The sequence below is a fragment of the Halomonas sp. MMSF_3323 genome, assembly GCF_030733595.1.
Classification (GTDB): Bacteria; Pseudomonadota; Gammaproteobacteria; order Pseudomonadales; family Halomonadaceae; genus Halomonas; species Halomonas litopenaei.
This window is the reverse complement of record NZ_JASHIT010000036.1, coordinates 1-57190: the sequence shown is the minus strand read 5'-3', so window position 1 is coordinate 57190 and position 57190 is coordinate 1. Positions and strand designations below refer to the sequence as shown.

Below are 57190 nucleotides of genomic sequence, written 5' to 3'. Positions count from 1 at the left end.
CAACGCGCCTCAGCTGTTCGTGCGCGACAGCGACGGCAACTACCTGGCGGCCCCCGATGACCGCGTCATCGATGCGGCGCGACAGGTGGTTGAGCGTTCCGTCTCAAAAGGCATGAAGCTCAACACGCCCAACCGGGTGCGTGAGTTCCTGTGGCTCAAGCTGGCTGGCTACGACCATGAGGTGTTTGGTGCCATCTTCCTGGACACCCAGCACCGCGTGATCGAGTTCAGCGAGCTATTCCACGGCACCCTTGATTCCGCCTCGGTCTATCCGCGGGAGGTGGTGAAGGCGGCGCTGCACCACAACGCCGGTGCGGTGATCTTCACCCATAACCACCCCAGCGGGGAGCCCGATCCGAGCGATGCGGACCGACGCATCACCCAGCGCCTTAAAGAGGCACTGGGTCTGATCGAAGTTCGCGTGCTCGACCACATCGTGGTGGGCGGTTCGGACTCGGTCTCCTTCGCGGAGCGGGGTTATCTCTGACACCTCGGGCGCTTGCCCGTGACTTCTTGGACGGGTGCCGGAGCTGCCGGCCCCGTCCGCTCTTTTTGCATCCTGACAAACAGGAGTCTGGTGATGATCAAGATCCCCGGGCGGCTCACCGTCCGCACCATTCATGGGCGCAACGGCCCCTTCAACGTTGGCCGGCTGGCGGCCTCGATCGGCGAGTTCGTCATCAAGGACCCTCAGCTGGATCAGTTCAGCGAAGGGGTATTTGAGGGCGAGTTTCTGCTGCTCGAGATTCGCCCGGCGAGCTACTTCGCCAGTGGCCGGCTGGTGGTGGAGGTCCGCGCCAAGGTCGGCGAGATGCTGCTGACCGAGGACGGCATGCTGGTGAATCAGCACGGCCCGCGCTTCGACTCCGCGGAGATGGACCCGCTGGAGGAGGAGGCCGCTCCTGCGCCACCCGTGCCGCCAGCCACTCCTGCGCCTGGATCGGGTGAGCCGATGGCTCCGCCTGCGCTGCCGTCTCAGGTTGATGCTGGCGAGGGGCCAGGGCCGCAAGCCCCGGATACCCACGCCGCTGGCCAGGAGGCCAATCCCGACGCCGAGCTCTTCGGCCTGCTCTGGCCCCTGGGGCAGAGCGTCAAGCTCGATCCCACCGTGGACCGGGCTCTGTTCCGCCGTCAGGTGAGTCGACTGAAGGAGCTGGGCTACCGATTCCAGGCGCCGACCCAGACCTGGCAAGCCGCTGCCTGAGGCAGCCACTCCCCACCGGGGCATCTCGATGCCCTGGGCTCGGGATGTCCCCATCGCTCTTCGCTAACCGATGGAGACCCTCATGCCCGAGCTCTACACCCTCGACGAGTGCCTGGACCTGTACGCCGATGCGTTCTGCCTTGGCCGGCAGCGTGAGTGCCTGTTTCTCTCCCTGTGGGGGCGGGATACGGCGCTGCAGGAGCTGCTTGCCAGGCTGACGCTACCCGCGGCAGACAATGGCCTGGGTACCCTGCATCTCTGCCAGGGCGACACTCGCCACCCCATGGTCTTTGGCGACATGGACCGCTACTCCCGGCGCTCTGCCCGGTTGCGCCAGACGCGCTTCGGCACCCTGGTGCACGTGTGGCTCTTCGACCAGCGCTGCATCACGCCGGATCGCGCCAACCTTCACAGCATCGTCCTGCTCGACGGCGAGGAGGGCGCCTGCCCGGTGGATGACCAGCTGTGGCCCCGCGTGCGGGAGCTCTGCCCGCTGCCTCTGCTGGATCACTGGCAGGGGCCGGTGATGACGCTGCTGCATGCCCAGCAGGCGGTACTGCCGGCCTCGTTCTCACAGGGGCCGATCCAGGCCTGGGAGATCTCCCTCGATGAGAACGACCTGGCCCCACGCCTCAGCGGCATGATCCGCGCCGGCGTACTCACACCCGAGCCCTGAGCTCTCGCTCCACCCTGGTGCGGCCGTTCTGGCCGCGCCTACCACACCCAACCGACAGGAGGTGTCGCATGGCACTGATGTTTCAGCGCATCGCGCGCAACTTCGCCAGGAATGGCTACTTCCCCACGGATAAGGCGTCGCTTGAGCGGGTGCTTCAGGCGCTCCGCCCTGCCAGCACCGGCCGGATGCGGGTGCTCGACCCCTGTGCGGGGGAGGGCGCTGCCATCGCCGAGCTTGCCCACCACCTGGGGCGCGAACGCGTTCAGGCCTGCGCCGTGGAGTATCACGCCGAGCGGGCCGCCTCGATGCATGGCCTGGTGGATAGAGGCCTACAGGGCGACCTGATGGACACGGTGATCTCACCGCGCAGCGTGGGCTGCCTGTGGCTCAACCCGCCCTATGGCGACCTGCTGGCCGACCACGCCGGCTACGAGAGCTATCAGGGCAAGGGGCGCAGGCGCCTCGAGAAGCTGTTCTACCAGCGCACCGTTGGCACCCTGCAGTACGGGGGTGTGATGGTGCTTATCGTTCCCGACTACGCCCTGGACAAGGAGCTGACCGGCTGGCTGGTCAACCACTTCACCGAGCTGAGGGTCTTCCGCGCCGCCGTGGATGACTTCCAGCAGGTGGTGATCCTGGGCCGCCGGGTGCGACGCCGTGAGGCGCAGCGCAGCCAGGAGGCCAAGGCGATACGCGCCCAGCTGCTGCGCGTGGGAAGCAAGGAGGTCATACCCGAGGTGATCCCGGCGGTGTGGCCCTTCGAGCCCTACGTGATACCGGCGGCTCAGGGCGAGCTGCGCCACTTCTACCGCGTCTCGCTCGATGCCGAGCAGCTGGCCGATGAGGTCGGGAAGCTGCAGGGGCTCTGGCACGAGGTGGGCAGCGTGTTCGGGAAGACCGGCCTGTCGCCGCGTCCCCCAGTGCGCCGGCTCTCCTCTTGGCATCTGGCCCTGTCGCTGGCGGCCGGGGCCATCTCCGGCGTGGTGACCGCGCCCAGCGGCCGCTGCCTGGTGGTCAAGGGCAACACCCACAAGGATAAGGTCGCCAAGACCGAGTTCACCGAGCGGGAGGATGGCTCCATCACCGAGACCCGCGTGCTCACCGACCGCTTCGTGCCGGTGATCCGCGCCTGGGAGATGACGCCTGACTCGCCTCGCTGTGGGCAGCTGCTGACCATTACCTCGACGCCGGCGGCCAATGATGGCGAGCCGGAAGAGGGTGATCAGATGGCAGACGCCGAGGCAGGCGATGCCCCTGAGCCGCTCAACCGGGTCGCCGAACGTGCCGCGAGGCCGGATCCACGCCGCTTCGAGGTGGGGCGAGTGGTGATGACCCGGGCCGTCAACGAGTTGGTGGAGCAGGGCGAGGTCTCGCCCATGGCGCTGCTCCGACGACACGTCACCGGCGACTGGGGTGACGTGCCTGAGGAGGACCGCCAGAGCAACGAGCAGGCCCTGGTTCACGGTGACAGGCTGCTCTCGTCCTACCGGATCGGTGAGTCGCTCACGGTCTGGATCATCACCGAGGCGGACCGCAGCGCCACCACGCTGTTGCTGCCAGACGACTACTGACCGGCGCCCCGGGCGCCATTCCCCACGGCGGGCCTTTCCAACCCGCCAGGGGAGGGGAGTGTCCGCCGTTTTCTTGTGAACAAGGAGACGGACATGAACGACATCACTCAGCTGCCGGCGCCGGCCGGCATGGCGCAGTCTGGCGAGGTCTTCGGGCCTCAGGTGGACCTCAACGCCTTCGTGGAGGAATTTGGCGATGGCCTGCTGGCCTCGCTCAACCGCTCCCATCCCCCGGTCTATGACGGCGAGGCCAACCCTCGTCGTCAGGCCATCATGGATGCCCTCAAGCGGGCGCCTTTCCCCGAGCAGGCCGAGGTGGTCCAGGCCATCTCGGCGCTGCTGCTCGATCGGCACGAGCCGGCGGGCATCATCAACGCCGAGATGGGCACCGGCAAGACCATGATGGCCATCGCCACCGCGGCGGTCTGTCACGGCGAAGGCTATCGGCGTTTCTTGGTGATCGCACCGCCCCACCTGGTCTACAAGTGGCGGCGGGAGATCCTGGAGACAGTCAATCAGGCCAGGGTCTGGGTGCTGAACGGCCCGGATACCCTGGTCAAGCTGCTCAAGCTCCGTGAGGCCCTGGGCCAGCCGTCCGATGGGCGGCCGGAGTTCTTCATCCTGGGGCGTGTGCGCATGCGCATGGGCTTCCACTGGCGACCCGTTGCCGCTCGCAAGCGCGTGCCGGGCGGCGAGCTGGCGGCCTGTCCTCAGTGTGGCGACACGGTGGTCGACTGCGACAACGAAGCGGTATCGCTGTCGCAGTTTCTCCGTGAGGAGCGGCGCCACAAGTGCCGGCACTGTCACAGCCCTCTCTGGACGCTGATGCGGCCGCAGCGGGCGACGGGCAGCCTGCAGCGCGACCTGGTGCTCAAGGCGCTGCGCAAGCTGCCTACCATCGGCAAGGTCTCCTCGGAGCGCCTGGTGCAGCAGTTTGGCGAGGAATTCCTGGCCACGCAGCTGGGTGACAACATCCACGAGTTCATCAACCTCATGGATGAGAACGGGGAGCTGGTGTTCTCCGACCGACAGGCGGCCCGTATGGAGCGGGCCATGGCCGCTATGGAGTTCGGTTTCGGTGAAGGCGGCTATCAGCCGACCGAGTTCATCAAGCGGCAGCTGCCGGATCACACCTTCGATCTGCTGATCGTGGACGAGGGCCATGAATACAAGAACGCCGGGTCGGCCCAGGGCCAGGCCATGGGCGTGCTGGCAGCCAAGGCGCGCAAGTCGCTGCTGCTGACCGGCACCCTGATGGGCGGCTATGCCGACGACCTGTTCCACCTGCTGTTCCGCATCCTCACGCCGAAGATGCTCGAAGACGGCTATCGCCCCAACGGGCGCGGATCGATGGGGCCTGCGGCCATGTCGTTCCTGCGTGACCACGGGGTGTTGAAGGACATCTACACCGAGCGCGATGGCGAGTCGCACAAGACAGCGCGAGGCAAGAAGCTGTCGGTGCGCACCGTCAAGGCCCCGGGCTTCGGCCCCAAGGGGATCATGCGCTACGTGCTGCCCTTCACCGTCTTCCTCAAGCTCAAGGACATCGGTGGCAACGTGTTGCCGCCCTACGATGAAGAGTTCATCGAAGTGCCGATGGACGACGAGCAGGCCTTTGCCTACCGGCGGCTCGAGGGTCAACTGACCGCTGAGCTCAGACAGGCGTTGGCACGCAAGGACACCACCCTGCTGGGCGTGGTGCTCAATGCGCTGCTGGCCTGGCCGGACTGCTGCTTCCGACCGGAGACGGCCAAGCATCCGCGCTCGGGCAGCCTGCTGGCGTTCGTGAAGAGCCTCTACGGCGAGCAGCAGCCGATGCCCAAGGAGCGCGAGCTGGTGGAGATCTGCCGGCGAGAGAAGGCGGAGGGTCGCAAGGTGCTGGTCTACACGACCTACACCGGCAAGCGCGATACCAGCAGCCGACTCAAGGCGGTGCTCACCCAGGCCGGCTTCAAGGTCGCGGTGCTGCGCTCCAGCGTGGAGACCCAGAGACGCGAGGACTGGATTGCCGATCAGGTCGACCGCGGTGTCGACGTGCTGATCACCAATCCGGACCTGGTGAAGACCGGGCTCGACCTGCTGGACTTCCCCACCATCGTCTTCATGCAGACGGGCTGGAACGTCTACACCCTGCAGCAAGCCGCCCGCCGCTCCTGGCGGATCGGCCAGCGGCAGCCGGTGAAGGTGCTCTACCTCGGCTATGCCGGATCGTCGCAGATCGCCTGCCTGTCGCTGATGGCCAAGAAGATCGCCGTGGCCCAGAGCACGTCGGGAGACGTGCCCGAGTCGGGCCTGGATGCCCTCAATACGGACGGAGACTCCGTGGAGATGGCCCTGGCCAGACAGCTGGTCAGCTGATCGATACCCAACCTATGCCCCCTCTTCGGAGGGGGCTTTTTGTGGCTGCAGTAGGGAGTAACTCACTGATGCGACTTTGGTTGTAAGTTAGGTGATACAGATAAATTAAGAATCTTCTCAGAAAGTATATGCGGATGTTCTCAATGAAATAAATTTCCTGATCAATACAATCATCTGCGCTTGGTTTGCATCCCATAGCTATTGCACCAGGGCAAGGAGTGCCCCGGAGTAAACCTCTCTCATCGCATTTAACGTTTCTGCTGGTGCCCGTCAAGGCCCAGCGTTGTGATGCACGGACTGCATCCAGAGGAGCGAGCATTGCGGATTCTCAACATTCTACGCGGCCGCCGCAGCGCGACCGACAGCGACAGCGTCCAGGATGACGCCGGATGGGAAAGCCCGCGTACCGGCGCTGAGCTTCTAGCCACGCCCTATCGACAGCAGCTGATCAGAGCGATTCAGGAAAGCACATCGCTGACTGCACCGGTGTTTGAGGCCTACGTCAAAGAGCCTCTGCAACGATACGCAGAGCGTGTCCAGCTGCTGCCAGCCTCGGAATCACACCACCATAGCTACCCGGGTGGAATGCTGGATCACGGCCTCGAGACCTGTGTGTTTGGCCTCAGGATCCGACGACAGCACCTACTCCCTCCGAAAAAGTCGCCCGAAAAGCAGTCCTCTACCGGTGAGCTGTGGAGCGTGGCGGTCATCTATGCTTGCTTGCTACACGATATCGCCAAGGTCATCGTCGACGTCGATATACACCTGAAATCCGGCCGAAGGTGGTGCCTGTGGGAGGGCATCATTCCCGACCAGTATCGCGTTCGCTATATCAAGGGGCGAGACTACTTCCTTCACGCTGCGGCCAACCCCCTCTTGTGCAAGGAGGTGATGGGCAATGCCGGGCTTGAGTGGTTGAAAAGCCAGCCGGAGCTGTTTGGCCTGGTGATGTACGCGATCAGTGGCCACTCGGAGCGCTCCGGGGTTGTCGGTGAGATTGTCAGTCAGGCTGACAGGGCTAGCGTGGCCAAGTCGTTGGGTGGCAAGGTTTCCAATATCGACAAGGCACCCCGGGAATCCCTGCAGAGCAAGCTCAAAGGTGCTATTCGCCACATCGTGACAGAAAAGATCCGCCTGAATGAAAAAGGCGCTCAGGGGTTTGTCACTCCCGAGGCGCTGTGGCTAGTGACGCCGCTGGTGCCACGAGAAATCAAGAGCTACCTCCTTTCCCATGGCATCGATGGCGTGCCATCCAATGAGTCTCGCCTCTATGACGAAATGCAGTCCCATGGCCTGATTATAGAGAACCCGGAGGGGCGTTCGGTCTGGAAGTGCAGGGTCGAGGTGGGAGAGTGGCAGACCAATCTTTCCATGCTCAAGGTTCATAAATCGCTCGTTTGGAGCGGTGATGAGGAGCCTGAGATTTTCTCGGGGAGTGTCGAGATCATTGACGTCGGTGAGAGTGGTGAAGGTAGTCAGCCAGCTAGGCAACATCGTAAAGATCAGGAGCCAGGTGACAAGCCTGCAACTCCAGAAACTTCAAGTGAGATGGCTGAGTCGAGTCGCACTGAGGAAATCCAGGATGATCTGGAAGCCTCCATTCTTGATATTGCAACAGGCGGCGATGAGAAAGAAGCGCCAGATTTGGAGCCGCAGCCAAGTCGTAATCCTGATGAGGATGTCGAGAACCTTACGGGTCAGGCATCGCCTGGACAGTCGTCATCCGGGGAAGAGTTTCTCGCCTGGCTGCGAGGCGGGTTGAAAACCCACAAGATATTGATGAACGACTCCAAGGCTCTGGTGCATGCCGTGGATGGGATGTTGATGGTGGTCAGCCCCAAGGTGTTCAAGCGCTATTGTCAGGAGGTGAGCGGAGAAGAGAAAGGCTGGAAAGAAGTTCAGGATTCATTCCAGAAGCTGAAGCTGCACAAGAAAAACAAGGATGGCGGAAGTTTTCACAAGGTAAGGGTGGTCGGTCCAAACAAGAAGTCGAGCACGCTTTCTGGGTATCTTGTGGGTAAGGATGACCTGATGGAGGAGGGTAAGGAGGTTTTTGATAACCCCTTTATTGACCTGATTGATGGGAAGCCTGAAGAATGAAAACATTTACCTTTGATGACTTGCTGCAATCCTATTTTTCTGAGCGCTGGCTGACCGAAAGAAGTCGCATTTCCTATAGCGTTCCGGTGAAGCTATTCCGGAGGTTCGTGGGCCAGGATAAGCTGCCTGCGGAGGTGACCCGTGATGATGTCAGGGAGTGGAGGGAGTTCTGCTTCTCGGAGGAGGGTAGAAACCTCGCACACTCAAGTTGGAATAACTACTGCCGGCACAACCGAATCCTCTTCAAGCATGCGATCGATCACGCCTTGATCGACATCTCGTTCAATCCTTTTGCCAAGATGGAGGTCAGCTCTCCCAAAAAGAGAAAGAAGACCCTTAGCAAGAGGCAGGTCGAAATGGCACGTGAAGCTATTGGCCTGTATAAAAAGATGGAGTGGTACCGAAAAAAGCCCTCAGTACTTCACCCTGTCTGGTTTTGGGAGATCGTGTTCGAGACGTTCTACCATACGGGCATCCGTCTGACTCAGCTGTTGCTGATGAAGCCTGAGGATATCAACCTTAAAAGTCGCGTGCTCACCGCTACCTGGCAGGGGGCCAAGAACAACCGCGAACACTTTGTCCCTATCTCCAATGCTCTCTACCCGCACCTAGAGAACTTGATGAACTCGGCCAAGATGGTGGGTATCCAGCGTGGCGAGCAGCTCTTCAATGTGAACCGATTCAGCGTTCGGCACCGAATGGAGACGATGGACTCCTGGCAGGTGGAGAGCTTCTATCAGAAGCTCTCACAGATTTGCGGCTACCAGATGAGTCCACACCGATTCCGGCATACCCTGGGCACTGAGTTGATGAAGGAACCGGACCGCAACCTACACATCGTCAAGGCGCTGCTTGGCCACAGCAACATCAGCACGACGCTGGAGTATGTCGAGGTCGATATCGGCAGCCTGCGCAGCGCCATCGAGGGGCGTGTCTAGGGCACTTGATGTCAAGGCCTGCCTTGTACTTTAACCCAGCCCCTGGTGCTGCCAGGGGCTGGGTGGAAACCTACCGATATGTTGGACGAGAGCTTCTCTTGTTCCGATGGCTGGCTAGAACGACACAACTTCGCCGTCGGCAGGAATAAGCACGCGATCTGCAATGTCATTATCTTCCACGTACTCACCCAGTTCCTCACGGGTCAGGGTCATGTGATTCACCGCGTCCATATGCACCGCGATGATGGTGGCATTTGGAGCCGCTTGATAGGCGCGCAGAGTGTCTTCCTTGCCCATGATGATCGGGTCGTTCTCGAAGCCGGTGAATTCGGCTGCACCAGCATTCAGCACGATTACCTCGGGCAGGTAGCGCTCTAGCGCCTGGTCGACCTCGTCACGCCAGACCGTATCCCCGACCACATAGGTGGTCTGGCTGTCTGGTGCCTCGAAGACCACGCCCATTATTTCGCCGAGTGCCTCCGCAAGCTCGGGGACGGAATAGATGGCGTCGGAGCCGTGCTGGCCGCCAGTGCGGTGTAGATCGACCCCGCCGAACTCGGCAGTGCCATCCAGGACTCGCACGTCCTCGAAGCCTTGTGAGCGAATCAGTTCGGCATCGGACTGGTGTTGGGCGAACAGCGGGATATCCTTGGGCAGCAGGGCCTGGGCAGCATCATCCCAGTGATCCAGGTGGGTGTGAGTGACGATGACCGCGTCTACGCCATCGATCACCTCCTGCACTGACATCGGCAACTCCACCAGGGGGTTGCGTAGCTCACTGCGATAGGTGCCATCGAAGCCGGGATAGGCACCCTTTTCGGCCAGCATGGGATCGATCAGGAAGGTGGTCTCACCATAGGTGATCTTCACCGTGGCATTGCGGATATGTTGCACCTGCAGGGTTGTGTCCTCTGCTAGCGGTGCGGCGTAGGACGCGCCGCTGGCGAGGGCGGCGGCCAGAAGCAGGGGGCTGACAAGCGTCTTGAATGACATCGAGGTTCTCCGCGTATGGTGTTGGATGGAGCACACTGTAGGAGAATCTGCTTGGCCAGATAATCGGCCCAGGAGACAATAATCGAAAGAATTGGGCCAAGAGAGGCATTATGTCGCTTCCCCGCGTGGGGCTGATTCTCTATCCGCACTTCAGCCCCTTCCATTTCTCGGTACCCTATATGGTATTTGGCACGCCGTCCCCCGAGGGACCCCTGTTCGATCTGTGCATCGTGGCACCGACGGGACAACAGCTAGAAGCCGAGCGAGCCATGACGGTGCGTCCCGATGGTGGTCTTGAGCTGCTGGAGAAGGTGGATATCGCTGTGGTTCCCGGCTGGCACGACCTGGGTGAGCCACCGGCGCCGGAGTTGCTCGAGGCCCTGGTACGCTGCCATGAGAGGGGCGCCCATGTGGTAGGGCTCTGCTATGGGGCCTATGCCCTGGCCTATGCGGGGCTGCTGGATGGTCGGCGGGCCTCGACCCACTGGCTGGCCGAGGAAGATTTCAGCCACCGATTCCCCGCCATCGCGCTGGATACCAATGCCCTCTATGTGGAAGACGATCGCCTGGTGACCTCTGCTGGGACGGCCGCCGGGCTGGACTGCTGCCTGTTCCTGGTGCGCGAGTACCATGGGGCTCGGGTCGCTAACCAACTGGCCCGGCTGCTGGTGGTGCCGCCCCACCGGGAGGGAGGGCAGGCGCAGTTTATCGAGCAGCCGATGGCCGCCTCCACCCAAGACTCCCAGATCAACCTACTGCTCGACTACCTGCGCACACACTTGGCGGAATCGCACAGCATCGATGCACTGGCCGCTCGCACCAACATGAGTCGTCGCTCCTTCACCCGCCACTTTCACCGCGCCACTGGCATGACGGTGGGGGAGTGGTTGATCAACGAGCGCCTGAGGCGAAGCTGTGAGCTGCTGGAAACTACGACCTTGCCGATCGACCAGGTGGCAGAGTGCAGTGGCTTTAACACGGCGACCTCGCTCAGACAGCACTTCCAGCAACGTTTCCGCGTGAGTCCCAGGGAGTGGCGAAGGGCTTTTGGCATCAGGTAGAGACATCAGGGGTGGCCGCACAACCCGTCAACTCACCTGCATTATACGATCGTCTGAATTAGTCCGCCCTGATGCAGGTTGACAGCTGGGGCCTCGTCCTCTTCAATAGCTACTCGATGATGCCGTGTGATGCTGGTGATAACTCCTGATCTCCCAGGCTGTCCCTATACGCATTTCACGAAGCCTTACGCCAGGCGTAATGCACTGATTTTTAACGGTTTTTGGTGGTGTGACTTGTAATCAGTAGGTCCCGGGTTCGACTCCTGGTGCCGGCACCATCTAAAAGATGGTTATGGTTCAACGACTTGCTGCAACATCAAAACCGCCCATCGAGGCGGTTTTTTTGTGCGTGGGTGAATCATGGTGTCGTGCCCGGCAGCGCGGGTGTACTTCAGGCGTTCGGCACCTGCGCAGGCACTTTTCGTACAAGTCCTAGGCGCTGTCCGAAAAGTCGACGAGCGAAGGTTAGACAAGGCAAAAATCGGTGAGAAAGCGCAGTTTACGGGGTGTAAATGAGCATTTTGATCCGATTTTTAACGCCGTATTACCGAGCGCAGGCACTTTTCAGACAAGCCCTAGCGCTTGAGTTCGTCTCTCAGCGTCCTGACCTGCGCGATGTCCAGCCCCGACAGATCCGCCACCGTCTGGTCATCTAGCTGAGTCCGCTCGATCATGTTGCGGGCGACCTCCAGACGAGCCTTCTGTTCGCCCTTCTGTTCGCTTTCCAGCAGGCCTTCCTGACGTCCTTGCTTGCGGCCTTCCTCACGTCCTTCCTTGCGGCCTTCCTCACGTCCTTCCTTGCGGCCTTCCTCACGTCCTTGCTTGAGGCCTTCTTCAAGACCCTGTTGCTTCCACTGCTCGGACCATCGTTTTGCACGCTCGGCCAGCATGTTGTGTACCTCATTGAGTTCGTTAAGATTCTGCCACTCGGTTCCTTCGCTCTCGGGTATCCAATTGGGCAGCAGCACGCGCTTGATCCAGATGGCGAAGTGACGGCGCAGACGAGTCTGGTCCGGCGCTTCGAGCCGTCTTGCCAGTAGCCCGATCAGTTCGACCGCCTCCCTGGAGCCTCGGTGGTGTTCCAGACGAAATATGGCGGCCACCACGCTGCGGGCCTCTGGCGACCAGTGCTCTGAGTCCACGATGGCGCCTCCGTCCAGCAGAAGATAGGGCATTCGTGGGCGGTATCGCTCCAGCTCCCTGGGCACGCTTTGAACGAGGTCCGATACGTCGACGGCGGCGTTCCAACGTTTCTCTCCATTGTAGATGAAGCCTATCAGGAGGACTCGATATTGAGCATTGATTGCCCTGGTTAGGCTGTAGGAGATGGTTTTACTTCTTGATCCACATCATGAAGTTGTATGGCTTTCTCGATGGCGCATTGTTCTTGGTGGCGAGATTGACCTGATGTTTGTTTGTCTCTTCTGGTTCCCGCTCACCATTCACGAATCATTGTTGTTGTGTGTGGCAGTTGGCAATGGCCAGTCATGATGGTAAATCATGTGTTTTTTGTATGTTTATGGGTGAAATCTTACAGGTTTGCCACATCCGGGATTAGGCGATGCTTTGAAGAAGGTATCGCTGATATTGCAAAGTTTACGTGTACTTTTATTCAAGACGTGGGAATAGGATGGGAGAGAAAGTCGTCCTGACTGAAGGTGTGCAGGTATATCACAGGACACATGGTTTTCTCGAAAAAATGTGGCGTTTTGGTTGCTGTATAACTCAAAAGCGGTATAGGCGCAGTCAAGGTTAGGATTTGGGTCGCGCTAGATGCCTTTTATCCGGACAGATCACAGGGAAATATCGAAAAAATGAAGAAATCCCATTTCGATACCATGATTGAAGAATCGAGCAACAAGGTAAAAGAGTCGCAGCGAAAAATTGCCGAGGTCACTGCCAGTGTTGAAGCCGCTCGTGCCCGCGCAGATGCAGGAGACTCAGTAGGCTTCAACATCGAAGTTGCTACCTTGGATGACGTTCATGCCCACACCGAGACCATGAACGCCAATATCGCAGAGTTGATCATGGGGCTTGATGACACTACAGCCGGATTTTCCAAAGATTTTGACGAAATGCGCAACAAGTCCAGTATGGAGAAGTTCGTCGGAATCTTTAGTAAGGGAAAGGCTGAGTCCATGCGCCAGGAGCGAATGAAGAGCGCAAGCATAGACGAAAAGCTGCAGGACCTTATCGCCAAATCCGACATCATCGTAAAACTTCTGGATGGCCAATTACAGGAGCTCGAGAGCCAGCAGGAAAAGGTCCAGAAGAATCTGGAACGATCGCTGGGTGATAGAGAGGCAGCGGTAGCAGAGCTTGAGTCGCTGAGAGCCGAAATAGAGGCACTTGACCCACAGCTCATCGATCTGGAGAGCAAGATATCCGTGGAGCAGGATGCAGCACAGCGTACTCGCCTGGAAACCGAGCTTGCAGACACGAATACACGCTACAACGCGCTGGTCCAGGATGAGCAGGTCAGCATCTCCCGCTCGCAAACGCTCGAGCGCTACATCGAGAAGGGGAAAACCTGGTTGGACAGTCTTCAGAATCAGGCAGCGACTCAAAAGGTGCTGATCAACAAGCTCCAGACAGATACTCAGCAAAGAGTTGTGCTATATGACGCCCTGAGTAAGTCGTTGAAGACGGCTCAGCAGCAGGACGTAGCGCACAGGATCAACGAAATTGGCTCGCAGACAGACCAGGAAGCTCAGACTGCGATGGCGGGCATCGGCAGTGCAACCAACCAGCGCATGGCCGATATGCTCGAAGCACATGAAGGCCAGATGGTGTATGCAAGAGACGTCTTGGAGAAAAAGGCCCGCGCTGACGAGCGCTTTGCTCGAAGATTTTCAAAGATCGTCGAGAAACATGACAAGAATCTGTATGGGCGTTGAGGGGCAGGTTCCCCATCACTCGAGACGTGATAGGTAGAGGTTCTATACCAGCTTCCTTCTGGGGGCGATCATTCGGTGAATGATGTCATCGTTGAATGAAAATGATGTGCTAGCCGGTACTCGCCGAAAAGAGGGTGCGATGGATTCGTCAGATTGTGATCATCTTGAGTTAGCTGACGTGTATGCTTCGCGTCATTACTTTCGGAGATTCAGCGAGATCCTCCAGCGGCTCGAGAGAGTGGCGGCAGCCATGCATGCCAGCGATCAACTGAACCGCATAGATGCAAGAGCACTGACGGATTATCTGAAGCGCCTTGATTTTACCTTTGACGCGTTGAGCACCAAGTATTTGATGGTGGGGCAAACCCCCTCCCGTAGTCTCGGTAGCCTCACCGTGGACAGACGCGAGAGTGGCTTTCCGGTCGCCAGCGAGTTGATGCGTATGGCTAATGACGCTCAGCAAGCTTCACGCCATCTGACAAATATGCCAAGTACACGCGAACTCAAGGCTCAGATGATTCGCACCATCCTTGGTGAGTGCCGTTCGCCTACCCGACTTCAGTATGCCATGTCCCAGCGACTCTATTACGAGCAAATCTCTCGAGGCGTTCTTTTCTGGATTCAAAATGACCCTCAGTGCGAGATGCTGGACAGTGACGGTGGGCGAAGGCGTTTTTTCATCCATTGGGCTGTCTACGACAGCCAGGTCAATCTACCTGTCATCTACTTGATGGAGGTCGATGACAGTGGTTCTGCCCCTCTGCCAAAAGACGAATACCGTTGGCCAGCTGTCCAGGCTCACCTGATGGCCCAGTCCCTTGCTGGACTGACATTGCTGACCATTGCCCGTGGGTTGGATGCGGACTTCGATGACGTTCATCCAAAACGGCTCCACCGCTATCACATTGGGCCCATGTACTCGTCCTCCTATACCGAGCAGGCCGGACCGTTGCGGCAGATTCTCGAGCAGGCCTGTCCAGGGGGAGAGGACGATTGGGCCTTGGCCTGGACCCAGGAGGAGCTCGATAGTGATGGGACGCAAGAAGAACGTAGTGGATGGTTCAGTAAGGTCGAGCGCGAAATCTTTGCCCTGGACCCCTTCTCTGATGGTGCAGGTCATTCCGGAGCTACTCGTACGTTACGCTCCATCATTTTGCCTCAGCGTCCGTATCAGGTTCTGGCTGAGCTGGCCCCCTCCGGGTTTGCCGATGTGCAGAAGTTTGTGGTCAGCCCATCGGGACAGGTGCTGCACTTATAACACGATGATGGCGCCGTCCTGAGGTGCGAAGCAACAATAGATAACCGTGGCAGGAAGGCCCGGTAGCGAGGGATTCATGAGTCTTGACAGCGATCAGATGGAACTGCGCGAAGATGATATCCAGAGGCACTACGCTGCGGCTGAAAGGATGCTGGAGGGCTTTGATCACAGTCCCCGTATCGCCCGCCCACGGCAGCAGCTTACGCTTGACGAGAAAGAAATATCTCCAGGTATAGGTCGTACTCGCAGGCTTCGATCGACCACGCCGGGGCTCGCCACACGCTCCACGGGGCGCCCGGATGGAGTGCACTTGGGCGAACGGATAGCGACAAGCAAAGGAGGAGACCCATTGATGTCTCCGCTCCAGGCGACCGTCCAGCATGGCCTCCGGCGATCCATCGCGATTGCTCTGGCGATTGGCGAATGCTGGGCCAAGCGCAATGGGTTGCTGGAGCTTAAACAGGCCAATCTCTCTGGCTCACTGGCTTCATCGCGGCGTACCGAGTTCACGGAGCTGCTTGCCGCCGAGGCGCTGATCTCCACCCATGTTCTTGCCAACGCCTTGGCATGGCTATTGCTCGATCATGGCAGCGAGACACAGGTTGAGGTGGGCGAGTTACAAGAACTGGTTACTGACAACGCTCAACTGGCTCTTCATGGTGTCTTGTGGGAACTGGATCAGATTGTCGCTTTACATGCCAGCGATGACGTTCACCTTGTTGCCGCCCTGCTTGCCTGGACCGAACAGTTGTTGGAGAAGGTGGTTCTAAGAGCAGAGAACGCTCCGCGACTGGGATCCTTCACCGCCAGCGTATGGAGAGTAGAGGCAGATAGGCTCACATTGAGAGGTTTCGAGCCGGCGCGTCGAGGTGGATCCAGTAATTTGAACATGGTGTTCAAGCGACCTGAAGAGGTCATCGGAAATCATATCGCCAAGCACCAGGCGCAGAGGCTTGCCCGTATGGTGATGGCGTACGACTTTGAACGTCGCATGAACCCCTTCGCCGAGCTGGGAGGTTTTATCTTCACCTTCATGGGGGACGGTAAACCAGGCACCGGCAAGACCACTCTGATCCAGATGATGGCGGGATTGATTCATGACTACTGTCAAGTGGCGGGTTACCCCTTCCGCTACCAGAACTTCGGTGTTGACAATATTGACAGTTATCAAGGCAAGTCGGGACAGAACGCCAAGGCCTTCATTCATCATGTCATGGATCCTTCGGTGATAGGATTTGGAACTATTGATGATATCGACCAGATTGCTGGAAAACGCGGTGACCGTCAGTCCTCCGCCGGGCAGCAGGAGGTGACTGCCGTGTTGATGGAGGCATTTGCCGGCGCCAATACCGTGGTAAGAGGGAATTGTACTTTCGGAATGTTTTCGAACTATCCGGAAAATGTCGACGACGCTCTTCGCCAGCGGGCGGGTGCCAGATTTCTGGTTGATGGACCAAAAACCAGAGAGGACTATATCGATATTCTGCATCTTTTGCTGGGCAGTCACCATGGTATCCCACTCGGAAAGCACGAACTCTATTCTTCTCAGAGCATAAAGCAAGCAATCGCTCAATCCTTTTCTTCCTACAATAGGCCTGCTGAGCCACGCCTGAAAGAGGTTCTTGAACGAGTTTTCGAGAAATTCGGCGATATTGATTCAGTTGCTGCTTTGGGGACATATCTGAAGGAGATTCAACAGGTTGATGAGAGATTTACCGGCCGCGCAATAAAAAACATAAGCGACGCGGTTAAAGTTCGCTCGATGGATTTCGATATACCTGATGAGTGGATGGAGGTTCCGGATGTCTTTCTGGCCAAGGACTATGAAACGAAGAAGGCGATGATTTCAGAGCTTCGTGTCCCGATCACTTCAAACATGGTCCTTCAGGAAATCAATCGCTACGCCGACAGCGAGTTTCGCTATGCAGGAAGCTCCGATGAAGCAGCGATTGATGCGTTGGTACGTGATATGGAACGTCGTCACGAAGCTCAGCGTCGCTTCCAGGATGGCAGAGGGTGATCCTATGCAGCGGCTGATCGAAAGTGGTCTGATGTATTCCAATCTTTTCCACGTCGACTCGCCTGTGTTGGTGGATCGCTATAACAGAGCACTCGAGCACCTGACTGGTGCGACCACCCAGCTTTCCGAGTTTCATGTTGATGTTTCCGGGTATTCCCCGGAAGTTGGTTCAGAGTTGGGTGATCATCAGTACTTGAATCATGGCGGAGTCAATCGTCAATTCATTCTATTGAGTAACGAACAAGGCCGATGCCCCTTGCTCAACGCCCATTTTTCCACCAGTCGACAAATCTTGAACCGATTTATCAGAGAGAACGAACGACAACTATTTGCCTTGACAGCGACCGACGCCATAGCCGGTGAATTGGAGAATTCTGTTTTCAGTGTCGAGAGCCCCCGGGACCTTTTCGATATTCGTCAAATCAAGGTGGTTGCGGACACGACGAATGGCACCATTGCCAAGGCAGGCCACCTTGCCAGGCTGGTGGATCGTTTCCACGATGAGAAGGATGGCTGGTTCAATGAACAACTGATCAACGAAATGATCGATGTTGCTCGTTGTACTGGTGATGTCACGCGGAACCCGGTCCAGCTCCAGCATGCTGTCTTCGAGCAGAGGAATTTCTGGACGTCTTTGTTTGGCGGTCTGTATATCTTTCAAGATATGGAGAAGCCGAGTGTTGTCGTGCGCGAAGAGAAGTACCGGCGCCAGCTGCCGTCGGCGCTTGTAATGCTGCTCGATGATCGACGTGATGTGGCCCGTTTTTTGAGTGACAACGAGCTTGTCGAGACTGTCGTCAAGTTTCCAGGCGATGAGGGTGTTGCTGTCCTGCGCCGAAAGCTGGACCTTATGCTTGGTCTGGAGTTGGCGAAAAAGTCTGTTGATTCAACTGGACATGCCGGGTCTCGACTACGTCGTCTTGCGGCCCGCAGTGGTGTCTCACTACCCATGGAGTATGAAGGGCTGGCGTCCATTGTCCGGTGGGCAGAGGCCGGTGGAACAAGGCCAAAGGTCGGCATAAGTCATCCCGCCTACTTTGCCACCCTTCGTGCTGCTGACACGCCGGTGAAGGATCTGGTCAATATGCTGCTGGCGGAACTGGTTCCGAATGACGTTCTACAGCTCTACATCTGTCACAAGGATGAGTTCTATCGCCGCTACCGAAGCTGGCCGCGTGAGGTCAGAGATTTTTCCGTCGATGCTATCGTTCGTGAGTATATCTCCGATAAAGACTCCGCTCGCGCCATGCTATTTGGCAGTAACAAGGAATAATGCGTGATTGCTTTTGCTCGCCTGATCCTGGTCGTCATGGTTCTTATGACGATCTGTTATATCATTGTCAATATTTACCTTTTTTTTCGTTGGCGCAAGGGGCTTGAAGATGAATGGGAAAGGCGTTCTTCAGCGGGTGACGAGAGAGTCTTTGTGCGCAGATCGACGCGTCGGTATCGTCGCCGCTGGCGGCCTATATTGATATCCTTGATTTATATCTTTCCCGTCACGTTGATGACTGTTTTGGTGTTTGTTATCAATTTTTTCTAGGGGGCAGTCAATGGCAATCGTGAAGTGGAGTTTCTGGGGTGTTTTCTGGCTGATGGTCGGAGCGGTCATGCATTATAGCCTTCCCCAGTATGACGTCGTTCGTATCGTCGATACCTACGAGAAGCGACAGGATATCAACGATTGGACGCGCATCTTTTGGTCTGATCCGGATGATTTGACCAATACGCTGGAAAATCGTGATGTTCAGTTCATACAAGCAGTTTTCCCCAGTGGTAAAGCGATCGTCTATCGCAATGAGGATACCGGCTGGAGCTGGCCACCTTACTTCAAGTTCGATACCGCAAATCTTTATACGGAGGCCAGTGACCGGATTTCGACACGGGCGGATCCTCAATGGGTTTCCATCATGCATTACGGTTGGCGCAACCAATTCTTTTCCATCTTTCCTAATGCTGTCTCGATTGAGTCGGTCGAAGGCCCGAATGACAAGCCATTCAATTGGTTTACATACGGTTTTCTGGTGCTGATGGGAAGCGCTGTCGCTTTCTTATGGCGAGCCTGGGTGCGCTTCAGGCGGCGCCATCTCGACCCGGTGATGGAGGAAGTTGAAGGTGGCCTCGATAGTGCTGGTGAAGCTGTAAATTACCGTTGGCACCGTCTACGCCGATGGCTGGATACATGGAAGGGCCGCAACAGGCGCTAGGTGTCGGGTCGCGGATGAACCTCGGTTCTTGGAAAAACCGCATTGAAGGTGGTGTACTCGGAAACTGCGTCCGCGCACGCTCTGCTCGAAGTGCTTTGGCATCAGACGCAACGCCGGTGGAACAGATCGCCGAGCGCCGCCGGCAACGCTAGACCTATTGGCAGATTGCCCAGGCGCTGGGGATTGGCTAGGGCTTGTCTGAAAAGTGCCTGCGCTCGGTAATACGGCGTTAAAAATCGGCTGGTGCGCCAGCCCGGTCAAAATGCTCATTTACACCCCGTAAACTGCGCTTTCTCACCGATTTTTGCCTTGTCTAACCTTCGCTCGTCGACTTTTCGGACAGCGCCTAAAGCACGGTGGCACGTATTCTCAAGCGCGAGTGGGCCTATCCCTGGTTTTACGGAGCTCGGAGGAGTGAGGCCAGCAGCTGCGCGCCTGGCTTCATCAGGACAACTGGCACCGACCACATGCCTTCCTGAATGATCAGTCTCGCGTTGGCCGGCTGGCCCGTTCCGTGAACAACCTGGCGGGTTTTCACACCTAGCGTTTGAGTTCGTCTCTCAGCGTCCTCACCTGCGCGATGTCCAGCCCCGACAGATCCGCCACCGTCTGGTCGTCCAGCTGAGTCCGCTCGATCATGTTGCGGGCGACCTCCAGGCGAGCCTTCTGTTCACCTTTCTGTTCGCCCTTTTGTTCGCCCTCCTGCAGTCCTTCCTGACGTCCTTGCTTGCGGCCTTCCTGGCGGCCTTCTTCAAGACCCTGTTGCTTCCACTGCTCGGGCCATCGTTTTGCACGCTCGGCAAGCATGTTGTGTACCTCATTGAGTTCGTTGAGATTCTGCCACTCGGTTCCTTCGCTCTCGGGTATCCAGTTGGGCAGCAGCACGCGCTTGATCCAGATGGCGAAGTGACGGCGCAGACGAGTCTGGTCTGGCGCTTCGAGCCATCTTGCCAGCAACCCGATCAGTTCGACCGCCTCCCTGGTGCCACGGTGGTGTTCCAGTCGAAATATGGCGGCTACCACGTTGCGTGCCTCTGGCGACCAATGCTCCGAGTCCACGATGGCGCCTTCGTCCAGCAGAAGATAGGGCATTCGTGGGCGGTATCGCTCCAGCTCCCTGGGCACGCTCTGAACGAGGTCCGATACGTCGACGGCGGCGTTCCAACGCTTCTCTCCATTGTAGAGCACGACGGGCAGCACCGGGGGCAACCTGGCGTGGGGCGAGAGCTTCTGCTGCTTGATCAGGTCCTGATACAGGAGGCCCACGTAGGTCATGATGCGCAGCGCCATGAAGGGATCGATGGTGCTCTGGAATTCGATCAACAGATAGACGTAGATCCAGTCATCGCCGAAGCGTGCGCGCCAGATGACGTCGGACTCCCGATCGCGCAGGTCGTCGCTGACAAAGCTGCTGCTGACCTTCTCCAGTGAGTCGAGGTCGAGATGCGCTATCCATTCCTCCTTGATGAAGCCTGTCAGGAGGTCTCGAATGACTCTAGGTTCGCTGAACAGCAGTTTGTAGCTGAGGTCGTGCTGGTGGTTCATGGGATATCAGCCGCCGACTGGCGAGAGCCAGTAATGGAAGGAGATGGCAATCATCCTGGCGGCTAATGGCTGGCATGTACGGCTACGGAGTCGATTGGGTGGAAACCTGACCAAATGTCAGAAGTTTGAGCAAAGTCTTGTTCAGATCTTTTTCAGAGAGAGGCGTAGTGATAAGCCCTCAACCCCCCAGAATGGCCTTGGTTTCCAGATATTCCTCCAGGCCCTCTTCGCCCCATTCACGACCGTTGCCGGATTGGCCGTAGCCGCCGAAGGGGGCATCGAAGGAAAAGTCCGCCCCTTGCAGGTAGCACTGGCCGGCCTTGAGCCGGCGGGCGATGGGCAGGGCGGCTTCGGCGCTGGCGGCGTAGACGGCGGAAGACAGCCCATAGGGCGTGTCGTTGGCGATCTCGATGGCCTGTTCCAGGTCGTCGTAGGGAATCAGGCACAGCACCGGGCCGAAGATTTCTGAGCGTGCGATCGCCATGTGGTTGCTGACGTCGCTGAAGAGGGTGGGGCGAACATAGTAGCCCTGCTCCAGCCCCTCAGGGGCCTCGGTACCACCCAGCATCAAGCGCGCTCCCTCGGCGATACCCTGCTGAATGTGCTGGCGTACGCTGTCGCGCTGGCGTCGGGACACCAACGGCCCCATGGTGGTGGCGGAGTCCGTCGGGTCACCTGCCACCTGCTCCCGGGCGACCGTCAGGGCGATGCGTTCGGCGTCGGCCAGACGTGAACGTGGTATCAGCATGCGGGTGAAGGCATCGCAGGTCTGACCACTGTTGGCCATCACGTTTTCCACCCCGAAGCGCACCGCCCGGGGCAGGTCCGCGTCCGCGGTGATGATCAGCGGCGACTTGCCCCCCAGCTCCTGACACACTCGCTTGACCCCGGCGGCGGCGTTGATGGCCACCTCGATACCGGCGCGGGTGGAGCCGGTGAAGGACACCATGTCGACCTCGGGATGGCTCGCCAGCAGAGGGCCGATCTCGCTGCCGGAGCCCGTCACCAGGTTGAAGACCCCGGCGGGGAGGCCGACGCTGTGAAAGATCTCGGCCATGATGAAGTCCTGCAGCGGTGTCTGTTCGGCCGGCTTGGTGACCACGGTACAGCCTGCCGCCAGGGCCGGGGCCAGCTTGCCGACCAGCTGATGCAGTGGGTAGTTCCAGGGGTTGATCAGCGCGCACACGCCGACCGGCTCGCGGACGATGGCGACGCCATTGCGGCGTTCGATCTCTTCGGAACGCAAGACCCGCTCGGCGTAGTAGCGCATGCCTTCGATGGGGCCATCCACGTGCATGGCGGGTGTGATCTGGACCGGGCAGCCCAGGGTGATGACGTGCGCCTCGACCAGGTCTGCGTGGCGCCTTTGCATCTCGTCGGCGACGGCGAGAAGTATCTCGCGCCGTTGCCCGGCGGGGGTCGCCGACCAGTCGGGCAGAGCGCGCCGCGCCGCCTCGACGGCGGCGTCGATATCCGCTCGGTGCGCTCTTGGCACCGAGGCGCACAGATTCTCGGTGGCAGGGTCGAGGATGCCAAAGCGCTCGCTGTCGCTGGGCGTGTGCCAGCGGCCATCGATAAAGAAGTGTTCTCTGTAGTGCATGGCGAGGTCCTCGTTGGCTCGGATGATGATCAAGACCGGCGTATACCGTCGCGGTCAGCCTGGCAGCCCTTTATCCGGACCTGCCGCGCACGACCACTTCATGGCCGACCTCTTCCGGCTCGGTGTCGGTCAGTTCGGCGGGGAAGCCGTCGCCGAGCACCTCGACGTCGCAGTCGTCCTCAAGGCGCCGGATGATGTTGGATGACCACTCACGGGGGCCGTAGCGCTCTTGGCCATCCTGAAAGATGTCGAGCAGCAGCGGCGATATCTCGAGGGGCACCTCGAGGCTTCTGGCCAGGGCATCGAACAGTCCCACGTCCTTGAGCACCAGATCCATGGTGAAGCTGATATCGCGGCTACCGTTGAGAATGACCTGGGATTCGGTCTCGTGGACAAAGGAATTGCCCGAGGAGATACGGATGGCCTCGAAGGTGGTGTTCATGTCCAGGCCGGCCTTGCGAGCCACGGTCAAGGCCTCGGCCACCGAACACAGGTTGGCGGTGGCGAGGTAGTTGGTCAGTACCTTGAGCACCGAGGCCGTGCCCAGAGGTCCGGTGTGCAGGACCCGACGCCCCAGGGTGGTCAGCACCGGCAACACCCGTTCAAAGGTGTCGCGATCACCGCCGGCGAAGATCGAAATGTTGCCGGTGGCGGCGCGGTGGCAGCCGCCGGAGACCGGTGTCTCCATGGCGAGGGCGCCGGTGGCGGTGACCCTGGCGGCGATGCGTACCAGTTCCTGGGCATCGGTGGTGCTCATCTCCAGCCACACCTTGTCGGCAGACAGCCCGGCGATGACCCCATCCTCGGCTTCCATTACCGCGCTGCAGGCGCGAGGAGATGGCAGGCAGGTGATGATCATGTCGCTGGCCTCGGCCACTGCTCTGGGGCTGCTGGCGGCGGCTGCGCCCTGGTCGATGAAGCGTCGGGTGACCTCGGGGTCGAGGTCGCGGATCGTGACGTGATAGCCGTTGCGCAGCAGGCTGCCGGCGAGCTTGCCGCCGACGTTGCCAAGTCCGATAAAGCCGATGTTCATGGGATGTCATCTCATGCCGGTGAGCCGATCACCTTGCAGTGACATCCTTGTGCGGGGGCGGATGAAATGCTGCAGGTAGGCTTCACGCTAGGCACGGCGGGGGCAGACGACAATTCATCTTTTCTTGGTGATTGGTCACTTTTGTTGAGTGAAGGCGACTCAGCCCCGCTGACTCAGCAGCCAGGTGCTGAAGGCCTCAACTCGCGGATCGTCGGCCAGATGGGAGGGGTAGGCGATGCCCCATTCGCCGCTGGCGGGCTGTACCTTGCCCGCCGGGTTGATCAGCCGGCCCGTGGCCAGGTCATCCTCGGCGAAGGGGCCATTGACCAGGGCGACGCCTTCACCTCGGGCGGCCATCTCGAGCGCCGCCGCCAGGGTGTCGACCTGAAGGGCGCGTGATGGCGCGGGCCGTGTGGCAGAAGGCGACTGGGTGTCGAACCAGCCCTGCCAGCTCCAGCTCTCGGTGTAGACGCTGATCAGCGGGAAGGCCTGCAGCGCCTCGGGGGATAGCGGCAACGAATGCCCCATCACCAGCGAGGGGCTGCACACAGGGGTCAGCGTCGAGGGAAACAGCGGTGTCCAGTCAAGTCGAGAGGGCAGAGGGCCATCACGGAAGAGGATGGCGATATCGGCGTGAGCGCTGTCGAAGGTCCAGTCCAGGCTGTAGGTCTTTATCCTCAGTTCGGTCTCGGGATAGCGCTGGTGAAATTGTGCCAGTCGTGGGGCCAGCCAGCGGATCGAGGTGGTTACGTAGACCTGCACGCGCAGGGGTTCAAGGCAGGGCTGGCGACGCAGTGTTTCGGCGCCCAGGATCAGCGCTTCCAGGGCGTCGCGCACGACAGGGTAGAAACGTCGCCCGGACTCGGTGAGCTCGATATGCCGACCCCGGCGGGCGAACAGTTTCGTCCCCAGGCTCTGCTCCAGACGCTGTATCTGGTTGGCGATGGCGGGGTGGGAGAGGTGCAGCTCCTCGGCTGCGGCGCGCAGGCTTGATAGTCGCGCCGCGGCCTCGAATCCCTTCAGCGCACTCAAGGGCGGCAGGCGATCCAGCGGCAGCGGTGCCGTGGATGCCCGATGACGCGGGACGTCAGACAACGCGGGACGACAGCTGGCGCGCGGCCTGCACCAGGTTCTTGGAGTAGCGGCGCGCCTCCTGGGGGCTCAGGGTGTCGCTGCTGATGGCGGCGCTGATCGCTGCGATGGGCTCGTTGCGCAGGTTGAGCACCGGTGCGGCGATGCAGCTGACGCCCTGCTCAGGCGCGCCGTTGGAGGTGGCGTAACCGAGCCGATGGGCCCGCCCCAGTTCCGCCATGACGCCTTTCACCCCCTTGTTCTCGGGAGCAAGACCAAGCTCGTCGGCGAGATAGCCCTGCCAGGAGTCCTCGTCGCGCATCGCCAGGATGATCTTGCCACTGGCGGCTTCGTGCAACGCCATGGTCTTGCCGACGTAAAGGTTGAAGCTTGCGCCACTGGCACCGTCGATCTTGGACACCACCACTACCTTGTTGCCGATGGGCACGCACAGAAAGATGGTCTTGTGGATTTCGTTTTTCAGGATTTCCGCGATCGGATAGAAGTAGGGTATCAGGCTCTGCTTGTTATAGATGGTGGAGGATATCTGGAAAATGCGTGAGCCGATGCAGTAGGACTTCTTGCGGCTTGGATCCTGGGCCACCAGCTGGTGGTGAAGCAGGGCGTTGATGACACGGTGACCGGTGGCCGGCGAGATACCGGTAGCGTCACAGATTTCCGAAAGCGTCATGGGATAGCTGGTGGCCGCCAGCAGGTCCAGGATCATGACGCTATGATCGACCGCCGGAGCCTTGGTCTTTTCCGAGGTCCTTTCCGAATTCATGATCAGCCGCGGTCTCCAAAACGCGAATGCGAGGACGAATGCAGATGACTCGTCCGGTCAGACTCAGGGGCGATGTGGCTCCTGGGCGTCGTTCAGATCGGGTGGTCCTGAAGGATCAGGTCGGCCCCCTTTTCCGCCACCATCATCACCGGTGCATTGAGGTTACCCGAGGTGATGTTGGGAAAGATCGAGGCGTCGATGACCCTGAGCCCGGACACGCCATGCACCCTGAGACTGCCATCGACCACCGCCTCGCGAGGGTCGGGCCCCATGGCGCAGGTACCGCACAGATGATAGATGGAGCCTGCGTTGGCGCGAAAGTACTCTAACATGCTTTGGTCATCGTGGACGGCATCCGCCGGGGTGACCTCGGCGTCGATGACGGCACCCAGGGCTGCCGTTTCGGCCAGCGCGCGAATGAGCCGGCTGCCCTGAATGGCCTCGTCCTGATCTCGTCGGGTTCCCAGATAGTTCGGCCGGATCACCGCCGGCTCATTGGCATCGGCACTGGCCAGCTCGATGGTGCCACGACTGTCGGGACGGCAGGAATTGAAGGCCAGCAGGAAGCCGGAGTAGGCATCCGCGGTCAGTGTCGTGTCCGGAAGCGCCGGGATGCGATAGGACAGCGGGTTGAAGTAGAGCTGGATATTGGGCACGGGTTCGTCGGCATGGCCGCGAAAGAAGCCGCCGGCCTGGTTGACGCTCATCGCCAGCGGGCCGCTGCGATTGATCAGGTACCTCATCGTTGCCCTGGTCAGGCCGGGCAGAGAGTTGAAGTCGTCGTTCAGGGTCCGGCAGTTGGCGCGATAGAAGTAGCTGACGGCCAGGTGATCCTGCAGGTTTCGGCCCACGCCGGGCAGCTGCTGGAGCGCTGCGATCCCGTGTTGTCGCAGCTTCTCGCTGTCCCCGAGCCCCGATAGCATCAGCAGCTTTGGCGAGTCCACCGCACCGGCGCAGACGATCACCTCGCGGCGTGCGCGCAGGGTCTTCAACTGGCCTTGCTCTCGGTATTCAATGCCGCTGGCGCGACGCTGATCGTCGAACAGCACCCGTTGAACCTGGCTGACGTGCTTGAGGGTGAGATTGGAGCGCTCGAGCGCCGGCTTCAGGTAGGCGGTGTTGCTGGAATCGCGACGGCCTCGGCGGATGTTCGTCTCATAGAGGCCGGCACCTTCGATGGAGGCGCCATTGAAGTCGTCATTGAGCGGGTAGCCGAGTTCATCGGCAGCCCTGAGGTAGGACTGGCAGATCGGATGGGCGATTTCCTTGAGCGGGGTGATGCCGATCAGTCCCTGGCTCGAGTGGAATTCGGTATCGCCCGCAGGGTGCTGCTCGAGTTTCCTGAAATAGGGCAACAGCGCCTGGTAGCCCCACCCCGGGTTACCTGCGCGCTCCCAGTCATCGAAGTCCGATGGCTGGCCTCGCACATAGATCATGGCGTTGATCGAGCCCGATCCTCTCTGGACCTTGCCCCGGGGTGTGTAGATCCGCCGGTTGGCCAACGCCGGCTCCTCGGCGCTGTAGTACATGTAGTTGTAGCCGGGGTGATAGTAGGTCTTGGCAAAGCCCACCGGCACCCGAAGCCAGGGGGAGCTGTCACGGCCGCCGGCCTCGACGATCAGTACCTTGTGGCGTCCGCTGGCACTCAGCCGGTGGGCCAGCACGCAGCCTGCGGAACCTGCACCGACGATGATGAAGTCGTAGTCCATCGCCTCAGGCCTCCGGTCGGGTCTTCCAGCGGGTGCAGGACTGCTGGACGACGTCGTAGGGCGTGGCGTCCATGCTCAGGTGCAGGCGCTTGCCGGTGTAGGGCGAGTGGGCCCTGACCACCGCCATGTCCAGTTCCACCCCGAGCCCCGGTCGATCGGAGGGAATGATAAAGCCGTCACTCCACTCGATCTTGGCTTCGAGCACCTCGGCGTGGAAGCCGTCCCAGGTGCCGATGCTCTCCTGGATCAGGAAGTTGGGTGTGGTGGCGGCGAGCTGAATGCTGGCCGCCGCACCCACCGGGCCGTTGTACAGGTGGGGCGCTATCTGGGCGTAGTGGACCTCGGCCAGGGCGGCGATCTTCTTGCCTTCGAGGATGCCGCCGACCCGGCCAAGGTTCATCTGCAGGATCGAGGCGGCCTGGTGGCGCAGCAGGTCATGGAACTCGTACTTGGTGGTCAGCCGCTCACCGGTGGCCACCGGGATGGAGGTATGGTCGGCGACCCTGGCCATGGCCTCGCTCTGGCCGGGTGGCACCGGCTCCTCGAACCACAGCGGGTCAAAGGGTTCGAGGCGCTTGGCCAGGCGGATCGCCGAGGCCGGCGTCATCTGGCCGTGGGTACCGAACAGCAGGTCGCAGCCGTTGCCGACCGCCTCACGGATGCGCTGGCAGAAGGTTGCGCTCTTTTCCAGCGCCTCCAGTGACAGCATATGCCCGCAGTAGGCGGTGTAGGGGCCCGCCGGATCGAACTTGAGCGCGGTAAAGCCGAGGGCCTTCTGCTCCAGGGCGCACTCCACCGCCAGCTCGACATTGTCGTAGTCATAGTCGCCGCCGGGGGCACGGGGGTAGAGATAGGTGTAGGAGCGCAGCCGATCGTGGAGCTTGCCGCCGATCAGTGCATGTACCGGCTGGCCGGCCGCCTTGCCGACGATGTCCCAGCAGGCCATCTCGAGGCCGCTGAGCACCCCCATCATGGTCAGGTCCGGGCGCTGGGTGAAGCCGCTCGAGTAGGTCTCGCGATACAGCCGTTCCAGATGGTGGGGATCCCGTCCCTTCAGGTAGCGCTCGAACACGTCCTCGATGGCGGCGACCACCACTTGCGGGTGGAAGGTCGCCGCATAGACCTCGCCGACGCCCTCGATGCCACAGGCGGTTCCCAGTTTGACGAAGATCCAGTACATGCCGCCGATGTGGGGCGGAGGTGTGGCGACCACATGGCTTTCACAACTGACGACTTTCATGAACGGCGAGTCCTCTGAAAAGGGCAGCAAGCGGCCGACCGCCAGGCGTAGACGCGGCGGTGATGGGCTTGGGTGTGGGGTGGCGCGGGATGGCGTCAGTAGTTCAATACCACCAGCCGGGTCTGGGTGTAGTCCAGCATGCCGTGCTTGCCGTCGTCGCCACCGAGGCCCGAACGCTTCCAGCCGGCGTGGTAGCCCTGGTAGGGGTCCGATGGGGTGCGATTGATGTAGACCTCGCCTGCCTCGATGTTGTGGGCCACCTTCATGGCGGTGCGGTAGTTCTCGGTGAACACCACCGAGGCAAGGCCGAACTGGTGGTCGTTGGCCAGCGCCAGGGCTTCATCCACATCGGCGTAGGTCAGCACCGGCAGTACCGGGCCGAAGATCTCTTCCTGGACGATCTCCATGTCCTGGCGGCAGTCGGTCAGCAGGGTCGGCGGGTAGAAGTGTCCGGGGCCAGGGGGAATCGCGCCGCCGGTGGCCAGGGTGGCGCCGTCGTCGATGGCACGCTCGACCATCTGGTGGACATTGAGGCGGGTGTTCTCGTTGATCAGGGGGCCCATGTGGCTAGGGTCCTCGGCACGATTGCCGAAGGTGCAGGCCTCCATGTTGGCCTTGAGCAGGGCGATGAAGGGCTCGGCGATGGACTGATGCACGTAGACTCGCTCGATGGCGGTACACAGCTGGCCGCAGTTGGTGGTCTTGGAGGCCACGATCTGACGGGCGGCCTGCTCGAGGTCGGCGTCGGGCTCGACGATGGCCGGTGACTTGCCACCCAGTTCCAGCGACGACTTGGCGATATTGACCTGGGAGTACTCCAGCACCTTGCGGCCGGCGCCGACGCTGCCGGTGAGGGTGATCATGCCGACCCTTGGGTGAGTACACACGGCCTCGGCGGTGGCGTGGTCCATGCTCAGGATGTTGACCACCCCCGGCGGGATCTCGGCCGCCTGGACGGCCCTGGCAATTTCGAAGGCCGAACGCGGAGTGTTGTTGCTCGGGCGCACGATCACGCTGTTGCCGGTGATCATCGCCGGGGCAATCTTGCGCAGCAGGGTGAAGACGGGGTAGTTGAAGGGAATCAGGCAGGCCACCACGCCGATCGGCTCCCGAGTGAGCAGCAGGCTCTCGTCAGGGGTGTCGCTGGGCACGATATCGCCCTCGATCCGTCGCGCCCATTCGGCGTGGTAGCGGGTGATATCGGCCGCGTATACCGCCTCGTTGATGGCGTCCTCGAGGCTCTTGCCCGACTCTTCGGCCAGCGCCCGCCCAATGGCCTCGCGACGCTCCATCAGGGCGTCGGCCAGGCGCTGCATATGTACCGCCCGCTCGGCACTGGTCAGCCTGCGCCAGTGCTTCTGGGCCCTGGCCGCGACCTCGACAGCTTCCATCGCCTGGGCGTTGGTGGCGGCCTGGACCTCGCCCACCACCGCTTCCGTGGCGGGGCAGTAGACCGGGATCATGCTGGCATGGGGGGCGCTGACAAAGTCGTTGTTGATGAAATTCCCATCGGTGCTCATGGCTGATTCCTCGTCAAGTTCAAACCAGCCTAGGAAGCGACCCTGAGGGCGTCAAGAAAATTCCTTATGTAGAAATAAAATTCCACATATGGAATATGTGGCGGTGTGCTGGTGCCTGTATGCGAGCCGGCAGGAAGCCAAGACAGCGCCAGGTAAGCGCCAGGTAAGGCCCAAGAAAGCGCCGAGGAAAGCAACATCAGGCGCCCTGCCGGCGACGGCCAGCAGGGCACGTGTCATCGGGCCTAGCGGGTGGCGACCACCACGCGACCTCTGACCTTGCCTTCCATCAGGCGCTCTGCGGTGGTGATGGCCTCGCTCAGCGGGATCTCGCTGGCGATGTCGTCGAGACGCTCTTCAGGCATCAGCTCGGCCAGGCGCTGCCAGGCTTCCAGGCGAACTTCTCTGGGCTGCATCACGCTGTCGATGCCGGCCAGGGTCACGCCGCGCAGGATGAAGGGCATCACCGTGGCGGGAAGGTCCATGCCCTGGGCCAGGCCGCAGGAGGTCACCGTGCCGCCGTAGCGGGTCGAGGCCAGCACATTGACCAGGGTGTGGCTGCCGACGCTGTCGACGGCACCCGCCCAGCGTTCCCTGGCCAGGGGCTTTCCGGGCTGTTCGAGCTCGCCGCGGTCGATGATCGAGGTGGCGCCGAGCGCCTTCAGGTAGTCCGCCTCCTCGACCTTGCCGGTGGAGGCAACGACTTCGTAGCCCAGCTTGGCCAGCAGGGTGATGGCAAAGCTGCCGACGCCACCGCTGGCGCCGGTGACCAGCACCTCGCCCTGGTCCGGGGTCACCCCGTGGCGCTCCAGCGCCAGCACCGAGAGCATGGCGGTGTAGCCGGCGGTGCCGATGGCCATGGCGTTTCTGGTGCTGAAGGCTTCGGGCAGCGGGATCAGCCAGTCGCCGTTCAGCCGTGCCTTCTGGGCCAGCCCGCCCCAGTGCTTCTCGCCGACGCCCCAGCCGTTCAGGACCACCCGGTCACCCGGCTGGAAGTCCTGGTGCTGTGAGGCTTCCACCACGCCGGCAAGGTCGATACCCGGGACCATGGGGAAGGACTTGACCACCGGGCCCTTGCCGGTGATGGCCAGCCCGTCCTTGTAGTTCAGGGTGCTGTATTCGACGTTCACGGTCACGTCGCCCTCGGGCAGGGCCTGGTCATCCAGTGACTCGATAGCGGCCTTCTGAGTGTCGCCTTCCTTGCGGATCACGATGGCGTCGAACATGGCGGTCTCCTTTTTAGACGGTTTGTCTATAAATTGGCGCAAGCAGTATCAGGGCGCCGTATACGACCCCGCAGGAGCGGGCTCTTGGTTCAGTGTCGGACTATTGTCAAGTCAGGTCGGCTCAGTTCAGTTCATGGCGACGGACGACCCTGGCGTTGGGTGTCCAGGCCCGAAAAGAAGCTGTCGGTGAACACATCGATCGGGCGCGGGCTGCGTTCCAGCCTGGCGCGCATGATGGCGCCCTCCCAGCCGATCCAGAAGGCCTCGGCCAGCCGGTCAGGGTCTCTGTCGGAGGCGATATCGCCGTGGTGGCGGGCTTCTTCCAGGCAAGCGGCGAGACGTCGTTGCCAGTCGGCGAGCGTGGCGATCAGCCGCTCGCGGTAGTCCGGTGGCAAGCCAGCCGCCTCCTGACCGAGATTGCCCACCAGACAGCCACGGCGATAGTCGTGGCGCGCCATGCCGGCCTTGGCATCGTCGACAAAGGCCTGCACGCGCTCGAGCGGTGGCCGGGAATCGTCTTGCAGATGGCGGTCGAGCTTGTCGGCAAAATAGCGGGCGTAGCGCTCGAGCACCGCCTGGCCGAAGGCTTCCTTGCTGGCAAAGTAGTGATAGAAGGAACCCTTGGGCACCCCGGCACGCTTGAGCATGCCGTCGAGTCCCGCGCTCAGAAAGCCGTGTTCGGTCAGGGTCTCGAGGCCGCTGGCGATCAGCGCCGCTCTGGCGTCGCCCTGGGTGGCGCCGACGCTGTAGTCGGTCTTCGGCGGTCGCCCCCGGCGCCTGGCTATCGTCGGATTGGTCATGCAATGATTTTAGACCAGGTGTCTATAAAATCAATGATGGGGCTGACCACGAGGGCAAACGAGAAGACACGCGAGGGTGGCCACGGGGGGCGACAGCATCACCTGACACGACACCAGCGGCCCGGTATCGGGCCGCTGGCGATTGGAGCAGGTCATCGACGAGGGTCTATCAGACCTGGGGTGACAGGCACTCGACCGGCGAGCGAGACTCGCGCGACTTGCGCATCAGGCTGATGACGACAAAGATCGCCGAGTTGACCACCAACCCGCAGAAGCCCGGGTGCCAGCCGAAAGGCGCATCGATGCCGAATTGCAGCAGCAGGGTGATGACGGCGCCGACACTCAGCCCGATAAAGGCCGCGGTCTGGGACGCGCGACGCCAGAACAGGGCACCCAGCAGCATCGGCAGCAGTTGCACAATAATGCCGTAGGCTCCGAGCAGCAGGCTGACCAGCGAGCCGGGGTTGGCCAGTGCCAGCAGGTACGCCATCAGCGATATCGCGATGACCCCGTAGCGCGTCAGTGACAGCGCCTTGTGCTCGGGCAGGGCGCGCATCCTGGGCGTGAACTGGACCACGTCACGTACCAGGATGGTGGCCGAGGTGTGGGCCAGGTTGGCGGCGGTCGACATGGCCGCCGCCAAGGCGCCGGACAGTGCCAGTCCGATCACCCAGGCGGGCAGGTCGGCGAGTTCCACCACGATGGTCAGCAGCACCCGGTCAGGCGAATCCAGTGGCGTGTCGGCGAGCAGCACGATGCCGGCGAAGCCGATGATCAGCAGCGGTACCAGCAGGTAGCTGTAGAGCGGGTAGAGCACAAAGACACGCTTGAGCGTCCTGACGTCCTTGGCGCTGTAGAACTTCATGAAGATGTGAGGCCACATCACGCAGCCCAGCGCGCTGACCAGTACCGCAGTGGAGAAGGCGCCCCAGCCCATCCCGGTGGCGCCGGGCATGGTCAGATATTCCGGCGCCTGGTCCTTGATCTGCTGGAACATTTCACCGACGCCGCCAAAGAACTGCTCGGCCGTGGTCAGCCCCAGCGCCCAGGCGATGACGACCATCATCAGGCCCTGCATCAGGTTGGTCCAGCCGATGCCCTGAAGGCCGCTGGCGTAGACGTAGGCGGCCACCACGCCGCAGGCCAGTAGACTGCCCAGCCAGAACGGAATGGTGCCGGAGGTCGCCGCTTCGAACAGCATGCCGGCACCAGCGATCTGGATGGTCAGGTAGGGAATCATCGCCAGCACGCTGACGACACCGATGACTAGGCCCAGCACATTCTTTGGAGTGGGGTAGCAGGCCGACAGAAACTCGGCCTGGGTCAGAAAGCCGTGGCGGCGACCCAGCCGCGAGATATGCGGCGCGATCAGCCACCACACGATTACCGCCAGCGTCAGGTAGGCGATGATATAGAACGCCGGGGCGCCCTTGCTGTAGGCCCAGCCAGGTGCACCGAGGAAGGCAAAGGCGGAGAAGATCTCGGCACCGAGGATGAAGAACAGCACCAGAAGGCCCATATGGCGACCGCCCGCCACGTAGCCTTCCAGCGAGGAGCCCTGGCCACGCCTTGCGCGCAGGCCCACCAGCAGCACGATGACCAGATAGCCCACCGTCATGGCGGTGATCAGCAGAGAATCACTCATGGTCTGCCTCCTCGCCGGTATCCTTGCGATAGGCGATCAACAGGCCCACGAACAGCGCGAAGACCCAGGCCACGTACCAGAACATGAAGAACGGCATGCCGAGCACCATCGGATCGATGCGATTGGCGATCAGCGCACCCGGCCACACCATGGCCAGGGTGCACAGCACGAAGTAGATCAGCAGGCCCTTGGAAGGCATGCCTTTTTGGTGGTTCATGGGAAGACCTCTTGTTGTTGAGTGTGGTCGTTGTCGGCATCGCCTCAGCGATGGTCGTTCAAGGCGCCAAGAGCGATGGCAACCAGCAGTCGGCTGCCCACGGGAATGATGGCGTCGTTGAAGTCGTAGCGAGCGTTATGAAGCGGCGGGGTGGTGTCCGATTCGGCGCTGCCGAGGAAGAAGTAGGCTCCCGGGCACTTTTCGAGCATAAAGGCGAAGTCTTCACCACCAAGGCTGGGATTCACGTCGCGCTCCAGTGCGGTCTCTCCCAGCAGTTCCTTCGCGGTGGCGATGACGTGGTCGGTCGCGGCCGGGTGATTGACCGTGGCCGGAAAGATGCGCTGGTGATCGACGTCTATCTCGCCGCCGTAGGTCGCCGCCACACCATCGCAGGTGCGCTGGATGGCCTCGGCGATGCGATCCTGGGTAGCGCTGTCGAGGGTTCGCACCGTGCCGCTCAGTCGGACCTCGTCGGGAATGATGGCGAAGCCGTCGAGTTCACCTCCCTTGATGCCGCACAAGCTCAGTGCCGCTGGAGACAGCGGGTCGGCATCGCGCGAGACCACGCTGTGCAGGGCCTGGATCAGAGCGCCGGCCATTCTGACCGGGTCGGTAGAAAGGTGTGGGTTCACCCCGCCGTGGCCGCCCTTGCCGCGGATGCAGATATCCAGGCGATCGGTGGCGGCCATGATCGGGCCCGGGCGAATCGCCACCTGCCCCAGGGGCAGAGCCGGCCAGTTGTGCAGGCCGTAGATCGCATCCATGGGGAAGCGCTCGAACAGCCCCTCCTCGACCATCGCTCGTCCACCGCCCAGGCCTTCTTCCGCCGGTTGGAACACCAGCTGGATGGTGCCGGAAAAATCGCGGTGGCGGGCGAGGTAGCGAGCGGCGCCGATCAGCATGGTGGTGTGGCCATCGTGGCCGCAGGCATGCATGACACCAGGCACTTCGGAGACATGGCCGTGGTCGCTTGCCTCCTGAATCGGCAGCGCGTCCATGTCGGCGCGCAGGCCAATACGGCGACCGTTGTCGGGGCCAAGCCCTCTGATGGTGGCCACGACACCGGTGCCGCCCAGGCCGTGGTCGAAGGGAATGTCGAGCCGCTCCAGCTCATCGCAGACACGCGCGGAGGTGGCGTGTTCCTTGAAGCCGAGCTCCGGATGCCGATGAAAGTGCTGGCGCAGTTCGGTCAAGCTGCTGTGCTGGTCGTCGAAGAAGGTGGGGTCGATAGGCTGGGTCATGAGATTCCGGACGCTTGTTGATTGTGTCCTTCATCATGGTTGGCGGTATGTCATAGATAAAATATTATTATTTTTATATTTCCATACTTTTATTGTATAGATTTGCCGTATGAGCCGTCGACTGGGGTGAATCCTGGCACTGGCGTGGTGGCCCCGCTAAACAAGGATCGAACATGGACTTCAAGCAGCTGCGCTACTTTCTGACGGTGGTCGAGGAGGGCGCGATTTCCAGCGCGGCAAGAAAGATCCCGTTGGCCCAGCCGGCCTTGACCCGTCAGCTCAGGCTGCTGGAGGAGTCGGTGGGAGCCACCCTGCTGGAGCGATCACGTCAGGGCGTAAGCTTGACCGCTGCGGGGGTTGCCTTTCACGGCGAAGCGCGACGACTGTTGCGAGAGTTCGAGACCGCCAAGCTCGATGCTCGTCGGATTGCCGATGGACAGCTCGGACAGCTGCGTCTGGGCGTCACCGTCATGCACCTGTGGGTGCCTCAGATCGTCAAGCTGCTCAACGGGTATCGCCAGCGTTACCCGGACGTCAGCCTCAAGGTACAGTCGCTGCTGTCCGCGCCCCAGGTGGAGGCGCTGCGCCATCATCAGCTGGACGCGGGGATGCTGTTCTTTCCCCCTGACGATGATGATCAGCTCGACAGCCACTGCCTCTATGAAGACCGTCTTGTGCTGGTAGCCAGCGAAGGATCACGCCTGGCGCAGCATCCCCCCTCTCGACTGGCGGACCTGGCCGGTGAAGACTTCATCTGGTTCGAGCGCAGCGCGACACCGGTCTATCACGACAAGCTGATCCATGCCTTTCAGCGACGTGGCTTCACCCCCCACGTGGTGCAGGAAGGCACCGACAACGCCACCATGCTGTGCCTGGTGGCGGCGGGCATGGGCTGCACGATATTGCCGGAAATGACCATGGCCGGGGCCCCGGAAGGAGTGGTCAGCTTTCCTCTGGAGGATCTGGATATAGTGCTGCCACTGATGCTGGTCTGGCGCAGGGATGCCAGCCTGCCGGCGGTCCGACGCTTGATCGAGGTGGCAGAGTCGCAATCGCTGGCCTGAACGGCCGCGCCCTGTTATCTGCGCTTGGCCTGGTGCCGTGCAAAAGGCCACCCGAGGGGTGGCCTTTGCCATTGCTGCGAGGCTTGGTGTCAGGTGCTGCGCATTACAGCACCATGGCGGCGATCCAGGCGAACACGAGCATGCCGATGTTGCAGTGCAGGAAGGTGGGGATGACGCTGTCGCGAATGTGGTCGTGCTGGCCATCGGCGTTAAGCCCGGCGGTGGCGCCCAGGGTGATGGTCGAGGCCGGGGAGCCAGCGTCGCCCAGGGCCGCCGAGGCGCCCAGCAAGGCCATCGCCGCCAGCGGGTCGAAGCCCAGGGTCAGCGCCAGTGGCAGGTAGATGGGTGCCAGGATCGGCACACTGGCGAAGGAGTCACCGAAGCCGATGGTGATGAACAGTCCCACCACCAGCATCACCGCTGCGCCCAGCGCCATGTTGCCGCCGATCAGTTCGGCCGACGCCGCCACCAGAGGCTCGATTTCGCCGGTGGCGGTCAGCACGCCGGCAAAGCCGGAGGCGACGGTGATGATGACCGCGATCTGCGCCATCATCCGCAGCCCGTCGGTGAAGACGTCATCCTGCTCCTGCCAGCGGAAGATACCGGAGACCCCCAGGATCAGAAAACCGACCATGGCTCCGAGCAACAGCGAGTCGAACTTGAGCTGAAAGACCAGGGCCACCGCCAGAGCACCCAAGGTGATGACCAGCTGCAGCGGCTTCAGGCGAGCCGGCGAGGCGGGCCTGGTGGCGACGGTGGTGGTGGTGGTGGTGGTGCTTGGTGTGACGTAGTCGCGCGGGCGGCGATAGCTGATAAAAACGGCCACCAGCAGCCCCGCGACCAGGCCCAGCACCGGTAGTGCCATGGCCTTGGGGGCCATGTCGGCGGTGGCGGTCAGCCCGTAGTCCGCGCCGACGCTGTTGACGTTGGCCAGCAGGATCTCGTTGAGAAAGATGGCACCGAAGCCGGTGGGCAGCAGCAGGTAGCTGGCGCTGATCGAGCAGGCCAGGATACAGGCCACGGCGCGGCGGTCGACTCGCAGGCGATCGAGCACCACAAGCAGCGGTGGCAGCAGGATCGGAATGAAGGCGATGTGCACCGGCACCAGATTCTGCGACATCAGTGAGGCGACGATGAACAGGCCGAACAGCGACCACTTGACGCCCTTGCGGGTACTTTGCTCGTCGCTGCCGAGGCGCGCCGAGATAGCATCGGCCAGCAGTTCGAGCAGGCCCGAGCGTGACAGCGCCACGGCGAAGGCGCCGATCATCACGTAGGTCAGGCCGACCTGGGCGCCGACCAGCAGGTTGTCATTGAAGGCGCCGATGGCGTCGTTCATCGACAGTCCGGCGTGCAGCGCGCCTAGCATGGCGGCGCTGATCAGGGCGATGGCCACGGGGATACGCAGCAGGCACAGCACGATCATGCTGAGGATCGTCAACACCGCCGCGTTGATGTGGTAGCCGACGGCCAGGGTCGAGGCGTAGATCAGGGCGCACAGAGCAATGGTCGGCAGTGCGCGGGTGCGGGCAAAACGGTTTGCCTTGGGAGAAGGGTCGGTAAGGGCGGTCTCTTGCATGGGGTCTCCGGCTCGTCATGAGCCACGTGTCCAGGGGGCGTGAGAGTGCCGGCGAGCGTGGCGTTACCGCGGAGGGCTGGTCCTCTTCTAGGGGAGGTTGAAGCCTGACGGCCGTTCGCTAGCGGGCGAATGATACCCCAAACCTGGGCCGTGGCCCGCACTGGCCCCGATAGTTGCCTCGATAGCGGTCTCGATGGTCGCCGCCATGGTGGCAAGGGGGGAAAGGAGGAAAGGAAGAAAGCAAAGAAGCGGCTGCGCTGCCTTCCATCAAAAACGCCGCCCCGAAAGGGGCGGCGTGAATCGCCAGGACGCGTCGGCGAAAAGCGGGGCGCAGAAACGCTGTCTCTCAAGCCATCGCTCAGGCGGGTACCGCCTGGGCGGCGCCAGAGGAAGCCGGTACTGCAGGCATGGACGGTGGCAGGGTCGCCATCAGCGCGCGCTCCAGGTCCATGGCCTTGCACTTGTAGGCGGTGCAGTTGGCGCAGTGAACGCTGTCGCCGTCGTCTTGACCAACAGGCAGCGTGAAGCGGGAGTGGCCACAGATGGTGCAGCTCAGGTCCAGGGTGACGGTGATCATGCGACTCGCTCTCCCTTGGTGTGCTGCTGCTCGATCAAGGCATCGTGCTCACGTCGCATGGCCATCATCAGGCTGCGAGACTTGTTGAGAAAGCGCAGGCGGTCGGGCGTCTGCTGTTCTTCCCAGGCGCCCAGGGTGGCATGAAACTCACCGCACTCGGTGCAGTTCAGCTCTTCCCAGTCATTGGGCTGAGCCGTTACAGGTCCCGGTGTGCTGGCCAGGTCGTGGCCACAGCGGGTACAGGAAATCGGGTAGTACACGGGTCGCCCTCCTTGGCGCATGACGTGCCGTCGTTCGTTCCGTTGTGGAAGCGAGGCTGCGCATGGCCCTCCTGGCCGAGCCTCAACGGTACGAAAGGTTCTCATCGCCAGGCTTGATATGCAAGTATTGTATAGGTTTTCTGTCGCCGGAAGCGTATCGGCATTTCGCCGTCATTACCGTCTTTCCGAGCAGCGCCCATATCATGACGTCAAAAGATGACGCTTTGATGATCAGAGTGGCGAAAGCTGTCGTAAAACTTTTTCTTGTACATTACTTGTTCTTGATCTAGTTTTTGTACATGAATTGCGTCGTCCTGGTTGAACAGCCCCGACAGAGAGGTTCCCGGGAGGCGTGCAGTGGCGACGCGACATCTCGGAGCAATCACCGCAAGGAGGCGAGAGCATGAAAAAAGCAATGTCTGCCGCAACGTCGTTCCTGCCGAGCTGCGTGCTCGGCGTAGCGCTGCTCGCTGGCGGGGTGGCCGAAGCGGATCAGCAGCAACAGCAGGATCCCTCACGCAATCTGCTCGAAGTCGCCCAGGCCGACGGACGTTTCTCGACATTGCTTGATGCTGTCGAGAAGGCTGGCCTCGACGAGCCGCTACAGGGAGATCAAACCTATACGCTCTTTGCTCCAACGAACGAAGCCTTCGGTACCCTGCAGCCAGGACAGCTCGATGAGTGGATGAGCGACGACAAGGCCTCCCACCGACGTCTGGTCGAGGTCGTTTCCTACCACATGGTGGAAGGAGAAGTGTCACTGGAGGAGTCATACGAGGTGACCACCCTGCAGGGAACCGACATGGCCATCGACGCCCAGGAAGGCTCGGCAAGCGTAGGCAATGCCGCCGTGGTGGAGTCCGACATCAAGGCCAGCAATGGGGTGATCCACGTGGTGGACAGCGTGCTGATTCCTGAATAACCGAGGCTGAGTGAGTGACGCCAGTGCAACATCTGCTGCACTGGACGTCAGAGGCCGGGCACGAGGTCCCCCGGTCACTGTTTCGATAGATCCCTGTCCCGTTTGGCCGCCCGTCGAGGGCGGTTTTTTTGTGTCAGGGCTGTGGATATAGGAAGCGCCGCCCGGCATTGGCAGGCCGCTATTGGCTTATGAGGACTGCTCGGGGTCTCGTTGCCAGTAGCGGCGGGTCAGGCGCACCAGCAGTATCAGGGTGAGGGCGGCGTACAGAGCAGCCATCGCGTCGTCGGCGACGATGCCGAGTCCCCCGCCAATACCTTCGATCTCGCGTACCGGGGACAGCTTGGAGATATCGAACAGGCGAAACAGTAGATAGCCCAGCGGCAGGATGATGCGCCGTCGGTAGCGCGAGAAGGCCAGCACCGCGATGGGCAGGGCCACCCATTCGTCGAGCACGATCTGGGGCAGGTCGCCGCCGCCCAGCCACAGCGAAGCGAAGTGGCAGACGGGAACGGCCAGCACGAGGAGCGTCAGGGTAACGGCCAGGCGCGTGCCGAGCGGCAGCCGGAACAGCCACCAGGCGACCGGCAGTCCGATCAGGGAGCCGACCGTCCCCGGCGCCCAGGGGGAATAGCCCAGGCCGAAGCCGGTGGCAATCCAGATCAACAGGTCCTGCATGGAATCTCTCCTGGAACACGGTGGGCAGGGCAAGGCCGGGCAGAGCCTGCGCAATATAAAGGACAGCGAATCAGCCGGATATCGGCGCTGCCGGGTGATCGCCAGGGCTGGCGGAGGTCGGGCAGGTGGCCGCGACTTCCCCGGCGGGAACAACGTCCACTTCCACCTCGAGGCGCTGGCGCCCACCACCGGTCACCACGCCCTTGAGCGGCGCCACGTCCTCGTAGTCGCGGCCCCAGCCAAGCAACAGGTGTCGTTCGCCGGCGCGCACACCGTTGGTGGGGTCGAAGTCGAGCCAGCCCCAGCCGGGTATTAGCACGGAGAACCAGGCGTGGGAGGCGTCGGCGCCCATCAGTCGAGGCTGTCCTGGAGGCGGTCGAGTCTCGAGATAGCCGCTGACGTAGCGCGCGGCCAGACCCACCGAGCGCAGGGTGGCGATGGCCAGGTGAGCGAAGTCCTGACACACCCCACGGCGATGCTGGAGCACCTGGGACGGTGTCGTCTCCATGTCGCTGAACTCGCTGTCGTAGCGGAATTCCTCATGGATGCGACGGTTCAAGCGCTCCACGCAGTCCACCAGATCGCCACCAGCGGGAAAACAGTCTTCGGCCCAGGCGGCGAGCAGCGGGCGGCGCTCGATATAGGCGGAGTTTTCAAGAAACGGCTGTGCTTCGCGGAAACCTGGCTGGTGGCGGTCTGCCAACAGCTCTCGACACCGCTCCCAGCTAATGATGGCCTGCGGCGGTGTGGCGCGAGGCGAGGTCATGACCTGCGCCTCCAGCGTGACCTCGAGCTGGGTATGGGGGGTGTCGACCGCGAACAGCGCGATATGGTTGCCGAAGGCGTCCTGTCGGCTCTGGCGTAGCGACTCGCCCGGCGAGATCGACAATTGCGCCCAGGCAACCTGCTGGTAGGCCATCTCACGGGGTATCAGGCAGGCCTCGTTCTCGCTGAGTGTCACGATCTCGCTGTAGTGGTAGCGCGTGGTGTGGCGAAGTCGATAGATCATCTGCCGGATCCCGCCGTGCCACCCCTGACAAGGCTGGCCAGACGGCACCGCCTGGCGCCGCTGTCTTGAGCAGGGCAGGACAGCGGTGCGCACGAGCCAGGGAGTGCGGAACGAGAAGAGGCAGGCATGGGAAGCGAGGAGGCTCCTGGGTGTCGGCGAATGTTGCAGAAGGTGACGATATCCCCCCCGAACCGTGGCGACAAGATGTACCCGACTCCTGCCTTTCTCTCAAGCCCGAAAGGTGGGCGTCGTCAGCAGCAGGTGCCATCGACCGGCTTCTGCAAGGGCTGCCGAGGGCTACCGCCCGCGCTTGCCGGGGGGCGCCATGATTGCACCAGATCGGTGCTCGCTGCCCCTTCTTGCTGGTTCGTGGGGCACTTTCGGCAGGAGCAAGTGGTCGCTTTTTGTCCAAATTGCTCAATTGCGCCAGCCCATTCGGCGAGAAGGCTCGGCGCTGCGGCCTATTCTCGGCGGTCTGGTACAGGGCTTGCTATACAGCAAGGAGGGACCCGGTACGGTCGAAGGCGGGGGTGCCATCGTCGTGGTCGGGTCGCCGGATGCCGAAAACAATCGAGGGTGTGCCGATGAGCCATGTGGATTGGCAGCAGTACGACTGCGCAGGGTTCTATGACGAACTGGTGGCGACGCCCGGGATGCCGCGGGAGGCGGCCAAGATGCTGTGTGACGTGCTCGCGGGCTTTGCCCCTGACGAGTTGGAAGAGCGCAAGAACGCAGCAGAGATCGCCATTCGCACCATGGGGATCACCTTCACGGTGTATTCCGAGGGCAGCATGATCGACCGCGCCTGGCCTTTCGACATCGTGCCTCGCATCATCCCCGCCGACGAGTGGCGACGCACCGAGGCAGGCCTCAAGCAGCGGGTCGAGGCGCTCAACCTGTTCATCGACGACCTGTACCACGACCAGAAGGTCGTCAAGGATGGCGTGCTGCCGGCGGCGGTGCTCGAGCAATCCGTCAACTTTCGCCCCCAGTGTGTAGGGATCGATCCGCCCCACGGGGTCTGGGCGCATATCTGCGGCTCCGATCTGGTGCGTGGTGGCGACGGCACCGTCTACGTACTGGAGGACAACCTGCGGATACCGTCCGGGGTGTCCTACATGCTCGAGAATCGCAACGTGACCAAGCGCGTGCTGCCGGAGCTGTTTGCCTCGGGCAAGATTCATCCGGTGGACGACTATGTGCCCCAGCTTTACGACATGCTGGCGGGCATGTCGCCACGCCATTGGGACGATCCCCAGGTGGTGGTGCTGACCCCGGGTATCTACAACTCGGCCTACTACGAGCACGCCTACCTGGCCCAGCAAATGGGTGTGCAACTGGTCCAGGGCCCGGATCTGCTGGTCGATGACGACGACGTGGTCTACATGCGCACCGTCCAGGGGCTGACCCGTGTGGACGTGATCTACCGCCGCGTCGACGACGCCTTCCTCGACCCGGAGGCGTTTCGCAAGGACTCGGTGCTGGGCGTGCCCGGATTGATGCGGGCCTGGCGCAGCGGCAAGGTGGCGCTGGCCAACGCCCCGGGGGCCGGTGTCGCCGATGACAAGGTGGTCTACGCCTTCGTGCCGAAACTGATCAAGTACTACCTGGATCAGGAGGCACTGCTGCCCAATGTGCCGAGCTACCTGTGCATGCTCGAGGAAGACCGCCGCTATGTGCTGGAGCACCTGCATGAACTGGTGGTAAAGCCCGCCAACGAGTCCGGCGGCTACGGCATGCTGATGGGCCCCCAGGCCTCCCAGGCCGAGCGTGATGCCTTCGCCAGGCTGATCCAGGAGAACCCACGCAACTACATGGCCCAGCCCATGTTGAACCTGTCCACCACCCCCACGCTGTTCGATGGCCGGCCCGAGCCGCGCCACGTCGATTTGCGTCCCTTCATCCTGTCGGGCCAGGACGGCGCCTACGTCACCACCGGTGGCTTGACCCGTGTGGCCCTGGTCAAGGGCTCGCTGGTGGTCAACTCGTCCCAAGGGGGCGGCAGCAAGGACACCTGGATCGTCGAGACGGGGGAGGACTGAGACCATGCTGATGCTTTCCAGAGTCGCCGAAAACCTGTACTGGATGGCCCGCTACATCGAGCGTGCCGAAGATACCGCCCGGCTGATCAACGTCTCCAGTCACCTGATGCTGGACATGCCCTACCGCCAACCGCTGGGATGGGCGGCGATGGTCGATATCACCGGGGGCGCCGAGGTGTTCGAGACCCTCTACGACGAGCCCAACGATCGCAACGTGGTGCAGTTCCTGTGTGCCGACCGACGCTACTCCGGCTCGATCCTGTCCGCCCTTGCCCAGGCCCGCGAGAATCTGCGCACCACGCGGGACGTGGTACCGCGGGAGGTCTGGGAAGAAATCAACCAGCTCTACATGACCGCCAGTGCCCACGCCGATGCGGGCCTCGGCCCGGGACGCCGAGAGCGCTTTCTGAAGCTGGTGATTCGTGGCTGTCAGACGTTGATCGGGTTGATCGAGGGCACCCTCAGCTACGGTGGGTCACGGACCTTCATGATGCTCGGGCGCCAGCTCGAACGGGCCGACATGATCACCCGCATCATCGATGTGCGCTCGGCCAACCTGCTGCAGCGTGACAGCGACGAGATTCGTCCGTTCGAGCACCTGCAGTGGATGAGCGTGCTCAAGTCATTGACGGCCTACCAGATGTATCGACAGCACGTGCGCTGTCGGGTCAGGGCCACCGACGTGCTGCGTTTCCTGGTGCAGGACTCCCTGTTCCCGCGTTCGGTGTCGCGCAGTCTCAAGGACAGCATTCGCGCGCTGCGCTCGCTGCCTCGCCACGAACGCGCCCTGGCAACGGCAACGCTGGTGCTGGCCGATGTGGCCGAGGCCGACGTCCGTGCCCTGGTGCGCTCCCCCGAGGCCCTGCACGACTTTATCGACGTGCTGCAGCAGGGCTTTGCCGAGCTGCATACGGCGATCGCCCGCACCTACTTCCCGACCCTCGATGACCTGGGCGATGGCGAGCTACTGGCGGCCAGCGACCAGGCGTGAAGCCAGGCGGGCCAGGTATCCCATGGCCCGCCTGCCCTGAGCCACTGCTGAACCTAGCCAAGCCGGATCTCGCCAAGCCGGATATTGCCAAGCATTGCGGCCCCTCTGGAAAGAGGGCCGCATGGTGGTGCTAGGTGGGAAGACGGGCGGCTTACTGCTGTCGTCGCGCCGCCAGCACCATATCGTGGATATAGCAAAGCTTGCAGGCGATGGTCGGGGTGATCACCTCCGGCACCAGGTCGAGCAGCCCCATCTCGCGGTTCATCTCGTTGAAGCCGAGACTCAGGCGGCGAAAGGTGGTCAACATCGCTTCGAGGTCCTCGTCGAAGCCGGTGGGGGTGATGCCGAAGTGTCCGGCGGTATCGAGGATGGCGACCATGTCCAGGTAGAAGCCGAAGGTTTCGGCGAAGTCCTCCCAGGGGTGCATGGTGGCGTAGGCCGACACGAAGCGGCCGCGCCAGTCATTCGGTGGTCCCTGCTGATAGTGGCGATCGAGGGCTTCGCTGTAGCTGGGGTTGTTGTGGTCACCGAATACCTCGATGCAGGCTGGCTCGTCCCGGTTCTTGATCAACAACTCCCAGTAATAGTGTCCGATCTCGTGGCGGAAGTGGCCGATCAGGGTGCGGTGGGCCTCGTTGAAGTCGTTACGCAGGCGCTCGCGCTCGACGTCGTCGGCTTCCTTGACGTTGATGGTGATCAGTCCGCCGGCGTGACCGGTGAACACCGGCATGCCCTCGTCGCTGGAGTGCCAGTCGCCTTCTGCCGCCACTTCGTCGGCGAGGAAGGCGAAGGCCAGCGGCGGGTTGGCGCGGCGGCCATCTACCTCGTGGGGTAGCCCCAGCAGGTCGAGGGTGTAGAAAAGCCGGCGCTTGGCACTCTCGAGCTTGGCCCAGCGTTCACGATGGCCGGGCACCGACAGGTCTGGGATGGCCTGGTTGTGGCGACAGCAGTCACACAGCGTCATGCCACGGTTGGCCTCCTCGATGGTGATCATGCGGTTGCAGACCCCTTCCACGGAATAGTTGTGGCACTTGACCAGCAGCGTAGCGCAGGTGTCGTCGACGCAGCGGTAGCGACCATCGGGCTGGAGATCGACCGTCACCAGGGCATGGCAACCCGGGCACCAGCCAAGTTCGGAGTGGCATACCAGGCAGAGGGTATTGTCGAAGAACAGGCGGTTGTCACAGCGTTGGCAGGGGTAGTGGCGCATTCGCATGCCCTCGGGCGTGGCCAGTCAGGTGTCGTCGCCAGTATAGCCAGGCTACCGGGCGGGCGGCGGGTCGGTCTCGTCTGGAGTGTGCTGAGGCGACTCGGTGGCGTGGGCCGTGGGCGCTGGCGCCGGCGACTGCGCCAGCGCCTGGGCGAGAAATGCCCGCTGGTCGTCGGCGAAGGCCGCCCGCCAGTCACCCTCGTAGATCTCGAAGTGGCCGGTGTCGTAGGTCTTGAGTGTGGCCCGTGATCCCAGTGCTTCCGCCAGCCGGTAGCCGGGGGCGATCGGCGCGACGCTGTCACGCAGGCAAAGTTGCAGCAGCACCGGACAGTGAACCTGGCGGGCCCGGGTGACCGGACGGTAGAGCCCGAGCGCCAGCAGGGCTCGTGGCGCAATACGATTGTCGAAGTCGTCATCGACAAACGACAGGATTCCCGTCAGGGCGTCCGGGGCGGACAGCGCGGCCAGGGTCCCCGGCTCGCCGGCCAGTGGCAGGTACCGGGGCCCTCGGCCGAGGCAGCCCCTGGCAAGGTCGGCGAGTCCCACCCCGGTCATGCGCAGGAAGGTGCCAAGTCCTGCGTCCTTGAGCTTGAGCAGCGATGAGGCCCGACCGTCGAGCATCGGATTCATGGCGATGACTGCAGCGACATCGTCGCGACGAGCCGCCAGAGTGATGACATGGGCCGACGAGAATGACGTACCCCAAAGCACCAGCGGGAGGGCCGGTGCCCGGCTCCGGGCATAGTCGATGGCGGCCACGTAGTCCTGTTGCTGGCGCTTGATACCGAGCAGCTGGCGAGGCTCGCCGTCGGAGCGGCCGAAGTGACGATAGTCGAAGACCAGCACACTGTGGCCGGCGCGATGCAGGGCCTGGGCGTAGCCGGCAAGGCCGCCTGCCACCGTTCCGCCAAGACCGTGGGCCATGACCACCACCGCACCATCGTCGGCACCTTCGAACCACCAGCCGCGACAGCGAGTATCGTCGCTGTCGAAGGTTACCGCTTCGGCGCAGGACAGCTCGCTGGTGTCGGCACTGTCGAGGGGCAACGGTGTGGCGCTGTTGTCGGGGCTGGCGTCATCACTTTCGCTCATCGGCTGGCCTCCTTCAGGTCGCCATCCTGGCCGTCATCCCGGTCGTCATCGAAGACGGCCAAGGTCATGTAGACGCTGTTGGGATCCTCGACATAGCCGGCGAAGGGCGCACAGGGGGTAAAGCCGTGACGCGTGTAGAACTGGCGAGCCGGAGCGAAGCCCGGCTGTGAGCCGGTCTCCAGGCTCAGCCGGCGATAGCCACGCAGTCTGGCCGCCTCGATCACCTTGTCGAGCATCAAGGAGGCCAGACCCCGGCGAAGGTGGCTTGGTGCCGTGCGCATGGACTTGATCTCGCCGTGGTCGTGGCTGACTTCCTTCAGGGCGACGCAGCCGACCAGATCGTCATCATCCCACAGCCCCCACAGGGTCACCTCCGGCGCCTTCAGTTCATCCAGGGTCAGGGCATGGCGGCTTTCCGGCGGCGAGGTGGGCGCCAGTTTCTTCAGCCCGCGGCGGTGGGCGCGGATCATCGCCGCCATGGCGGGGGCGGCAGGGTCCTCTTGCTGGAAACGCAACATGGCTACCTCGATGCAGTGGTGCCTTCAGGGTACCTCAGGTGGCACGGTTTTCGGACATCGAGTATGCGGTGGCACGTCGTCTCGCACAGGAGATCGATGAAGGTGTCTCGCCTGGAGGCTCCTGCGACGCTGTGAGCGTGGTGACGTCTCGGTGACGTCGTGACCAAGGGCGGCATTTATGAATTAAGGGTGGCTTAAGTATCGCCGGGCAAGGTGACGGTATTCCCCAGTCCGAGGCGAATCCCATGCACGCTATAACCCTGTCGGTAGTTATCCCCGCCCATAACGAAGCCGCCAACCTGCCCACGCTGCTCGATGAAGTCGAACGGGCGCTGTCGCACCAGGCCTACGAGGTCATCGTGGTAGACGATGGCTCTGACGATGATACCTGGCCGCTGCTGGTGACGCGGGCGCACCGTCAGGACTCGCTGAGGCCACTTCGCCATTGCGATAGCGCGGGTCAGAGCACCGCCCTATGGCAGGCAGCGAGGCATGCCCGAGGCGAGTGGCTGGCGACCCTGGACGGCGATGGCCAGAATGACCCCGCCGATATTCCTGCGTTGCTGGAAGCCGCAAAGGCGGCGCGGGTGGACCTGGTGGGCGGCCATCGCGTCACGCGCCAGGACTCCGCGCTCAAGCGGCTGTCTTCTAGGGTGGCCAATGCGGTTCGAGCACGACTGCTCGGCGATGGCTCGCCGGATAGCGGCTGTGGTCTCAAGGTGATCCGCCGGCAGGCGTTTCTTTCGCTACCGTACTTCGATCATATGCATCGCTTTCTGCCCGCCCTGGTCACTGCCCAGGGCGGGCGTTGTCTGTCCCGCCCCGTCAATCACCGCCCCCGGGGGGCGGGGCGTTCCCACTATGGTCTCGGCAACCGCCTGTGGGTCGGCATCATCGATCTGGTCGGAGTGTGCTGGCTGCAACATCGCTGCCGGCTACCGGTGGACTGTCGTGGTGTCGATGATGCGCTCGACCCGCCTCGGGTCGGGACGACGCTGTGGCATGGGGAGCTGGCCTTTGCGACGGACACCACCGTCAGCAAAACTGGTCGGCAGCAGCCGATGCCTGACGGTCTCGATGTTGTCCTGCCCCGTGTCGTCTTTGGCAGTACGGCCTCAAGCAGCAGCGTTACCCTGAACCAGGCCGCCGCAGGGCCGTCGCAATGACGCTGTCCTGGTGGTTGGCGGTGGGTTTTCTCGGCCAGGCGCTGTTCTCGGCGCGCTTTGTCGTGCAGTGGATCGCCAGTGAGAGGGCGAAACGCAGCGTGGTGCCGGTGGCCTTCTGGTTTCTCAGCCTGGCCGGGGGGGTGACCCTGCTGGTCTACGCCATACATCGCCGAGACCCGGTGTTTATTCTTGGGCAGGGGGCCGGGCTCTTTATCTATCTGCGCAATGTGATGTTGCTGCGCAACAATACCATCGGCAGATCCTCGCAGCGGCCGGGCGAACCGGCGCCGTCTTCCATCGAATCGACGTCGTTGCGTGCCGGAGGATAGCGTCATGCCCCCCTTGAGAATGCCTCTTCGCCTGTCCTGGGCCGGTTGGCTGGCCTTCTGCGCCTTCGCCGTCCTGCTGCTGGCACTCGGTCTCGGCTGGCGCGATCCTTGGCCCGCCGATGAGCCCCGTTTCGCCTTGAATGCCATCGAGATGCTGGTGACCGGAGATTTCTGGATCCCCCATCGCGGCGGTGAACTCTACGCTGACAAGCCGCCGATCTTCATGTGGGCAAGCGCCCTGGGCATCTGGCTGACCGGCTCGATGCGAATCGGCTTTCTGCTGCCGTCGCTGCTGGCCGGGCTCGGCTCCCTGGCGCTGATCGTGGATCTGAGTCGGCGTTTATACGGCCCGCGCATTGGTCTGCTGGCGGGCATTGCCACCCTGGCGACCCTGCAGTTTGTGTTGCAGGCCAAGACCGCCCAGATCGACATGCTGTTGACCTTCTTTACCACCCTGGGCGCCTACGGACTGTTACGCCATGCCCTGCTGGGGCCCTCTCGCTGGTGGTGGCGGGCGGGCTTTGCGGCCATGGGGGCCGGCATCCTGACCAAGGGGGTGGGCTTTCTGCCGCTGGCGCTGCTGCCCGCCTGGTGGTGGTTGGGGCGCGGCGGTGTCAGCGGTAACAGGGGGGCTGGCCGGCTGACGTCGCTCCGCCTTCGCGACCTTCTCGAGGGACTGGGGTGCCTGCTCGCGGTGGTGCTGGCCTGGGGGTTGCCGATGATCCTGATCACCAGCCTGAGCGACGACCCAAGCCTGGTGGCCTATCGTGACAATATTCTGTTCAAGCAGACCGGTGAGCGCTACGCCGACGCCTGGGCTCACCTGCGCCCCTGGTACTACTACATCGCCCAGGTGCTGCCCTGGGCCTGGATGCCGCTGGTGCTGACCTTCCCCTGGGCCTTTCCCAACTGGTGGCGACGCATTCGCCGCGGTGATGCGCGTACGCTGCTGCCTGTAAGCGCCGTGGTGTTGATCGTGGTCTTCTTCTCGCTGTCACCGGGTAAACGCGGCGTCTATATGCTGCCGACCCTGCCGCTGATGGTGCTGGCGCTGGCGCCGCTGCTGCCGGCGCTTGCCAGGCGGATCGGCCTCAATCGCGCGGGCTTTGGAGCCGTCATCCTGCTTGGCGGGCTGCTGGGGTTGGCGGGCCTTCTAGGGCTCTGCGATGTCGCGCCGTTGGAGCGTCTGGCCCATCGCTGCGGGATCACTCCCTGGTGGGAGTGGCTGGCGCTGGGGGGCCTGGCTCTGTGCCTGGCGCTTGTGTTTAGGCCGCGCCGGGGCCTGGTCGCCGTGACCCTGTTCCTGTGGTGCCTGTGGGGGTGGTGGAGTACCCAAGGCTACGTCTGGATGGACCCGGAGCGCTCGCCTCGGGACATGATGGCCAGGGTGGCGGAGCTGGCGGGGCCGGCCGGTGAGATCGCGCTGTTGAACTTCGATGAGGAGATCCTGCTGCATGCGCGCACGCCAAGCGTTCACTTCGGCGACATGACGCCCATCGAGCAAGAGCTTCCTGCCGCCATGGCCTGGCTCGCCGAGGCGCCGTCGCGGCGCTGGATGCTGGTGGTGGACAAGGATCTGGAAGACATCGACTGCGGCGAGCTTGGCCAAGGGTTCGACCTCGGCCATCAGAATCGCCACGACTGGCTGCTGCTGCCGGGTAGCGCCTTCGCTGGCTGCCCCCAGGATCGCGGCGCTGCACCGCTCTACCTGGCACCAACATCGCTGCCAGGCTCCGGCGCCTGGCGCTACTTCACCGAGACACAGCCTGTCCCCGGCGAGGTAGCAGGAGTGACGCATCGCTGAAAGTTAGACGCAAGTTGTGCAAGGGTTGAATTCAAGAGGCGGCTTTTGTAGCTTGGGCTCGGGGAGATAGCCTTCTCCTTCAGGGCGGCGCTATACCTCAAATTCAGCCTTGAATGCAGCCTTGAATGCAGCCTTGAGTTCAGCCTTAGATGCACCTTGGGATGCAGCCTTAGATGCACCCTGTGATGTGGCCTTGAATGCTGCCCTTGATGCAGTCGGTGATATGGCCTTTGACGGTCGGTGACGCCTGTGTGGCGCAGCATTTCTGGGCCGTCGCTGGTGTACAGGTAAGTCGCTGGTGTACAGGTAAGTAGCGCCGCGGGTACGAGTTCGAATCTGAAAGCTGATCAATACCAAGGGAGGGTGATCGGATGGAAGTGCAGACATCGTCCAATCCGCAAACCAAGCATCGCAGCAACCTGGACCCACAAGACCAGCAGCGTTTCGACTGGCAACGTTTCGCCGGGCTCGACAGCGGCCAAGCTCGCGCCACCCGCTACCCGACGCGATTGCCCGAACCGATGGACAGCCTGTGGGTCGACCGCCAGGGCCCGGTGGTCAAGGGCAGCGCCGACCAGGGGCCGCTGAGCCAGCAGCAACTCGACGAGTTCGAGCAGAAGGGCTTTCTGTTTGAGCCCGGCTTCCTCGGTGGCGAAGAGCTCGCACGCCTTCGCGAAGAGCTCAAGGCATTGCTCGACAACGACGCCTATCGGGGCAAGGACTACAGCATCGTCGAGCCGAGCGGCAAGGAGATCCGCTCGCTGTTCGCCGTGCACTATCTGTCCCGGGTGTTCGCCCACCTGGCCAATGATGAACGTCTGGTCGGCCGCGCTCGCCAGATTCTCGGCGGCGAGAGCTACGTCCACCAGTCGCGCATCAACTACAAGCCAGGCTTCGAGGGCAAGGGCTTCAACTGGCACTCGGACTTCGAGACCTGGCACGCCGAGGACGGCATGCCCGACATGCACGCGGTGAGTGCCTCCATCGTGCTGACCGACAACCACGAGTTCAACGGTCCGCTGATGCTGATTCCCGGCTCCCATCGTGTGTTCGTGCCGTGCATCGGCGAGACGCCGGACAACAACCACGAGAAGTCGCTGCAGAAGCAGGAGATCGGGGTGCCGAGTCAGGAGGCCCTGCGCCAGCTGATCGATCGCAACGGTATCGAGGCGCCCAAGGGCAGCGCTGGTGGGCTGTTGCTGTTCGACTGCAACACCCTGCATGGCTCCAACGCCAACATGTCGCCGGATCCGCGCAGCAATGCCTTCTTTGTCTACAACCGCGTCGACAACCGCTGCGTCGAGCCGTTTGCGGCCAACCGCCGTCGCCCGGATTTCCTGGCCCACGAGCCTGGCAGCGATTTCAATCCCTGAAGCGACGGTCGCCACCGCTCGCGATGAGCGTGATGGCTGGGATAGACTCGAAAGGCGCGCCTTGGGCGCGCCTTTTTTGCATGCCACGCGACCCCGTTCGCTGGGCCGTGTCGTTTCCTATCCTTCTTCATGCCTTCAGGAGCCTGCCATGTCTCTCGTCCCGAGCTTTGTTGACGGTGACGCCTTCTCCCAGCCACTTGGCAAGGTGGTCTGTGTTGGACGCAACTACGCCGAGCACGCCAAGGAGCTCGACAACCCGGTACCCGACGCACCCTTGCTGTTCATCAAGCCGGCGACCAGTGTGGTGCCCTTGGAAGAGCCGATCGGCGGTCCCTTCGAGCGCTCCGACGTACACTTCGAGACCGAGCTTGCGCTGTTGATCGGCGAGACCCTGCGTGAGGCCACGCCCGAGCAGGCCGAGGCGGCAGTGGTCGGGGTCGGGCTTGCGCTGGACCTGACGTTGCGTGATGTCCAGTCGGCGCTGAAGAAGAAGGGGCATCCGTGGGAGATCGCCAAGGCCTTCGATGGCGCCTGCCCGCTGTCGCGTTTCGTGCCCATCGAGGCGCCGCTCGACTGGTCGGCCATCGAGTTCAGCCTCGACATGAACGGTGAACGTCGCCAGCACGGCGTGGCCCGAGACATGCTGTTCGCGATCCCGGCGCTGCTGTCCGAGATGAGCCAGCACTTCACCCTGGCCCCGGGTGACGTGGTGCTGACCGGCACCCCGGCCGGTGTCGGCAAGCTGGAGAAGGGCGCGAGCCTGGCTTTCGAACTGACACTGCCCAGCGGCCAGCGCCACGCCCTCGAGACCCGCGTGCTCGGTTAACGCTTGGCTAACCCGCAGTCCCGACGCCTTCGGCGTCAGTCCAGCGGCGGCGGCAGCAGCACGAAGTTGCCCACGTGCTGCTTCTCGAGAAAGGCCTGCTGGGCCTCGACGATCTGCGCAAGCGGGAAGGTCCTGGCCAGCAGGGGACGAATCTCGCCGCGCTCGATGTAGCCGATCAGGTCCGGAAAGATCGGCTCGTCCCAGGCGGTGGAGCCGATCAGGCGCACGTCCTTGAGGTACAGCTTGCGCATGTCGAGCTCCACCACCGGCCCTGCGATGGCACCGGAGGAGACGTAGCGGCCGCCGCGGTCGAGCACCTCCAGCACCCCGCCAAAGCCCTTGCCCGCAACGTTATCTACCGCGACGTCGATGCTCGACTCGCCGAGGCTTGCCAGCAGATCATCGTCGCGGTCGAGCAGGTGGTCGGCGCCAAGGGCGCGGATCGCCTCGTGCTTGGCGCTGCCCGCCACCGCCGTGACGTGGGCACCCCGGCGCTTGGCTAACTGCACCACAGCCGAGCCGACACCTCCCGAGGCACCGGTGACCAGCACCCGGTCGCCGGCGCCGACACCAGCGCGGTGCAGCATGTTCTCTGCGGTGCCGTAGGCGCAGGGGATGGTGGCGAGTTCCTCGTCGCTCCAGTTGCAGTCCACCGGGAATATCTCGCTTGCGGGCACCTTGACGAACTGGGCGAAGGCTCCGTCGAAGTCCGAGGCCATCCACACCGAGTCCCAGTGATCGAAGCCCTTGGTGCGCATGCAGGCGCGTACCAGTACCCGCTTACCCAGCAGGTCCGCCGTGGCCGAGGCGTTGGCACCTTCCTCTCCCGGCGCACCCAGGGCCACTACCTCGCCACAGCAGTCGGTGCCCTGAATCAATGGAAAGGGAGTGGCACCGTTCCAGCCGCCATCCTCGGAGTCGGCGGCGTTCTCGGCGCTGTCATCGAAGGCGTCCGCCGATGCCCGGGTGTCGCTCTTGACGCTGGCGGAGTACCAGCCGAGCCGGGTATTGATCTCGGTGTTGTTGACGCCGGCGGCGAGCACCCGCAGCAGCACCTCTCCGGGGCCCGGCGTCGGGGTCGGGACTTGTTGATAGCTGAGCTTGTCGTAGCCACCGTTGCCGGTGGTGACCACCGCCATCATGGTGGGGGGAATTCTGGGCTGTGAGTCTCGGGGCTGTGAGTCTTGGGGGTAGGGGGCCGGGGATGCGATGGCGCTGTCCTCCTGTGGTCAAGATGTGTCTTGCTTGATGCATATCTCGCCACGAGCGTGGGCCAGGCGCAAGAGCTGAAGTCCCCAATAGCAGGTGCCCGGCGATACCTGTAGGCATCGCCGGGCGAAGGCTCACACGGAGTGGGGCGTGCGGGTCGGCTCACTCCAGGTAGGTGTAGCCGTCGAGCCCTTCTGACAGATCATCGAGGAAGTGACGCTGTTCGCGTGGGTCGAGGTTGCTGCGGGTGAGCTGGACCCGGAGCCGTTCGCGCAGCACGTCGGCGTTGAAGTTGACGTAGCCGAGTACGTCGGAGACCCGGTCGCCCCACTGCAGGTTGGTCAGGCGCCAGCCACCGTCGCGATCCAGCGAGGCGTCGACAGCGTCGGTGTCGCCGAACAGGTTGTGCAGATCACCGAGGATCTCCTGGTAGGCGCCGACCATGAAGAAGCCGAGCAGGCGCTCGTCGTCTTCGCGCCACTCCGGCAGCGGCAGGGTGGTTTCGACCCCCTGGCCGTCGACGTAGCTGTCGATGCGCCCATCGCTGTCGCAGGTGATGTCCTGAATCACTCCACGGCGGCTTGGGCGACGGTCGAGCCCGGACAGCGGCAGCACCGGGAAGATCTGCTTGATGCCCCAGACGTCGGGCATCGACTGAAACAGCGAGAAGTTGACGAACAGCTTGTCGGCGAGTTTCTCGGCCAGCTCGTCGAGGATCTCGCGGTGGGCGCGATTGCGTGGGTCGAGCTGTGACCTCAGGGCGGCGCAGGCGGCGAAGTAGACGCTCTCGCCCTCGGCGCGGGCGGCCAGATCGGCGGCCCCCAGCACGAAGCGGTCGTGCAGGTCGCCCATGTCCTGGATCAGGTCGTGCCAGGCCTCCACCAGCCCACGCGGTTCCGGCTCGCGCTTGAGGAAGTCCAGGGTGCGCCACAGCGCCTCGACCTCGGGGTCGTCGCTCTTGCGTTCGGTCGGCGGCGCGGTGTCCACGCTTTCCTCGCCGATCACGTTGGTGATCAGCACCGCGTGGTGGGCGGTCAGGGCGCGGCCGGATTCACTGATCAGATGCGGCTGGGGCAGACCTTCGGCGGCACACACCTGATTGAAGGCGTAGACCACGTTACGGGCGTACTCGAGCATCGAGTAGTTGATCGAGCAGAAGTTGCGCGAGTGGGTGCCCTCGTAGTCGACCCCAAGTCCACCGCCCACGTCCACGGTGTCCACCGGCGCGCCCAGTTGGCGCAGGTACTGGTAGAAGCGCGCGCACTCGCGCAGGCCACGCTGGATATCACCGATGTTGGCAATCTGGGAGCCCAGGTGGAAGTGCACCAGCTGCAGGCTGTCGAGTCGCCCGGCTTCGGTCAGGCGCTCGACCACGGTCAGGATCTGGCCGGCGGTCAGGCCGAACTTGGACTTCTCTCCGCCGGTGTCCTGCCACTTGCCGCGGCCCACCGAGGACAGTCGGGCACGCAGGCCGATGCGCGGGGTCACCCCCAGGCGTTCGGCCTCCTCGAGGATCATCGGCAGCTCGGAGAGCTTCTCCACCACCAGATAGACCCGATGGCCGAGCTTCTCGCCCATCAGCGCCAGGCGAATGTACTCGCGATCCTTGTAGCCGTTGCACACGATCAGCGAGGGGCCATCGCCGGACAGGGCCAGCACCGCCAGCAGTTCCGGCTTGCTGCCGGCCTCCAGGCCAACCCGGTCGCGCCCGCGCTCGTTGGTGGCGAGGATCTCTTCCACCACTCGGCGCTGCTGGTTGACCTTGATCGGGTACACCGCGGTGTAGCCGCTCTCGAAGTTTTCCTCGGCCATGGCCTGGTCGAAGGCCGCGCACAGCTGCTCGACCCGGTCGTGCAGGATATCGGTGAAGCGGATCAGTACCGGCAGGCGCAGGCCGGCCTGGCGGATCTGGTCGACCAGGCCACGCAGCGACAGGCTGGGGCCGGGTTCGACCTCGCCTAGCGGGCGGACCAGTGCCTGTCCGTCCTCGTCCACGTCAAAGTAGCCGCTACCCCACTGGTCGATGTTCCAGGTGCGGCGGGCGCGTTGCACGGCGGAGTCGGCGTCGGGCTTGTGGCTCACGGGCGGGCCTCGATGTCTGGCAAGGGCAGGGCTCCATGTTCCAGGCGCGCAAGCAGGATGCGCCGGAACTGTTCGGGATCGTGGGGGGTCAGGTCGTGGGCCGGTGGGTCCACGTAGACTACCAGCAGGCGAGACAGCCAGTAGCGCAGGGCGGTCAGGCGCAGCATCAGCGGCCACAGTTCGCGCTCGGTGGCGGTCAGCGGGCGTTCGGCCAGGTAGGCCTCGAGCAGAGCGTCGTGGCGCTCGGCTACCAGGCGACCGTCGGCGTCGGTGGCCCAGTCATTGATGACGATGGCCAGGTCGAACAGCAGGTCGCCGGTGCAGCCGTTGTAGAAGTCGATGATGCCACCCAGGCGCTCGCCGTCGAACAGCGTGTTGTCGCGAAACAGGTCGCCGTGCAGGGCGCCCTGGGGCAGCGGCTCGGCGCTTTCCAGCGCGGCCTGATAGGCGTCGACCTCGTCCTGCATCAGCGCCTGGTCCTCGGGCGAGAGGTAGACCAGCACCTTGTGGTGCATGGCCGACAGCCAGTGAATATCGCGAGGATTGGGACGGTGTCCACCGAAGTGGCGGGAGACACGATGCATCTCGCCGAGCGCCTGCCCCAGCGCTCGGCACTGGGTCACGTCGGGCGCGCTGGGATGGGCGCCCGGCAGGCGCGGAAACAGCAGCGCCGGCCGACCCGCCAGCTCGTGCAGGGCGATACCGTCACGGTCGTGAATCGGCCCGGCCACCGGGATTCGGTGCTCGTCGAGGAAGTCGAGCAGCTCGACGAAGAACGGCAGCTCTTCGTGCTCTCCCTGCTCGAACAGCGTCAGCACCAGTTCGCGACGGTCGGTGGTGACAAAGAAGGTGCTGTTCTCGGTGCCCGCGGGCACGCCCTGCAGCTTCGTCAGTTCGCCGACGTCAAAACGGCTTAGAAAGCCTGCGACCTGTGCGTCGTCAAGCGGAGTGAATACGGCCATGAATCGTCTCGCCCGGGGTTGCCAAGGCGCCTATTGTAGCGACTTGGCACCGAGTTGCACGTGATCTACGGGAGTGGTCTCAGCGGGCTTTCGCGCCGCTTGCCAGACGGGCATCAACAGCTAGGGGACGCAGCGGCGGGCGCGCCGCCCAGGCAACGGCCTTGGGTCAGCGAACCCAGCCGGGGATCTCGACGTTGTCGCCGCCCTGGCGCTCGAAGTTGCCGTCGCCGTTGCGGTCGACCAGGAAGTAGGCGCTGCCATCCTTGGGCTCGACCTTGATGGCGTACAGCTTGCCGTTGACGCGGTACTCGCGCAGCGTCTGGTTGGCTTCCTGGCGGACGCTGATGTCGGGTTGCGCCTGGGCGAGCACCGGCGCGGCGGCGGCCAGCAGGGCCAGCGACAGCAGGAGGGCGCTCGCAATGCGGGTGATCGTCATGGTGGGTCTCCAGGATGGGAGAATGAGCGGTTGGCAAAGCAAAGGGAACACTGTTCGATCAGACCATGATACGTCGGCACAGGTTCCCCTCGCAAAGTAAAGGAACAAGGCCGATGCCCCAGGTCGACGCCTGATGGCCGGCACAGGGGGCGG

At 62.4% G+C, this 57190-nt stretch carries 50 protein-coding genes and 1 pseudogene (1 of these 51 cut by a window edge); 24 read left to right on the top strand and 27 right to left on the bottom strand.

Translation table 11 applies throughout. From position 1 onward, the window contains the following. The 8 genes and pseudogenes from radC to RBB39_RS17265 all read left to right on the top strand — a co-directional run. On the top strand, positions 1-487 hold the 3' portion of the coding sequence (gene radC / locus RBB39_RS17300; RefSeq protein WP_045994464.1) for a DNA repair protein RadC. Its footprint begins 53 nt before the window's first position; 487 of the gene's 540 nt are visible here — the last part of the coding sequence; its start codon lies beyond the left edge, outside the window; it ends in the stop codon at positions 485-487. Between the two features lie 93 nt (positions 488-580). After that, positions 581-1204: a DUF3275 family protein gene (locus tag RBB39_RS17295; protein WP_045994465.1), complete on the top strand. Its 624-nt coding sequence runs from the start codon at positions 581-583 to the stop codon at positions 1202-1204. An 82-nt stretch (positions 1205-1286) separates the two neighbouring features. Then, positions 1287-1880 carry a hypothetical protein gene (locus RBB39_RS17290; protein ID WP_045994466.1) on the top strand — a complete coding sequence of 198 codons (594 nt, stop codon included), beginning with the start codon at positions 1287-1289 and terminating at the stop codon, positions 1878-1880. A gap of 17 nt (positions 1881-1897) precedes the next feature. Continuing rightward, positions 1898-3058, top strand: a pseudogene (locus tag RBB39_RS17285) (DUF6094 domain-containing protein); the annotation flags it as partial. A gap of 150 nt (positions 3059-3208) precedes the next feature. Continuing rightward, positions 3209-3451, top strand: a complete 243-nt coding sequence (locus RBB39_RS17280; RefSeq protein ID WP_204248990.1) for a plasmid related protein — start codon at positions 3209-3211, stop codon at positions 3449-3451. A gap of 129 nt (positions 3452-3580) precedes the next feature. After that, positions 3581-5809, top strand: coding sequence for an SNF2-related protein (locus tag RBB39_RS17275; RefSeq protein ID WP_371931879.1), 2229 nt, complete (start codon positions 3581-3583; stop codon positions 5807-5809). Positions 5810-6127: 318 nt separating this feature from the next. Then, positions 6128-7909: a MobH family relaxase gene (gene mobH / locus RBB39_RS17270; RefSeq protein ID WP_045994469.1), complete on the top strand. Its 1782-nt coding sequence runs from the start codon at positions 6128-6130 to the stop codon at positions 7907-7909. Next, positions 7906-8847, top strand: coding sequence for a site-specific integrase (locus RBB39_RS17265; protein ID WP_045994470.1), 942 nt, complete (start codon positions 7906-7908; stop codon positions 8845-8847). Before mobH ends, RBB39_RS17265 begins: the two co-directional genes overlap by 4 nt. A 114-nt stretch (positions 8848-8961) precedes the next feature. Here RBB39_RS17265 and RBB39_RS17260 read toward each other — a convergent pair whose 3' ends face one another. Then, positions 8962-9840, bottom strand: a complete 879-nt coding sequence (locus RBB39_RS17260) for an MBL fold metallo-hydrolase (RefSeq protein ID WP_045994471.1) — start codon at positions 9838-9840, stop codon at positions 8962-8964. Between the two features lie 110 nt (positions 9841-9950). Between RBB39_RS17260 and RBB39_RS17255 the strand changes: the two genes are divergently transcribed. Further along, complete coding sequence (locus RBB39_RS17255; RefSeq protein WP_045994472.1) at positions 9951-10901, top strand: GlxA family transcriptional regulator; 951 nt, start codon at positions 9951-9953, stop codon at positions 10899-10901. Between the two features lie 575 nt (positions 10902-11476). Here the strand turns inward: RBB39_RS17255 and RBB39_RS17250 are convergent. Beyond that, a complete protein-coding gene (locus RBB39_RS17250; RefSeq protein WP_253028372.1) occupies positions 11477-12076 on the bottom strand; it encodes a hypothetical protein in 600 nt (199 codons plus the stop codon). A gap of 639 nt (positions 12077-12715) precedes the next feature. Here RBB39_RS17250 and RBB39_RS17245 point away from each other — a divergent pair. The 6 genes from RBB39_RS17245 to RBB39_RS17220 all read left to right on the top strand — a co-directional run bounded on the left by RBB39_RS17245 (position 12716) and on the right by RBB39_RS17220 (position 19283). Beyond that, the gene (locus tag RBB39_RS17245; RefSeq protein ID WP_306169233.1) at positions 12716-13798 is read left to right on the top strand and encodes a hypothetical protein; all 1083 of its coding nucleotides are present in this window, start codon (positions 12716-12718) and stop codon (positions 13796-13798) included. Between the two features lie 139 nt (positions 13799-13937). Next, complete coding sequence (locus RBB39_RS17240) at positions 13938-15056, top strand: hypothetical protein (protein WP_306169232.1); 1119 nt, start codon at positions 13938-13940, stop codon at positions 15054-15056. 76 nt (positions 15057-15132) lie between these two features. Then, positions 15133-17076: an AAA family ATPase gene (locus tag RBB39_RS17235; RefSeq protein ID WP_306169231.1), complete on the top strand. Its 1944-nt coding sequence runs from the start codon at positions 15133-15135 to the stop codon at positions 17074-17076. Further along, positions 16994-18349, top strand: a complete 1356-nt coding sequence (locus tag RBB39_RS17230; RefSeq protein ID WP_162197840.1) for a DUF6638 family protein — start codon at positions 16994-16996, stop codon at positions 18347-18349. The genes RBB39_RS17235 and RBB39_RS17230 overlap by 83 nt, the downstream gene beginning before the upstream one ends. 3 nt (positions 18350-18352) lie before the next feature. Next, the gene (locus RBB39_RS17225; RefSeq protein WP_045994037.1) at positions 18353-18619 is read left to right on the top strand and encodes a hypothetical protein; all 267 of its coding nucleotides are present in this window, start codon (positions 18353-18355) and stop codon (positions 18617-18619) included. 10 nt (positions 18620-18629) lie between these two features. Then, positions 18630-19283, top strand: coding sequence for a DUF1523 family protein (locus RBB39_RS17220; protein WP_045994036.1), 654 nt, complete (start codon positions 18630-18632; stop codon positions 19281-19283). A gap of 540 nt (positions 19284-19823) precedes the next feature. On the opposite strand, the gene RBB39_RS17215 is transcribed toward RBB39_RS17220, so the two are convergent. The 13 genes from RBB39_RS17215 to RBB39_RS17155 all read right to left on the bottom strand — a co-directional run bounded on the left by RBB39_RS17215 (position 19824) and on the right by RBB39_RS17155 (position 34911). After that, positions 19824-20828, bottom strand: a complete 1005-nt coding sequence (locus tag RBB39_RS17215) for an Rpn family recombination-promoting nuclease/putative transposase (RefSeq protein WP_045992602.1) — start codon at positions 20826-20828, stop codon at positions 19824-19826. Positions 20829-21006: 178 nt separating this feature from the next. Beyond that, the gene (locus tag RBB39_RS17210) at positions 21007-22428 is read right to left on the bottom strand and encodes an aldehyde dehydrogenase family protein (RefSeq protein ID WP_045992603.1); all 1422 of its coding nucleotides are present in this window, start codon (positions 22426-22428) and stop codon (positions 21007-21009) included. A gap of 70 nt (positions 22429-22498) precedes the next feature. Beyond that, positions 22499-23461, bottom strand: a complete 963-nt coding sequence (locus RBB39_RS17205; protein WP_045992604.1) for an NAD(P)-dependent oxidoreductase — start codon at positions 23459-23461, stop codon at positions 22499-22501. 159 nt (positions 23462-23620) lie between these two features. Next, positions 23621-24556, bottom strand: coding sequence for a LysR substrate-binding domain-containing protein (locus tag RBB39_RS17200; protein WP_052704335.1), 936 nt, complete (start codon positions 24554-24556; stop codon positions 23621-23623). Then, positions 24549-25316 (bottom strand): IclR family transcriptional regulator, encoded by a 768-nt coding sequence (locus RBB39_RS17195; protein ID WP_045992605.1) that lies wholly within the window; start codon positions 25314-25316, stop codon positions 24549-24551. The genes RBB39_RS17200 and RBB39_RS17195 overlap by 8 nt, the downstream gene beginning before the upstream one ends. Positions 25317-25408: 92 nt before the next feature. After that, on the bottom strand, positions 25409-27025 hold the full coding sequence (locus RBB39_RS17190; protein WP_306169230.1) for a GMC family oxidoreductase: 1617 nt from the start codon (positions 27023-27025) through the stop codon (positions 25409-25411). Between the two features lie 4 nt (positions 27026-27029). Continuing rightward, positions 27030-28265 carry a mandelate racemase/muconate lactonizing enzyme family protein gene (locus tag RBB39_RS17185; protein WP_045992607.1) on the bottom strand — a complete coding sequence of 412 codons (1236 nt, stop codon included), beginning with the start codon at positions 28263-28265 and terminating at the stop codon, positions 27030-27032. A gap of 95 nt (positions 28266-28360) precedes the next feature. Further along, positions 28361-29785, bottom strand: a complete 1425-nt coding sequence (gene aldA / locus RBB39_RS17180; protein WP_045992608.1) for an aldehyde dehydrogenase — start codon at positions 29783-29785, stop codon at positions 28361-28363. Between the two features lie 242 nt (positions 29786-30027). Further along, on the bottom strand, positions 30028-31008 hold the full coding sequence (locus RBB39_RS17175; protein ID WP_045992609.1) for an MDR family oxidoreductase: 981 nt from the start codon (positions 31006-31008) through the stop codon (positions 30028-30030). 131 nt (positions 31009-31139) lie between these two features. Continuing rightward, entirely contained in the window at positions 31140-31808 is a 669-nt protein-coding gene (locus tag RBB39_RS17170) for a TetR/AcrR family transcriptional regulator (RefSeq protein WP_045992610.1), read from the bottom strand. Positions 31809-31977: 169 nt separating this feature from the next. Further along, positions 31978-33453 (bottom strand): sodium:solute symporter, encoded by a 1476-nt coding sequence (locus RBB39_RS17165; protein WP_045992611.1) that lies wholly within the window; start codon positions 33451-33453, stop codon positions 31978-31980. Then, on the bottom strand, positions 33446-33670 hold the full coding sequence (locus RBB39_RS17160; RefSeq protein ID WP_045992612.1) for a DUF3311 domain-containing protein: 225 nt from the start codon (positions 33668-33670) through the stop codon (positions 33446-33448). Before RBB39_RS17160 ends, RBB39_RS17165 begins: the two co-directional genes overlap by 8 nt. 44 nt (positions 33671-33714) lie before the next feature. Beyond that, positions 33715-34911 (bottom strand): M20 aminoacylase family protein, encoded by a 1197-nt coding sequence (locus RBB39_RS17155; RefSeq protein ID WP_045992613.1) that lies wholly within the window; start codon positions 34909-34911, stop codon positions 33715-33717. A 173-nt stretch (positions 34912-35084) separates the two neighbouring features. Here RBB39_RS17155 and RBB39_RS17150 point away from each other — a divergent pair, with 173 nt between their 5' ends. Continuing rightward, complete coding sequence (locus tag RBB39_RS17150) at positions 35085-35975, top strand: LysR family transcriptional regulator (RefSeq protein WP_045992614.1); 891 nt, start codon at positions 35085-35087, stop codon at positions 35973-35975. A gap of 103 nt (positions 35976-36078) precedes the next feature. Here RBB39_RS17150 and RBB39_RS17145 read toward each other — a convergent pair whose 3' ends face one another. The 3 genes from RBB39_RS17145 to RBB39_RS17135 form a co-directional block, all read right to left on the bottom strand. Then, a complete protein-coding gene (locus RBB39_RS17145; protein WP_045992638.1) occupies positions 36079-37431 on the bottom strand; it encodes a Na+/H+ antiporter family protein in 1353 nt (450 codons plus the stop codon). Between the two features lie 481 nt (positions 37432-37912). Further along, positions 37913-38131 (bottom strand): hypothetical protein, encoded by a 219-nt coding sequence (locus tag RBB39_RS17140; RefSeq protein WP_045992615.1) that lies wholly within the window; start codon positions 38129-38131, stop codon positions 37913-37915. Next, positions 38128-38391, bottom strand: a complete 264-nt coding sequence (locus tag RBB39_RS17135; protein ID WP_045992616.1) for a hypothetical protein — start codon at positions 38389-38391, stop codon at positions 38128-38130. The genes RBB39_RS17140 and RBB39_RS17135 overlap by 4 nt, the downstream gene beginning before the upstream one ends. Positions 38392-38794: 403 nt before the next feature. Here RBB39_RS17135 and RBB39_RS17130 point away from each other — a divergent pair, with 403 nt between their 5' ends. Continuing rightward, positions 38795-39313 (top strand): fasciclin domain-containing protein, encoded by a 519-nt coding sequence (locus RBB39_RS17130; protein ID WP_083970387.1) that lies wholly within the window; start codon positions 38795-38797, stop codon positions 39311-39313. Between the two features lie 186 nt (positions 39314-39499). Here RBB39_RS17130 and RBB39_RS17125 read toward each other — a convergent pair whose 3' ends face one another. After that, positions 39500-39988, bottom strand: coding sequence for a phosphatidylglycerophosphatase A (locus tag RBB39_RS17125; RefSeq protein ID WP_045992618.1), 489 nt, complete (start codon positions 39986-39988; stop codon positions 39500-39502). A 70-nt stretch (positions 39989-40058) separates the two neighbouring features. Beyond that, the gene (locus tag RBB39_RS17120) at positions 40059-40997 is read right to left on the bottom strand and encodes a transglutaminase family protein (protein WP_045992619.1); all 939 of its coding nucleotides are present in this window, start codon (positions 40995-40997) and stop codon (positions 40059-40061) included. 584 nt (positions 40998-41581) lie between these two features. Between RBB39_RS17120 and RBB39_RS17115 the strand changes: the two genes are divergently transcribed. Together RBB39_RS17115 and RBB39_RS17110 are read left to right on the top strand one after the other, a co-directional pair. After that, on the top strand, positions 41582-43039 hold the full coding sequence (locus tag RBB39_RS17115; RefSeq protein WP_045992620.1) for a circularly permuted type 2 ATP-grasp protein: 1458 nt from the start codon (positions 41582-41584) through the stop codon (positions 43037-43039). A 4-nt stretch (positions 43040-43043) separates the two neighbouring features. Further along, on the top strand, positions 43044-44030 hold the full coding sequence (locus tag RBB39_RS17110) for an alpha-E domain-containing protein (RefSeq protein ID WP_231498416.1): 987 nt from the start codon (positions 43044-43046) through the stop codon (positions 44028-44030). A gap of 151 nt (positions 44031-44181) precedes the next feature. On the opposite strand, the gene RBB39_RS17105 is transcribed toward RBB39_RS17110, so the two are convergent. Genes RBB39_RS17105 through RBB39_RS17095 form a run of 3 tightly spaced genes read right to left on the bottom strand, consistent with a single transcriptional unit; the run spans position 44182 to position 46850 of the window. Next, positions 44182-45240 (bottom strand): putative zinc-binding metallopeptidase, encoded by a 1059-nt coding sequence (locus RBB39_RS17105; RefSeq protein ID WP_045992621.1) that lies wholly within the window; start codon positions 45238-45240, stop codon positions 44182-44184. A gap of 51 nt (positions 45241-45291) precedes the next feature. Next, positions 45292-46332, bottom strand: a complete 1041-nt coding sequence (locus RBB39_RS17100; protein WP_052704337.1) for an alpha/beta hydrolase — start codon at positions 46330-46332, stop codon at positions 45292-45294. Continuing rightward, positions 46329-46850, bottom strand: coding sequence for a GNAT family N-acetyltransferase (locus tag RBB39_RS17095; protein ID WP_045992622.1), 522 nt, complete (start codon positions 46848-46850; stop codon positions 46329-46331). Before RBB39_RS17095 ends, RBB39_RS17100 begins: the two co-directional genes overlap by 4 nt. Before the next feature lie 245 nt (positions 46851-47095). Here RBB39_RS17095 and RBB39_RS17090 point away from each other — a divergent pair, with 245 nt between their 5' ends. From RBB39_RS17090 to RBB39_RS17070, 5 genes are all read left to right on the top strand, one after another. Continuing rightward, the gene (locus tag RBB39_RS17090; protein WP_071211112.1) at positions 47096-48016 is read left to right on the top strand and encodes a glycosyltransferase family 2 protein; all 921 of its coding nucleotides are present in this window, start codon (positions 47096-47098) and stop codon (positions 48014-48016) included. Then, entirely contained in the window at positions 48013-48345 is a 333-nt protein-coding gene (locus tag RBB39_RS17085) for a lipid-A-disaccharide synthase N-terminal domain-containing protein (protein ID WP_045992623.1), read from the top strand. Before RBB39_RS17090 ends, RBB39_RS17085 begins: the two co-directional genes overlap by 4 nt. Before the next feature lie 4 nt (positions 48346-48349). Next, positions 48350-50149 (top strand): glycosyltransferase family 39 protein, encoded by a 1800-nt coding sequence (locus RBB39_RS17080; protein ID WP_083970388.1) that lies wholly within the window; start codon positions 48350-48352, stop codon positions 50147-50149. A 371-nt stretch (positions 50150-50520) separates the two neighbouring features. Beyond that, the gene (thpD, locus tag RBB39_RS17075) at positions 50521-51522 is read left to right on the top strand and encodes an ectoine hydroxylase (protein ID WP_083970389.1); all 1002 of its coding nucleotides are present in this window, start codon (positions 50521-50523) and stop codon (positions 51520-51522) included. Positions 51523-51670: 148 nt separating this feature from the next. Next, the gene (locus RBB39_RS17070) at positions 51671-52348 is read left to right on the top strand and encodes a fumarylacetoacetate hydrolase family protein (protein ID WP_045992624.1); all 678 of its coding nucleotides are present in this window, start codon (positions 51671-51673) and stop codon (positions 52346-52348) included. A gap of 35 nt (positions 52349-52383) precedes the next feature. Here the strand turns inward: RBB39_RS17070 and RBB39_RS17065 are convergent, their stop codons facing one another. The 4 genes from RBB39_RS17065 to RBB39_RS17050 form a co-directional block, all read right to left on the bottom strand. Further along, positions 52384-53490: an alcohol dehydrogenase family protein gene (locus RBB39_RS17065; protein ID WP_045992625.1), complete on the bottom strand. Its 1107-nt coding sequence runs from the start codon at positions 53488-53490 to the stop codon at positions 52384-52386. 229 nt (positions 53491-53719) lie between these two features. Next, positions 53720-55639 (bottom strand): biosynthetic arginine decarboxylase, encoded by a 1920-nt coding sequence (gene speA / locus RBB39_RS17060; RefSeq protein WP_045992626.1) that lies wholly within the window; start codon positions 55637-55639, stop codon positions 53720-53722. Continuing rightward, positions 55636-56601, bottom strand: coding sequence for a homoserine kinase (locus RBB39_RS17055; RefSeq protein ID WP_045992627.1), 966 nt, complete (start codon positions 56599-56601; stop codon positions 55636-55638). Before RBB39_RS17055 ends, speA begins: the two co-directional genes overlap by 4 nt. Before the next feature lie 166 nt (positions 56602-56767). After that, positions 56768-57037: a DUF2782 domain-containing protein gene (locus RBB39_RS17050; RefSeq protein ID WP_045992628.1), complete on the bottom strand. Its 270-nt coding sequence runs from the start codon at positions 57035-57037 to the stop codon at positions 56768-56770. Positions 57038-57190 lie beyond the last annotated feature (153 nt).

Coding starts and splice junctions, on each gene's coding strand:
- RBB39_RS17295 (WP_045994465.1), top strand. CDS start 581: ATGATCAAGATCCCCGGGCGGCTCACCGTCCGCACCATTCATGGGCGC.
- RBB39_RS17110 (WP_231498416.1), top strand. CDS start 43,044: ATGCTGATGCTTTCCAGAGTCGCCGAAAACCTGTACTGGATGGCCCGC.
- RBB39_RS17290 (WP_045994466.1), top strand. CDS start 1,287: ATGCCCGAGCTCTACACCCTCGACGAGTGCCTGGACCTGTACGCCGAT.
- RBB39_RS17125 (WP_045992618.1), bottom strand. CDS start 39,988: ATGCAGGACCTGTTGATCTGGATTGCCACCGGCTTCGGCCTGGGCTAT.
- RBB39_RS17260 (WP_045994471.1), bottom strand. CDS start 9,840: ATGTCATTCAAGACGCTTGTCAGCCCCCTGCTTCTGGCCGCCGCCCTC.
- RBB39_RS17095 (WP_045992622.1), bottom strand. CDS start 46,850: ATGTTGCGTTTCCAGCAAGAGGACCCTGCCGCCCCCGCCATGGCGGCG.
- RBB39_RS17085 (WP_045992623.1), top strand. CDS start 48,013: ATGACGCTGTCCTGGTGGTTGGCGGTGGGTTTTCTCGGCCAGGCGCTG.
- RBB39_RS17055 (WP_045992627.1), bottom strand. CDS start 56,601: ATGGCCGTATTCACTCCGCTTGACGACGCACAGGTCGCAGGCTTTCTA.
- RBB39_RS17105 (WP_045992621.1), bottom strand. CDS start 45,240: ATGCGCCACTACCCCTGCCAACGCTGTGACAACCGCCTGTTCTTCGAC.
- RBB39_RS17150 (WP_045992614.1), top strand. CDS start 35,085: ATGGACTTCAAGCAGCTGCGCTACTTTCTGACGGTGGTCGAGGAGGGC.
- RBB39_RS17265 (WP_045994470.1), top strand. CDS start 7,906: ATGAAAACATTTACCTTTGATGACTTGCTGCAATCCTATTTTTCTGAG.
- RBB39_RS17050 (WP_045992628.1), bottom strand. CDS start 57,037: ATGACGATCACCCGCATTGCGAGCGCCCTCCTGCTGTCGCTGGCCCTG.
- RBB39_RS17220 (WP_045994036.1), top strand. CDS start 18,630: ATGGCAATCGTGAAGTGGAGTTTCTGGGGTGTTTTCTGGCTGATGGTC.
- RBB39_RS17240 (WP_306169232.1), top strand. CDS start 13,938: ATGGATTCGTCAGATTGTGATCATCTTGAGTTAGCTGACGTGTATGCT.
- RBB39_RS17185 (WP_045992607.1), bottom strand. CDS start 28,265: ATGAAAGTCGTCAGTTGTGAAAGCCATGTGGTCGCCACACCTCCGCCC.
- aldA (WP_045992608.1), bottom strand. CDS start 29,785: ATGAGCACCGATGGGAATTTCATCAACAACGACTTTGTCAGCGCCCCC.
- RBB39_RS17210 (WP_045992603.1), bottom strand. CDS start 22,428: ATGCACTACAGAGAACACTTCTTTATCGATGGCCGCTGGCACACGCCC.
- RBB39_RS17090 (WP_071211112.1), top strand. CDS start 47,096: ATGCACGCTATAACCCTGTCGGTAGTTATCCCCGCCCATAACGAAGCC.
- RBB39_RS17275 (WP_371931879.1), top strand. CDS start 3,581: ATGGCGCAGTCTGGCGAGGTCTTCGGGCCTCAGGTGGACCTCAACGCC.
- RBB39_RS17235 (WP_306169231.1), top strand. CDS start 15,133: ATGAGTCTTGACAGCGATCAGATGGAACTGCGCGAAGATGATATCCAG.
- RBB39_RS17205 (WP_045992604.1), bottom strand. CDS start 23,461: ATGAACATCGGCTTTATCGGACTTGGCAACGTCGGCGGCAAGCTCGCC.
- RBB39_RS17280 (WP_204248990.1), top strand. CDS start 3,209: ATGACCCGGGCCGTCAACGAGTTGGTGGAGCAGGGCGAGGTCTCGCCC.
- RBB39_RS17170 (WP_045992610.1), bottom strand. CDS start 31,808: ATGACCAATCCGACGATAGCCAGGCGCCGGGGGCGACCGCCGAAGACC.
- RBB39_RS17175 (WP_045992609.1), bottom strand. CDS start 31,008: ATGTTCGACGCCATCGTGATCCGCAAGGAAGGCGACACTCAGAAGGCC.
- RBB39_RS17065 (WP_045992625.1), bottom strand. CDS start 53,490: ATGATGGCGGTGGTCACCACCGGCAACGGTGGCTACGACAAGCTCAGC.
- RBB39_RS17160 (WP_045992612.1), bottom strand. CDS start 33,670: ATGAACCACCAAAAAGGCATGCCTTCCAAGGGCCTGCTGATCTACTTC.
- RBB39_RS17130 (WP_083970387.1), top strand. CDS start 38,795: ATGAAAAAAGCAATGTCTGCCGCAACGTCGTTCCTGCCGAGCTGCGTG.
- RBB39_RS17155 (WP_045992613.1), bottom strand. CDS start 34,911: ATGACCCAGCCTATCGACCCCACCTTCTTCGACGACCAGCACAGCAGC.
- RBB39_RS17215 (WP_045992602.1), bottom strand. CDS start 20,828: ATGAACCACCAGCACGACCTCAGCTACAAACTGCTGTTCAGCGAACCT.
- RBB39_RS17120 (WP_045992619.1), bottom strand. CDS start 40,997: ATGATCTATCGACTTCGCCACACCACGCGCTACCACTACAGCGAGATC.
- RBB39_RS17100 (WP_052704337.1), bottom strand. CDS start 46,332: ATGAGCGAAAGTGATGACGCCAGCCCCGACAACAGCGCCACACCGTTG.
- RBB39_RS17080 (WP_083970388.1), top strand. CDS start 48,350: ATGCCCCCCTTGAGAATGCCTCTTCGCCTGTCCTGGGCCGGTTGGCTG.
- RBB39_RS17190 (WP_306169230.1), bottom strand. CDS start 27,025: ATGGACTACGACTTCATCATCGTCGGTGCAGGTTCCGCAGGCTGCGTG.
- RBB39_RS17255 (WP_045994472.1), top strand. CDS start 9,951: ATGTCGCTTCCCCGCGTGGGGCTGATTCTCTATCCGCACTTCAGCCCC.
- RBB39_RS17195 (WP_045992605.1), bottom strand. CDS start 25,316: ATGAATTCGGAAAGGACCTCGGAAAAGACCAAGGCTCCGGCGGTCGAT.
- RBB39_RS17245 (WP_306169233.1), top strand. CDS start 12,716: ATGAAGAAATCCCATTTCGATACCATGATTGAAGAATCGAGCAACAAG.
- RBB39_RS17140 (WP_045992615.1), bottom strand. CDS start 38,131: ATGATCACCGTCACCCTGGACCTGAGCTGCACCATCTGTGGCCACTCC.
- thpD (WP_083970389.1), top strand. CDS start 50,521: ATGGAAGTGCAGACATCGTCCAATCCGCAAACCAAGCATCGCAGCAAC.
- RBB39_RS17115 (WP_045992620.1), top strand. CDS start 41,582: ATGAGCCATGTGGATTGGCAGCAGTACGACTGCGCAGGGTTCTATGAC.
- RBB39_RS17230 (WP_162197840.1), top strand. CDS start 16,994: ATGAAGCAGCGATTGATGCGTTGGTACGTGATATGGAACGTCGTCACG.
- RBB39_RS17070 (WP_045992624.1), top strand. CDS start 51,671: ATGTCTCTCGTCCCGAGCTTTGTTGACGGTGACGCCTTCTCCCAGCCA.
- RBB39_RS17165 (WP_045992611.1), bottom strand. CDS start 33,453: ATGAGTGATTCTCTGCTGATCACCGCCATGACGGTGGGCTATCTGGTC.
- RBB39_RS17250 (WP_253028372.1), bottom strand. CDS start 12,076: ATGCCCTATCTTCTGCTGGACGGAGGCGCCATCGTGGACTCAGAGCAC.